The organism is Streptomyces sp. NBC_00683, from assembly GCF_036226745.1.
GTDB lineage: Bacteria > Actinomycetota > Actinomycetes > Streptomycetales > Streptomycetaceae > Streptomyces.
In genome coordinates this window covers 56,936-111,706 of sequence record NZ_CP109013.1, presented here as the reverse complement: position 1 = coordinate 111,706, position 54,771 = coordinate 56,936, and the positions used below count along the sequence as shown (strand labels likewise).

General features: G+C 68.3%; 58 protein-coding genes and 10 pseudogenes (1 of these 68 running past the window's edge). 33 read left to right on the top strand and 35 right to left on the bottom strand.

The genetic code is table 11. The features are described 5' to 3' along the window. Positions 1–91 carry the 5' portion of a VOC family protein gene (locus tag OG257_RS00610; RefSeq protein ID WP_329203998.1) on the bottom strand. It extends 647 nt beyond the left edge of the window, so the window shows 91 of its 738 coding nt (coding positions 1–91); it begins with the start codon at positions 89–91; its stop codon lies beyond the left edge, outside the window. Between OG257_RS00610 and OG257_RS00605 the strand changes: the two genes are divergently transcribed. Next, a complete protein-coding gene (locus OG257_RS00605; protein ID WP_329203996.1) occupies positions 90–290 on the top strand; it encodes a hypothetical protein in 201 nt (66 codons plus the stop codon). The two genes, OG257_RS00610 and OG257_RS00605, sit on opposite strands and share 2 nt — an antisense overlap. 112 nt (positions 291–402) lie before the next feature. Here OG257_RS00605 and OG257_RS00600 read toward each other — a convergent pair whose 3' ends face one another. Together OG257_RS00600 and OG257_RS00595 are read right to left on the bottom strand one after the other, a co-directional pair. After that, positions 403–1,128: a DUF1775 domain-containing protein gene (locus OG257_RS00600; RefSeq protein ID WP_329203994.1), complete on the bottom strand. Its 726-nt coding sequence runs from the start codon at positions 1,126–1,128 to the stop codon at positions 403–405. Positions 1,129–1,186: 58 nt separating this feature from the next. After that, the gene (locus OG257_RS00595; protein ID WP_329203992.1) at positions 1,187–1,861 is read right to left on the bottom strand and encodes a hypothetical protein; all 675 of its coding nucleotides are present in this window, start codon (positions 1,859–1,861) and stop codon (positions 1,187–1,189) included. 265 nt (positions 1,862–2,126) lie between these two features. Between OG257_RS00595 and OG257_RS00590 the strand changes: the two genes are divergently transcribed. After that, positions 2,127–3,263 (top strand): cation diffusion facilitator family transporter, encoded by a 1,137-nt coding sequence (locus OG257_RS00590; RefSeq protein WP_329203989.1) that lies wholly within the window; start codon positions 2,127–2,129, stop codon positions 3,261–3,263. Next, positions 3,260–3,554 (top strand): annotated as a pseudogene (locus OG257_RS00585) (class I SAM-dependent methyltransferase); the annotation flags it as partial. The gene OG257_RS00590 and the pseudogene OG257_RS00585, both read left to right, overlap by 4 nt. Before the next feature lie 56 nt (positions 3,555–3,610). Here the strand turns inward: OG257_RS00585 and OG257_RS37190 are convergent. Both OG257_RS37190 and OG257_RS00580 read right to left on the bottom strand, forming a co-directional pair. Next, a pseudogene (locus OG257_RS37190) lies at positions 3,611–3,862 on the bottom strand (DUF6368 family protein); the annotation flags it as partial. Between the two features lie 354 nt (positions 3,863–4,216). Beyond that, complete coding sequence (locus tag OG257_RS00580) at positions 4,217–4,948, bottom strand: SDR family NAD(P)-dependent oxidoreductase (RefSeq protein WP_329203987.1); 732 nt, start codon at positions 4,946–4,948, stop codon at positions 4,217–4,219. Between the two features lie 95 nt (positions 4,949–5,043). Here OG257_RS00580 and OG257_RS00575 point away from each other — a divergent pair, with 95 nt between their 5' ends. Beyond that, positions 5,044–5,895, top strand: coding sequence for a LysR family transcriptional regulator (locus OG257_RS00575; RefSeq protein ID WP_329203985.1), 852 nt, complete (start codon positions 5,044–5,046; stop codon positions 5,893–5,895). A 394-nt stretch (positions 5,896–6,289) separates the two neighbouring features. Here OG257_RS00575 and OG257_RS00570 read toward each other — a convergent pair whose 3' ends face one another. Continuing rightward, entirely contained in the window at positions 6,290–6,736 is a 447-nt protein-coding gene (locus OG257_RS00570) for an Lrp/AsnC family transcriptional regulator (protein WP_329203983.1), read from the bottom strand. Positions 6,737–6,829: 93 nt separating this feature from the next. On the opposite strand from OG257_RS00570, the gene OG257_RS00565 reads away from it, so the two are divergent. Both OG257_RS00565 and OG257_RS00560 read left to right on the top strand, forming a co-directional pair. Next, entirely contained in the window at positions 6,830–7,648 is an 819-nt protein-coding gene (locus OG257_RS00565) for an LLM class flavin-dependent oxidoreductase (RefSeq protein WP_329203981.1), read from the top strand. Further along, a complete protein-coding gene (locus tag OG257_RS00560) occupies positions 7,645–8,079 on the top strand; it encodes a nucleoside deaminase (protein ID WP_329203979.1) in 435 nt (144 codons plus the stop codon). Before OG257_RS00565 ends, OG257_RS00560 begins: the two co-directional genes overlap by 4 nt. A 421-nt stretch (positions 8,080–8,500) precedes the next feature. Here OG257_RS00560 and OG257_RS00555 read toward each other — a convergent pair whose 3' ends face one another. After that, on the bottom strand, positions 8,501–8,770 hold the full coding sequence (locus tag OG257_RS00555; protein ID WP_329203977.1) for a hypothetical protein: 270 nt from the start codon (positions 8,768–8,770) through the stop codon (positions 8,501–8,503). Positions 8,771–9,545: 775 nt separating this feature from the next. Between OG257_RS00555 and OG257_RS37185 the strand changes: the two genes are divergently transcribed. Next, positions 9,546–9,761 (top strand): YxiG-like protein, encoded by a 216-nt coding sequence (locus OG257_RS37185; protein ID WP_443054213.1) that lies wholly within the window; start codon positions 9,546–9,548, stop codon positions 9,759–9,761. Here the strand turns inward: OG257_RS37185 and OG257_RS00550 are convergent. Then, a complete protein-coding gene (locus OG257_RS00550; protein WP_329203975.1) occupies positions 9,686–10,249 on the bottom strand; it encodes a TetR/AcrR family transcriptional regulator in 564 nt (187 codons plus the stop codon). The two genes, OG257_RS37185 and OG257_RS00550, sit on opposite strands and share 76 nt — an antisense overlap. A 105-nt stretch (positions 10,250–10,354) precedes the next feature. Here OG257_RS00550 and OG257_RS00545 point away from each other — a divergent pair, with 105 nt between their 5' ends. Beyond that, the gene (locus OG257_RS00545; RefSeq protein WP_329203973.1) at positions 10,355–11,278 is read left to right on the top strand and encodes an NmrA family NAD(P)-binding protein; all 924 of its coding nucleotides are present in this window, start codon (positions 10,355–10,357) and stop codon (positions 11,276–11,278) included. 676 nt (positions 11,279–11,954) lie between these two features. On the opposite strand, the gene OG257_RS00540 is transcribed toward OG257_RS00545, so the two are convergent. Further along, positions 11,955–12,593, bottom strand: coding sequence for a TetR/AcrR family transcriptional regulator (locus OG257_RS00540; protein ID WP_329203971.1), 639 nt, complete (start codon positions 12,591–12,593; stop codon positions 11,955–11,957). 197 nt (positions 12,594–12,790) lie between these two features. On the opposite strand from OG257_RS00540, the gene OG257_RS00535 reads away from it, so the two are divergent. After that, a complete protein-coding gene (locus OG257_RS00535; protein WP_329203970.1) occupies positions 12,791–13,753 on the top strand; it encodes a zinc-binding dehydrogenase in 963 nt (320 codons plus the stop codon). 265 nt (positions 13,754–14,018) lie between these two features. Further along, positions 14,019–14,618, top strand: a complete 600-nt coding sequence (locus OG257_RS00530; protein ID WP_329203968.1) for a hypothetical protein — start codon at positions 14,019–14,021, stop codon at positions 14,616–14,618. 148 nt (positions 14,619–14,766) lie between these two features. Here the strand turns inward: OG257_RS00530 and OG257_RS00525 are convergent. Next, positions 14,767–14,940: pseudogene (locus tag OG257_RS00525) on the bottom strand (IS5/IS1182 family transposase); the annotation flags it as partial. On the opposite strand from OG257_RS00525, the pseudogene OG257_RS00520 reads away from it, so the two are divergent. The 3 genes and pseudogenes from OG257_RS00520 to OG257_RS00510 all read left to right on the top strand — a co-directional run. After that, positions 14,922–15,124, top strand: a pseudogene (locus OG257_RS00520) (hypothetical protein); the annotation flags it as partial. The pseudogenes OG257_RS00525 and OG257_RS00520 sit on opposite strands and share 19 nt — an antisense overlap. 144 nt (positions 15,125–15,268) lie before the next feature. Then, positions 15,269–15,958 carry a DUF6882 domain-containing protein gene (locus OG257_RS00515; RefSeq protein ID WP_329203966.1) on the top strand — a complete coding sequence of 230 codons (690 nt, stop codon included), beginning with the start codon at positions 15,269–15,271 and terminating at the stop codon, positions 15,956–15,958. Between the two features lie 236 nt (positions 15,959–16,194). Then, complete coding sequence (locus tag OG257_RS00510; protein WP_329203964.1) at positions 16,195–16,599, top strand: DUF6896 domain-containing protein; 405 nt, start codon at positions 16,195–16,197, stop codon at positions 16,597–16,599. Between the two features lie 5 nt (positions 16,600–16,604). Here OG257_RS00510 and OG257_RS00505 read toward each other — a convergent pair. Together OG257_RS00505 and OG257_RS00500 are read right to left on the bottom strand one after the other, a co-directional pair. Beyond that, a protein-coding gene (locus OG257_RS00505; protein WP_329203963.1) for an IS5 family transposase occupies positions 16,605–17,413 on the bottom strand; the annotation gives its coding sequence in 2 pieces (ribosomal slippage) (positions 16,605–17,074 and positions 17,074–17,413; 810 coding nt in all). A gap of 151 nt (positions 17,414–17,564) precedes the next feature. Continuing rightward, entirely contained in the window at positions 17,565–18,827 is a 1,263-nt protein-coding gene (locus OG257_RS00500; RefSeq protein WP_329203961.1) for an MFS transporter, read from the bottom strand. A 142-nt stretch (positions 18,828–18,969) separates the two neighbouring features. On the opposite strand from OG257_RS00500, the gene OG257_RS00495 reads away from it, so the two are divergent. Next, positions 18,970–19,677 carry a CGNR zinc finger domain-containing protein gene (locus OG257_RS00495; protein ID WP_329203959.1) on the top strand — a complete coding sequence of 236 codons (708 nt, stop codon included), beginning with the start codon at positions 18,970–18,972 and terminating at the stop codon, positions 19,675–19,677. Between the two features lie 68 nt (positions 19,678–19,745). Here OG257_RS00495 and OG257_RS00490 read toward each other — a convergent pair. The 3 genes and pseudogenes from OG257_RS00490 to OG257_RS00480 all read right to left on the bottom strand — a co-directional run. Continuing rightward, positions 19,746–20,048 (bottom strand): annotated as a pseudogene (locus tag OG257_RS00490) (transposase); the annotation flags it as partial. 330 nt (positions 20,049–20,378) lie between these two features. Beyond that, a pseudogene (locus OG257_RS00485) lies at positions 20,379–21,036 on the bottom strand (alpha/beta fold hydrolase). Between the two features lie 94 nt (positions 21,037–21,130). Then, a complete protein-coding gene (locus OG257_RS00480) occupies positions 21,131–21,655 on the bottom strand; it encodes a hypothetical protein (RefSeq protein ID WP_329203957.1) in 525 nt (174 codons plus the stop codon). 28 nt (positions 21,656–21,683) lie between these two features. On the opposite strand from OG257_RS00480, the pseudogene OG257_RS00475 reads away from it, so the two are divergent. Both OG257_RS00475 and OG257_RS37180 read left to right on the top strand, forming a co-directional pair. Beyond that, positions 21,684–21,995 (top strand): annotated as a pseudogene (locus tag OG257_RS00475) (DUF6193 family natural product biosynthesis protein); the annotation flags it as partial. Beyond that, on the top strand, positions 21,887–22,222 hold the full coding sequence (locus tag OG257_RS37180; RefSeq protein WP_443054542.1) for a transposase family protein: 336 nt from the start codon (positions 21,887–21,889) through the stop codon (positions 22,220–22,222). The pseudogene OG257_RS00475 and the gene OG257_RS37180, both read left to right, overlap by 109 nt. On the opposite strand, the gene OG257_RS00465 is transcribed toward OG257_RS37180, so the two are convergent. Further along, a complete protein-coding gene (locus OG257_RS00465; protein WP_329203955.1) occupies positions 22,212–22,340 on the bottom strand; it encodes a hypothetical protein in 129 nt (42 codons plus the stop codon). The two genes, OG257_RS37180 and OG257_RS00465, sit on opposite strands and share 11 nt — an antisense overlap. A 305-nt stretch (positions 22,341–22,645) precedes the next feature. Between OG257_RS00465 and OG257_RS00460 the strand changes: the two genes are divergently transcribed. Then, positions 22,646–23,143, top strand: a complete 498-nt coding sequence (locus tag OG257_RS00460) for a hypothetical protein (protein ID WP_329203953.1) — start codon at positions 22,646–22,648, stop codon at positions 23,141–23,143. 28 nt (positions 23,144–23,171) lie between these two features. Next, positions 23,172–23,531, top strand: a complete 360-nt coding sequence (locus OG257_RS00455) for a hypothetical protein (RefSeq protein WP_329203951.1) — start codon at positions 23,172–23,174, stop codon at positions 23,529–23,531. Positions 23,532–23,897: 366 nt separating this feature from the next. Here OG257_RS00455 and OG257_RS00450 read toward each other — a convergent pair whose 3' ends face one another. Next, positions 23,898–24,770, bottom strand: a complete 873-nt coding sequence (locus OG257_RS00450; protein WP_329203949.1) for an alpha/beta fold hydrolase — start codon at positions 24,768–24,770, stop codon at positions 23,898–23,900. 631 nt (positions 24,771–25,401) lie between these two features. Between OG257_RS00450 and OG257_RS00445 the strand changes: the two genes are divergently transcribed. Continuing rightward, complete coding sequence (locus OG257_RS00445) at positions 25,402–26,265, top strand: hypothetical protein (protein ID WP_329203947.1); 864 nt, start codon at positions 25,402–25,404, stop codon at positions 26,263–26,265. 100 nt (positions 26,266–26,365) lie between these two features. Here OG257_RS00445 and OG257_RS00440 read toward each other — a convergent pair whose 3' ends face one another. Further along, positions 26,366–27,547, bottom strand: a complete 1,182-nt coding sequence (locus OG257_RS00440) for a hypothetical protein (RefSeq protein WP_329203945.1) — start codon at positions 27,545–27,547, stop codon at positions 26,366–26,368. Between the two features lie 345 nt (positions 27,548–27,892). Here OG257_RS00440 and OG257_RS00435 point away from each other — a divergent pair, with 345 nt between their 5' ends. Continuing rightward, the gene (locus OG257_RS00435) at positions 27,893–28,027 is read left to right on the top strand and encodes a hypothetical protein (RefSeq protein WP_329203943.1); all 135 of its coding nucleotides are present in this window, start codon (positions 27,893–27,895) and stop codon (positions 28,025–28,027) included. A gap of 101 nt (positions 28,028–28,128) precedes the next feature. Here OG257_RS00435 and OG257_RS00430 read toward each other — a convergent pair whose 3' ends face one another. Continuing rightward, positions 28,129–29,331, bottom strand: a complete 1,203-nt coding sequence (locus tag OG257_RS00430) for an MFS transporter (protein WP_329203941.1) — start codon at positions 29,329–29,331, stop codon at positions 28,129–28,131. 266 nt (positions 29,332–29,597) lie between these two features. On the opposite strand from OG257_RS00430, the gene OG257_RS00425 reads away from it, so the two are divergent. From OG257_RS00425 to OG257_RS00415, 3 genes are read left to right on the top strand one after another with little or no spacing between them, the layout of a single operon-like run. Further along, complete coding sequence (locus OG257_RS00425; RefSeq protein WP_443054211.1) at positions 29,598–29,975, top strand: substrate-binding domain-containing protein; 378 nt, start codon at positions 29,598–29,600, stop codon at positions 29,973–29,975. 13 nt (positions 29,976–29,988) lie between these two features. Further along, positions 29,989–30,486, top strand: a complete 498-nt coding sequence (locus tag OG257_RS00420) for a hypothetical protein (protein WP_329203939.1) — start codon at positions 29,989–29,991, stop codon at positions 30,484–30,486. After that, positions 30,483–30,992, top strand: a complete 510-nt coding sequence (locus OG257_RS00415; RefSeq protein WP_329203937.1) for a DinB family protein — start codon at positions 30,483–30,485, stop codon at positions 30,990–30,992. The genes OG257_RS00420 and OG257_RS00415 overlap by 4 nt, the downstream gene beginning before the upstream one ends. Before the next feature lie 347 nt (positions 30,993–31,339). Here the strand turns inward: OG257_RS00415 and OG257_RS00410 are convergent, their stop codons facing one another. Then, on the bottom strand, positions 31,340–32,341 hold the full coding sequence (locus OG257_RS00410; protein ID WP_329203935.1) for a helix-turn-helix domain-containing protein: 1,002 nt from the start codon (positions 32,339–32,341) through the stop codon (positions 31,340–31,342). A gap of 163 nt (positions 32,342–32,504) precedes the next feature. Here OG257_RS00410 and OG257_RS00405 point away from each other — a divergent pair, with 163 nt between their 5' ends. From OG257_RS00405 to OG257_RS00395, 3 genes are all read left to right on the top strand, one after another. Continuing rightward, on the top strand, positions 32,505–32,960 hold the full coding sequence (locus OG257_RS00405; RefSeq protein ID WP_329203933.1) for a peptidoglycan-binding domain-containing protein: 456 nt from the start codon (positions 32,505–32,507) through the stop codon (positions 32,958–32,960). 181 nt (positions 32,961–33,141) lie between these two features. Next, a complete protein-coding gene (locus OG257_RS00400) occupies positions 33,142–33,582 on the top strand; it encodes a hypothetical protein (RefSeq protein ID WP_329203931.1) in 441 nt (146 codons plus the stop codon). Between the two features lie 538 nt (positions 33,583–34,120). After that, positions 34,121–34,729 (top strand): hypothetical protein, encoded by a 609-nt coding sequence (locus tag OG257_RS00395; RefSeq protein WP_329203929.1) that lies wholly within the window; start codon positions 34,121–34,123, stop codon positions 34,727–34,729. A 573-nt stretch (positions 34,730–35,302) separates the two neighbouring features. Here OG257_RS00395 and OG257_RS00390 read toward each other — a convergent pair. From OG257_RS00390 to OG257_RS00355, 8 genes are all read right to left on the bottom strand, one after another. Then, a complete protein-coding gene (locus OG257_RS00390) occupies positions 35,303–35,824 on the bottom strand; it encodes a hypothetical protein (RefSeq protein WP_329203927.1) in 522 nt (173 codons plus the stop codon). Between the two features lie 394 nt (positions 35,825–36,218). Further along, positions 36,219–36,473, bottom strand: coding sequence for a GNAT family N-acetyltransferase (locus OG257_RS00385; RefSeq protein ID WP_329214840.1), 255 nt, complete (start codon positions 36,471–36,473; stop codon positions 36,219–36,221). Between the two features lie 153 nt (positions 36,474–36,626). Next, positions 36,627–37,301, bottom strand: coding sequence for a DUF4232 domain-containing protein (locus OG257_RS00380; RefSeq protein ID WP_329203925.1), 675 nt, complete (start codon positions 37,299–37,301; stop codon positions 36,627–36,629). Positions 37,302–37,984: 683 nt separating this feature from the next. Then, positions 37,985–38,638 carry a tetratricopeptide repeat protein gene (locus OG257_RS00375; protein ID WP_329203923.1) on the bottom strand — a complete coding sequence of 218 codons (654 nt, stop codon included), beginning with the start codon at positions 38,636–38,638 and terminating at the stop codon, positions 37,985–37,987. Positions 38,639–39,267: 629 nt separating this feature from the next. Further along, complete coding sequence (locus tag OG257_RS00370) at positions 39,268–40,953, bottom strand: HEAT repeat domain-containing protein (protein WP_329203921.1); 1,686 nt, start codon at positions 40,951–40,953, stop codon at positions 39,268–39,270. Between the two features lie 21 nt (positions 40,954–40,974). Next, complete coding sequence (locus tag OG257_RS00365; protein WP_329203919.1) at positions 40,975–41,418, bottom strand: TY-Chap domain-containing protein; 444 nt, start codon at positions 41,416–41,418, stop codon at positions 40,975–40,977. Continuing rightward, complete coding sequence (locus OG257_RS00360; RefSeq protein WP_329203917.1) at positions 41,415–41,780, bottom strand: DUF6301 family protein; 366 nt, start codon at positions 41,778–41,780, stop codon at positions 41,415–41,417. The genes OG257_RS00365 and OG257_RS00360 overlap by 4 nt, the downstream gene beginning before the upstream one ends. A 374-nt stretch (positions 41,781–42,154) precedes the next feature. After that, complete coding sequence (locus OG257_RS00355; protein ID WP_329203916.1) at positions 42,155–42,658, bottom strand: metallophosphoesterase family protein; 504 nt, start codon at positions 42,656–42,658, stop codon at positions 42,155–42,157. Between the two features lie 452 nt (positions 42,659–43,110). On the opposite strand from OG257_RS00355, the gene OG257_RS00350 reads away from it, so the two are divergent. The 3 genes from OG257_RS00350 to OG257_RS00340 all read left to right on the top strand — a co-directional run bounded on the left by OG257_RS00350 (position 43,111) and on the right by OG257_RS00340 (position 45,031). Then, on the top strand, positions 43,111–43,572 hold the full coding sequence (locus OG257_RS00350) for a hypothetical protein (protein WP_329203914.1): 462 nt from the start codon (positions 43,111–43,113) through the stop codon (positions 43,570–43,572). Between the two features lie 146 nt (positions 43,573–43,718). Continuing rightward, positions 43,719–44,219, top strand: a complete 501-nt coding sequence (locus OG257_RS00345; protein WP_329203912.1) for a hypothetical protein — start codon at positions 43,719–43,721, stop codon at positions 44,217–44,219. A 59-nt stretch (positions 44,220–44,278) separates the two neighbouring features. Continuing rightward, on the top strand, positions 44,279–45,031 hold the full coding sequence (locus tag OG257_RS00340) for an SDR family NAD(P)-dependent oxidoreductase (protein WP_329203910.1): 753 nt from the start codon (positions 44,279–44,281) through the stop codon (positions 45,029–45,031). Positions 45,032–46,157: 1,126 nt separating this feature from the next. Here OG257_RS00340 and OG257_RS00335 read toward each other — a convergent pair. After that, positions 46,158–46,837: pseudogene (locus OG257_RS00335) on the bottom strand (pyridoxamine 5'-phosphate oxidase family protein). 445 nt (positions 46,838–47,282) lie between these two features. Here OG257_RS00335 and OG257_RS00330 point away from each other — a divergent pair. After that, the gene (locus OG257_RS00330; RefSeq protein ID WP_329203909.1) at positions 47,283–48,992 is read left to right on the top strand and encodes a RecQ family ATP-dependent DNA helicase; all 1,710 of its coding nucleotides are present in this window, start codon (positions 47,283–47,285) and stop codon (positions 48,990–48,992) included. A gap of 137 nt (positions 48,993–49,129) precedes the next feature. Here OG257_RS00330 and OG257_RS00325 read toward each other — a convergent pair whose 3' ends face one another. From OG257_RS00325 to OG257_RS00315, 3 genes are read right to left on the bottom strand one after another with little or no spacing between them, the layout of a single operon-like run. Next, complete coding sequence (locus OG257_RS00325; RefSeq protein ID WP_329203907.1) at positions 49,130–49,762, bottom strand: acetate kinase; 633 nt, start codon at positions 49,760–49,762, stop codon at positions 49,130–49,132. A 7-nt stretch (positions 49,763–49,769) separates the two neighbouring features. Next, positions 49,770–50,174 carry an FhaA domain-containing protein gene (locus tag OG257_RS00320; RefSeq protein ID WP_329203905.1) on the bottom strand — a complete coding sequence of 135 codons (405 nt, stop codon included), beginning with the start codon at positions 50,172–50,174 and terminating at the stop codon, positions 49,770–49,772. Between the two features lie 24 nt (positions 50,175–50,198). Continuing rightward, on the bottom strand, positions 50,199–50,345 hold the full coding sequence (locus OG257_RS00315; protein ID WP_329203903.1) for a hypothetical protein: 147 nt from the start codon (positions 50,343–50,345) through the stop codon (positions 50,199–50,201). Positions 50,346–50,909: 564 nt separating this feature from the next. Between OG257_RS00315 and OG257_RS00310 the strand changes: the two genes are divergently transcribed. Further along, positions 50,910–51,332: a DUF6223 family protein gene (locus tag OG257_RS00310; RefSeq protein WP_329203901.1), complete on the top strand. Its 423-nt coding sequence runs from the start codon at positions 50,910–50,912 to the stop codon at positions 51,330–51,332. 92 nt (positions 51,333–51,424) lie between these two features. Here OG257_RS00310 and OG257_RS00305 read toward each other — a convergent pair whose 3' ends face one another. Next, on the bottom strand, positions 51,425–52,666 hold the full coding sequence (locus OG257_RS00305) for an MFS transporter (protein WP_329214838.1): 1,242 nt from the start codon (positions 52,664–52,666) through the stop codon (positions 51,425–51,427). A 219-nt stretch (positions 52,667–52,885) separates the two neighbouring features. Here OG257_RS00305 and OG257_RS37175 point away from each other — a divergent pair. Further along, positions 52,886–53,044: pseudogene (locus OG257_RS37175) on the top strand (IS5 family transposase); the annotation flags it as partial. A gap of 320 nt (positions 53,045–53,364) precedes the next feature. Beyond that, a pseudogene (locus OG257_RS00295) lies at positions 53,365–53,760 on the top strand (GNAT family N-acetyltransferase); the annotation flags it as partial. A gap of 51 nt (positions 53,761–53,811) precedes the next feature. Here the strand turns inward: OG257_RS00295 and OG257_RS00290 are convergent. Beyond that, positions 53,812–54,207 carry an ArsR/SmtB family transcription factor gene (locus OG257_RS00290; RefSeq protein ID WP_443054209.1) on the bottom strand — a complete coding sequence of 132 codons (396 nt, stop codon included), beginning with the start codon at positions 54,205–54,207 and terminating at the stop codon, positions 53,812–53,814. Positions 54,208–54,218: 11 nt separating this feature from the next. Continuing rightward, positions 54,219–54,548: an ArsR/SmtB family transcription factor gene (locus OG257_RS00285; protein WP_229902042.1), complete on the bottom strand. Its 330-nt coding sequence runs from the start codon at positions 54,546–54,548 to the stop codon at positions 54,219–54,221. Positions 54,549–54,771: the final 223 nt, after the last annotated feature.

Sequence of the window (54,771 nt, the reverse complement as noted above, 5' to 3'; positions counted from 1 at the left end):
CGACACCCCAACCGAGTGCCTCCGCCCAGAACCGGCCGAGCACGGAGTCGTCCCGGGCCTTCATATTGATCTGCACGAGTCTTGTTGCCATGTCCCAGATCCTAAAAGCTCCCGTGATCAGACATGTGCTCGACCCGATGCTGACCGTGATCGCCCCTTTCGACGTCGCCGCGGCCCGCCTGCAGGAGTTCGTCGAACAGCTCGGCCAACGGTTCGCGAACCAGCCCGGATCATCGGCCGAGGATCAAAACCGGTTTCATCCCGTCCTATTGAGACGAGCTCGCTCATGACCACCGCTGAACGCTCGACGGCCTGTGTCCGCAGCGCACCCGGGAAAGCGATCGACTGCCTTCGGCGAACCGTGCGACCTCAGCAGGTGAAGCCGGGGTCGCACGGAATCGGTCAGGCGCTAGTGGTGTTCGAGCGGCGCTTGAACCACCACCACGCGCCGCCTGCCAGGGCGATGACCACGATGGCCAGGGTGATGGGCAGCGCCGCAGAGGTTCCGCCTTCGTCATCGCTCTTATCGTCCGCAGTTGCTGCTGGGGCGGTCTCTGCCGCAGCGGAAGAGGCGGGGGCGGGCGTTGTGGGAGCCGGGGCGGTGGGCTCGGCGCTGGGGCTGGGACTGACCGCTTCGGCGCCGGGTGCGGCTGACTTCAAGGTGAGGACGGGGGCGGAGGAACCATGGCCGTGGCCGTCGGCAGACTTCTTCAGTTCGATCCAGCGGTCGATGCGGCCGTCGCTGTAGGACTGCAGGGTCTTGAAAGCGAGGGACTTGGCGTCCGGCAGTTGGCGGACGGTGACGGCGTACTCGGCGTCCTCGCCCGCGGGGACGGCCGGGCCCGCGACGGTGTAGCCGTCGTCGCCTGCTGTGAACGTCCAGCCCTTGGGGCCTTTCTTGTAGGTGACATCTCCGGGAGCCAGACCCTTGGGCAGGATCACCTGCAGTTTGGTGATGCCGGCCGAGGCGGACTCGGACTCCGCGGCAAAGCTCAGAGTGACGTTCTGGGAGAGGGCACGGGCGTCGTCCGCCTCGACCTCCACATGGGCCGACGCGGAACCGGCCGCGGCAAGAGCTGCGAGCGCGGCGGCCGTGATGACGGCGCTGCGGGCATGGGTACGGGACACGGGAACTCCTCAGACGAGGTGCGGTGGCGCCGGTGCGCGCGAGGCACACCGAAAGGACTCAGACGAAGGGGATCGCTCGCGTCATCGGAGGTCCTCGGCGCACTACCGCGTGTGCCAGCAGTACCCAGTGGCCGGGCCGGGAGGGCTCCCGCAGGCGTGTGGCAGGAGGTGCCTGCTGACCGCACACGTGCCGTGTGCCCGTGGATGGCTTGAGCCTGCGGAGCAGGTTGCTCAGGTGGACACCGGCTGCGGCTGCTGCCCGGCATGCCCTCTCGGCCTGCTGGACGCCCCAGGCGACCAGCAGCGCGGCTGTCAGATGGGCTGCTGTCATTGCCGTGGTGGCGTGCTCGCTGTTGTTCCAGAGCTGGTGAGCCTGCGGCATGGAGTGATGGGCGGCATGGTGCACGGCGGCCGCGCCCGGCGCCGGGTGCGGCGAGGCCTGCTGGAGCCACCAGTGCAAAGCGCCCTGGGCGCCCCCGGTGGCGGCCCACACCACGGTCAGCGAACGTGTCCGACGCACCACGGGCAGGACCAGCAGGAACAGTGCCGCGGCGGCGAGCAGCCCGGCCCGCCAGGTCGGTCCGTGGCCGGAGACCAGGTGGTGAGAGCTGGCGGCGAGCGCGGTGCCGGCCACTGCGAAGACCGCTGCGCGGGCAGCGACGAGCGGCGCGCCGTCCCTGGGCCCTGGGCCGATCCGGTGCGCTGCACGGGCAGGTGAGACCGTCCACAGCATGGCGGGTCCATCATGAGCGATACCTGGCCGGCCGATGGTGCGAACCCTGTCATCCGTTCCCACCGGAGGGCACGGGTGTGTTTCTCCGCCCACTTTTCAGCCACCCCAACCAGCCTTCCCGCCTCACTCGGGCTGAGAGGTAGCGGCCCGACCTGGATATCGTCGACCTGCTGCCCCCGGCGCGCTGTTGCGAGTACATCGCACCTGTTCACAGCGGGTATGACGGCCATAGCTGCAAACGAGTCCGTGTGCCACGGTGGCGGGCATGGAGGGTAATCAGTACGCCCACACCCACGACCATCACCGCGAGCACGCAGCGGCCCACGATCCCGGCCACACAGGTAACGAGCATCGGCACGGGCCGGCAAGTTCCCGGCTGGGCCGACTGCGGCACCAGCTCGCTCACGTGGTCACGCCGCACAGTCACGAGGCCGGCGACAAGGTCGATTCGGCGATGGAGACCTCCCGCGAAGGAATGCGCACCCTGTGGATCTCACTCGCCGTCCTGGGAGTAACCACCGTCGTCCAGGCCGTGATCGTCGCCCTGTCCGGGTCGGTGGCACTGCTCGGCGACACGATCCACAACGCTGCCGACGCCCTGACCGCCATCCCGCTGGGGATCGCGTTCCTGCTCGGGCGCAGGGCGGCGAACCGCCGCTACACCTACGGATACGGCCGCGCCGAGGACCTCGCCGGCATCCTCATCGTGGCGACCATCGCCGCCTCCGCCGCACTGGCCGCCTGGGTCGCCGTCGACCGCCTCCTCGACCCCCAGGACATCACCCACCTGTGGGCGGTTTCTGCCGCCGCGCTGACCGGGTTCATCGGCAACGAGTGGGTCGCCCGCTACCGCATCCGCACCGGAAGGAAGATCGGCTCCGCCGCCCTGGTCGCCGACGGACTGCACGCCCGCACCGACGGCTTCACCTCCCTCGCCGTCCTCCTGGGCTCCGGAGGCGCGGCACTCGGCTGGCAGGCAGCCGACCCGGTCGTCGGCCTGCTCATCACCGCCGCGATCCTGTTCGTCCTCAAGGACGCCGCCCGCGAGGTGTACCGACGCCTGATGGACTCCGTCGACCCCGCCCTCGTCACCACCGCGGAGCACGCGCTGCGCGCAGTGAACGGTGTGCGGGACATCGGGCCGGTACGGATGCGGTGGATCGGCCACGCCCTGCGCGCCGAGGCCGACATCGTCGTCGACGCACACCTCACGGTCGTCCAGGCCCACGAGTTGGCGGTCGCTGCCGAACACGCACTCATCCACGCCGTACCCAGGCTGACCGCCGCGACCGTCCACACCGATCACGCCCCCACCACCGGCACCGACCCGCACGCCGTGCTCGCCCACCACGGCGATCGCACCGGGGCGATGCCAGTGCCGGCTGAAAGGGTCCACGGATGACGAACCCCGCTGCTACTGCCGCCTACTGGGACACCGCTGCCCCGACTTCGTCGACGAGCCGGACCATGGCTTGCGGGCTGCGGAAACCCGCGCCGCGTGGGCCGGGCTCCTGTCCGCATGGCTACCGTCCGGCCTGGCAGACGTGCTGGACGTCGGCTGCGGCACCGGATCCCGCTCCGAACTGATCGCGAAAGCTGGCCACAGGGTCACCGGCGTGACCTGTCCCCGCGGATGGTCGAGCAGGCCCGGAGCAAACTCCGGGCAGCCGGGCTCGAAGGCCAATTCCTGGTGTGGTTCACCGAGCCCGAGCAGCCGGCGCCGACTACCAACCCCTGCACCGGTGGACGAGCGAAGGCCGAGCAGTCCTCGTCCTCGGCAGGCATCTCCTCGTCCTCTGACAGGAAGAACACGTCAACACCGGCTGGATCGAAGGACCGCAGGCCCAGGACCGAACCGTCTCGCACCCAGAAATCCACATCACCGCCGGCATTGGCCTCCACCGGGTGGCAGAAGGCCTCCAAGCACGGGACCACATCGGCCAGGATGTCCGCGAACCCGCGAGGTTCGAAGAGCCACAGTCCAACTGCCGGTCCCGACATGCCACCCCCAGAGCCTCGTGGCCCAAGTGCCACCGGACCCGGTTCTTCCAGGACCCGGCGACGGGCGTCTGATCATTCGTGACGTGACGCGGTAGTTGGAACCATGGGGATGTGGTGACCTTGCGACGCGGACCCCCGGGTCACGATTGTTGGAACCACATGGTTACGCTGCTTGCAGCCTGCGGTGAATTGCCATCGATGCTGGAACCAGTAGCGGCGCGGAGCGTTGCCCGAAGCACCGGAGCGTCGGTCGGGGCGGCCGAAGCAGTCGATGAACCTGCTCGAGACGCGCGGGCGAAGCGGCTTCACCCTGGTGGCTGCGCGGGTGATGACCGCTGTGCACCGCCGTGCACTTCACCAGGGCACTACGCCGGCGTCCTCGAAGAACTGGCCCGTCGGGCCGTCGTCGGGCAGGGTCGCGAGTTTGATGGCGATGGCCGCGCCCTGTTCGGGGGTGCGCACGCCCCGGAAGCCGTTGAGATCGGTCGCGACGTAGCCGGGGCAGCCGGCGTTGATCAGGATGTTCGTGCCGCTCAGCTCCCGGGCGTACTGGAGGGTGACGGCATTCAGGAACGTCTTCGACGGCGAGTACGCCACGGCCACTGGACCGCTGGTCAGCTCACCAGCGGTCCCTGACTGCCGGGTGAGGGAGCCGACACTGCTGGACATGTTCACGATCCGCGGTGAGGCAGAGCGGCGCAGCAGCGGCATCATCGCGTTGGTGACGCGGATGACGCCGATGACGTTGGTCTCCACGACCGTGCGGATCGTGGCGGGGTCGACGAGGGTGGGCTCCTGGGCCGTGCCGCCTGCGATGGCGGCGTTGTTGACGAGCACGTCGAGGCGCCCGGCCTGTTCCTCGATCAGCCGCGCGGCGGCTGTCGCGCTCGCGTCGTCGGTCACGTCCAGCGGTACGCCGAACGCGTCGACGCCAGCCGCGCGCAGTCTCTCCACCGCGGCCTTGCGACGCTGATCGTCGCGGGCGCCGACGCCGATGCTCCAACCGAGGGCGCCCAGGCCCGCGGCGATCTCGTAGCCGATTCCCTTGTTTGCGCCGGTGACCAGCGCAATGGTTCGTTCGCTCATGGGGACCATGCTGCTCTCGGACCCCGACGGGGGTCCAAGACCGATTGGGTGGGCAACGATACCTTCCAGGTATTGATCCGGAGTACCGTGGCCGGATGGAGACCAGGGAACTGCGCTACTTCGTCGCTGTCGCCGAAGAGTTGCACTTCGGGCGCGCCGCGCAGCGGCTCGGGATCGCACAGCCGCCTCTGTCACGGGCGATCCAGCAGCTCGAACGCCGACTCGGGGCAGCGCTGCTGGATCGGACCAGCCGCACCGTCACGCTGACCGAAGCCGGCTCGGTGCTGCTGGCCGAGGGTCGGGCGGCCCTCGAAGCGGTCGAAGCGGCCGAGCGCAGGACCCGACGCGCCGCCCTTCCCCCGACCGGCCGTCCCGGCCTGGTCCTGGTCACGAAGGCCAGCGCGTCCCGTGAACTGCTGGCGAAACTGCTGGACGCGTACGCCGCCGAACCCGGCGCAGTCCCCGTCGACGTCATCCTGTGCGGCCCGGCCGAGCAGGAACGACTTCTGCGCGAGGGCCGGGCCGACGTGGCGCTACTGCACCGGCCGTTCGACTCGACGGCCGGGTTCCACACCGAAGAACTCAGCACGGAGGGCCAGGTTGTGGTCCTGCCGGCCGGGCATCCGCTCACCGTCCGGACCCATGTGCACATGGCCGACATCACCGGGCTGCCCGGCCTGCCCATGCCACGCTGGCCCGACCCCGAGGGCACCTATCCGCCCGGCCCCGGCCCGCAGGTCCGCGACCACGCGCAGTTGTTGCAGCTCGTCGCGCTCGGCCGTGCTTGCGCGGTCTCACCGGAGTCGTGCCGGGCTCAACTGCACGGTGACCTCGCCGCCGTGCCCGTTCTGGACGCGCCGAAAGTCACCGCCGTGATCGCCTGGCCGCCGCACAGTCGGTCCAGAGCCGTCGCCGACCTTGTCCGGACTGCGACCCGTCTCCGGTAGTCCCAGATCAAGAAGCTCGGCAACATCCCTGACGGCCGCGGTGGCAGATCCTTGCGCGGCGCGATCACCCCACTGAGTCGCGGATGGCCGGCGATCGTCGTACACAGGGAAGATGAGCGAGGGCGAGCCATCGTGGCATCCGGGCGAGGCCGTGCCGGGCCATGGGATCTACGCGTGTGACTGCGGGGGCGGGCATCACCGGCGTACAGACGTGAAGGGGCACCGTTTCCCGCCCTTACCTTCCGACTGCAAGGCGACCGCGCCAGAAGCGAGACCTTCAGCGACGGCCGAAGCCCTGGCCCCCAACCCTTTACGGGTGCAGTTCGTCTGCTGATGTCGTCGGGCCTGGTGCACCCAGACCACATCTGCGCACCGACGGCCGGTCAGCTGTTCGTCAGGGCTGGGCGGGTCCGCGATAGGGCAGCGTCTGGCTGTAGACCACGCTGGTGGTGGTGCTGCCGAAGCCGGCCAGCTCGTCCATGAGTGTCTCCAGGTGCTCCATGGATGTCGCGGCCACCTTCAGGGTGTAGCAGTCGTCGCCGGTGGTACGCAGGCACTCCAGGATCTCCCGTCTGTCGGCGAGGAGCCGGTGCAACGGTTGGTGGCGGTTGCCCGGGTACTTCAACCGGACCACGGCGAGCACGGGGTAGCCGGCCTTCGCCAGGTCGACCACGGCGCGGTAGCCGGTGATGACGCCCATCGCCTCCAGGCGCCGCACCCGTTCAGTGGTGGCTGACGGGCTGAGACTCACGCGCCGTCCCAACTCGCTGAGGGAGATGCGCGCGTCCTGTTGCAGCTCGTTGATGATCGCCCAGTCGATCTCGTCAAGATTCCCGGCCATATGGCGATTGTACGGGGAAATTGACGGCAAGACGTCGGGTCGACCGGGAGTAGCAGCTTCCAAACTTCTTGATCGCTGAGATAATCTTCGCTCATGCAACTTGGCGTCAACGTACCGAACTTCGGGCCCGGAACCGATCCCGGCGTGCTGCGCGAGTGGGCACAGGTCGTGGAGGGACTCGGTTTCGACCTCCTCATGGTGTCGGATCACGTGGCCGTCACCCCGGACGTGGCCGTGCGCTATCCGGCGCCGTTCTACGAGCCGTTCACCACGCTGTCCTGGCTGGCCGGCATCACCAACAGGGTGCGGCTGGGCACGACAGTGCTCGTACTGCCCTACCGGCATCCGCTGCTGGTGGCGCGCATGGCCACCAACCTCCACCAGCTCAGCGGTGGCCGGCTCGTGCTCGGGGTGGGCGTCGGCTGGGCACGTCAGGAGTTCGAGGCGCTCGGCGTGCCGTTTACCACGCGCGGCAGGCTGACCGACGAGAATCTCGTCGCCCTGCGGAAAGCCTGGCACGAGGAGGCAGGCGAGCACACCGCCCCGATTCCCGTCTGGGTCGGCGGCAACAGCGAGGCGGGGATCCGGCGCGCCATCAGGTTCGGCGACGCCTGGCATCCGCTTCGGGGCACCCTTCCCTGGATGCGGTCGGTCGTGACGAGCCACTCACTGCCGGCGTTCGCGCCCCGCATCGCCCTGCGGCTGACCACCGCACCGATAGACGACACCGAGCGGCTCGCGGGCACCGGCACCCTCGAGCAGATCCTTGATGATCTCGACCAGCTGCACCGCCTCGGCGCCGACACCGTCGTGCTCGACCCGTACCACGGAGACCCAGAGGACACCCGCCGGCCACACGCGGCCTGGCAGGCGCTCACCGCCGTAGCCGCACACTGGAGGACCGCATCGTGATCACCACTGCCGACGAGGACCTGCTGCGGCGGGCCATCGCCATCGCAGCCCATGCCACCACCCTGGGCGACGCGCCGTACGGCTCCCTGCTGGCCGGCCCGGACGGCACGATCCTCGTCGAAGCCCATAACACCGTGCGCCGTGACAACGACATCAGCGCCCACCCAGAGCTGAAACTCGCCCGCTGGGCGGCCCGCGAACTTGACCCCGACACGGCCGCCCGCACCACCATGTACACCAGCTGCCAGCCGTGCGGCATGTGCGCCGGCGGCATCATCCGCTCCGGACTCGGCCGTGTCGTCTACGCGCTCTCCACCGAGCAACTCATCGAACTCAACCCGGAGTCAGGCACCTGGCCGACGACAGCGCAGGACGGCCCGGCTCTGTTCGACGAGGCACGCACCCCCATCGAGGACTACTACCGACCGTAACGGCTGCGAGTCGGCTGACGGCCCTCACCGCTTCAGACTGCGACCGGGTGCCGGCACCCGGCGAGGGGGCCTTCGGCCGTGATCAGGGAGGGGCTGCCTGAGGGCCCCGGCATCTGCCGGAGACCGAGCGTGGGACCAGCATCCTGCGCGACGGCGGCACCCCCGCCTCCGCGACGGGAGGGCGCGGTTTGGCTCTAGGCCAATCGGGTCCGCCCGGCTTTGCTCCTGGCTGCGCCCGTTGCGCAGCATGGCATTCCTGATTGACGGCGCGGACGAGGGCGGCGCCAGGTCCAACTGGGCGGTCCGGGGCCGGCCAGGCAAGCATCCGGGAAGCCGTGACATCTCGCGCATCCAGCTCAGGTGAGGCCTCGGCCGGGCGGCAAGGCGTGATGCTGGAATTGTTCGCGGCGTTCGGACGGTGTCATCTTGGGGTCAGCGACACCCTCACGTCGCCGTTCGCGACGGAGTATGAACCGCCCTGCTCCACGGCCGCGCTCCCCTCCGTGAGCACCCTTGAGCGCACTTCAGCGGCACTCTTGTTCAAGGTCCGCCGCTCCGCAGGGCTCAGGGCAACCCGCTCCTGGATGCGCTCGACAGACTTGTCCAGGGCGGCCACGGCCCCCGCGATGTCGTGCACGTCACCGCCTGCCAACGCAATCCCAGAGACTTCCCAGGACATGTAGAGACCCATTGGGGCAGGGTATGCCGTCCAGGTCAGCGGAGCACCCGCACGTAGATCCGTCCGTCGCAGTGACGCGTCATGACCTTCGACGGCGGCGCAGGAATCAACCACTGGGTGTCCTGTCGCAGCGTAGGGGCAGATGCGACGCTCACCTGCGTAGCTGCCAGGTGGCCTGGGACTTCGAGTCGGTGGCGTTCTCGAACCATCTGGCTTCTCCGGAGGAGTGGGGCCGTCCGATGTCAGCGGTGCCTGGCAGGGTGCTCCTCGTGAACCTTGAGTCCTTCTGGAACCTTGTGGAGAATTGTCGCCGGCAGGCGGCGGGCCAGGATGCGCGGCTTGTGTGTGGCGTTGGAAGCCCAATGGGCTTGTGGCCGGTGACCCCGACGAGTGCGGGGACGCCTTCCACGCGGCCGTGAAAGCTCAGCAAGGTGAGAATCTGACCACCCGTGGACCGGCCGGGGAACGCTGGGATGTTCGAGATGAGGGCGAAGCGGCTCGTCGGCTGCCGAGGTTGAGCGTCATGTTCCCGCTCATTGCCGACTCATGAGAATCTGCCAGCTTCGATGAGACAGAACACCGAGGCTAACGGCCAGGTCACGCCCACCGCTCTGACCGGCCGTCTACTGCGGTCAGTGGCCAAGTATCCACTCAGTCACAACAGGGCCGACCAGGACGTGTGCGGTCGATCCTTGAGGCAACGGCGTATGACACCCGTGAATCTCATTGTCGAACGTCTCGTCGGGTGAGGTAGTGCGGCGGTAGGGGTACCGCCGTACCTGGACAGATGCTGGACGAGACCTTCGATCACGCTGTCGTGCATCACGGATACACCAACTACATGCATGACTACGAGGTCCTCGTCTGTGCGACGGCTGATCCCCGCACCGGCATCACGCCGTCGTACCTTCGGTCCCATATGAGTGCTCAGGTGCCGTTGGCGCCCAAGCCTGCGACGGCGAGCCGGAAGGCGCGGTCCGCCTGCGTCGCCGGGTCGGTGTAATTCTCGGTGGCCAGGGCGATTCCGACGATCAGTACGAGCAGATCGTCGATGGTGATGTCCGCCCGGACAGTCTGGTCGTCAATGGCCTTGCGCAGCAGCAAGGCGCCGGCCGCACCGATGGCCGGTGCACAGGAGTCCTGGGTGGCCTCGTCCTGGAGGGGCTCGTAGGAGAGGACGTCTGCCAGACCGCGTGCGGCGAGTGAGTAGGCGAGCAGCTCGCGCAGCCATTCCACCAGCGCGGAGCGGCTGTCGTGCTCGCCGCTAAGCGCATGAGCGCGATCGCACAGGTCATGGACGCGCTGTTTGAAGACGGCCTCGAGCAGGGCTTTGCGGGTGGGGAAGTGGCGCCGCACGGTGGCTGATCCGACGCCTGCGATGCGGGCTATCCGCTCCAGGGATGCCTGGGCTCCTTGAGCCGCCACCTCGGCCTCGGCCACGGCGAGGATGTGCGTGTAGTTGCGGCGGGCGTCCGAGCGCTGGCCGGTCATGATCTCCCCAACATTGATAAGTGGCGGGCCCCGCCGTATTGTAGCGAACACGAAACGGCGGGCCCCGCCGTTTGTGGTGTGCGTGACCGCTTAGGAGATGTACACATGACCACTGCCGCAACACCGGTTCTCGTCACCGGTGCCACAGGCCGCCAAGGCGGTGCGACCGCCCGCGCCCTGCTCGCGCAGGGAACACCGGTGCGCGCCCTGGTGCGCGACCCGAGTGCGCAGCGTGCACGGGCCGTCGAAGAACTCGGCGCCAGCCTGTTCGTGGGCGATCTCACCGAACCTGCGACCCTTGAGGCGGCCATGGACGGCGTGCGGGCCGTCTTCTCCGTGCAGATGCCCGCCTACACCGAGCAGGGGTTCGACTTCGCCGGCGAGGTCAACCAGGCGGACAACCTCATGACGACTGCGCGGGCCGCCGGTGTGGAGCAGTTCGTCCAGTCCTCCACCAGCGGCGTGGGACAGCACGTCGAGGCCCCGGGCTGGGCCGAAGGGCGGTGGGCGGTGATGGAAGCCCCGCTCGGCACGAAGGCCGCGATCCAGGACCGGCTGCGCGAACTCGACTTTCCCTACTGGACGTTGCTCAAGCCGTCGTTCTTCATGGAGAACTTCGAGCCGTCCATGCGGTTCTACTTCCCCCGCGGCGTCGAGGGGGGTCTTGTCACCGTCGTCAAACCGAGCACGCACCTGGCACTCGTAGCAGCCAAAGACGTGGGCCGAGCCGCGGCGGCTGCCATTTCCGCCCCCGCCGAGTTCCACCGAGTGGAACTGGAGCTCACCAGCGATTACCTCACCATGACCGAAATAGCCGAGATCCTCTCCCGCGCCGTGGGCGTCCCGCTGACGGCCCCGGACATGACCGAGGAACAGGCCCGCGCCGCCGGCATGGGAGACATGGGTGCCACGCACGAGTTCATGGAGGTTGTCGGCCAGCCGGCCCGGCCACAGTTCGCTCGTGCGCTGGGCATCGACCTGACCAGCTTCGAAGAGTGGGCGCACGAACACCTGCGGAGCGCCGCCTGAGCAGGCAGGTATGACGTCAGCGTGTCGCCGTGCGTCTGCTCAACGGCTTCGGGGTAAGCATCGCGCTTGGCGTGCCGGGCCAGCGCCCAGGGCTGCGGCGTAGTCGTGTGATGTCCGGTTCGTGATCATGTGAGGCCGAGTCGGGCGAGCGGGCGTTTCGGGTCGCGGGAGTTGGCCCGGAGTGCGGCGGCGACGTTCTGGGTGCCGGCGACGCGCAGGGCGCCGACGGCAAGTTGCGCCAGGTCGCCATGGTGCGGGGCGCATTGCTGGTCCGAAGCTGTGAGGCGTCCTCGGCGAAGGTGGTGTCCCGCACGTGGTGCAGGGCCTCGATCTGCCGGTGCGAGCGGATCATGTTGGCGAACTGGGCGGGAGCGGCGTGCCCGGCGCTCAGGCTCGGCCGCGAGATACGCGCGGAGGACTTCGCGATGCCCGCGCCGGTGAGACAGCGCTCGGCCGCCGCGGCGTACGACGCGGCCGGGGTGGACAGAGGTACGACCCGAGCGCGCGGCAACCGAAGAACCCCCGCTCCCGAGCTCGGTCACCGGTTCGATCGTCACGCCGTCCCACCCTTCCGGTACTGCCGCAGTAAATGCGTACACCTCGCCCCGGCGGCCGGAACGGCCCGCCGCAGGTCGCGGTGATCACCGTAGGAACTCCGCCGCAGTGAGTCCGGCACCTACCGCGGCAAGCCGTGCAGTGCTGTGGATGCCAGTCGTGCCGCTGGTGGCAGTGGCGCGTTCTGAGGGCAGGCTCCGAACGCTTGGATCACCAACCCTGCGAAGCGTCGGGAGGCCATGACCTGGGTGGCGGTCGATGAGGCGTGGATCCCCTTGTTGGCCATGAGGATGAGAATCAGGTCGTCCAGGACGAAGTCGGACCGCAGGTGCCCTGCTTCCTTGGCTCGCTGGGCCAGTTCGGCGACTGCTTTCACCGTGTACTCACGGCCCGCGGCGACATCCGTTACCCCCGGGAAGGTCGACAGGAAGGCTTCGGTGAAGCCCCGATCGCGGGCGTGCAGCTCGCAGATCCTCTCGATCACCAGGCACAGGCCACGCCATGGATCAGGATCTGCGCACCCCTCGTCGACAATGGCGCGGCATGCGCGCAGCTGGTCCGCGAAGGCATCGGTGACCAGCACCTGCTTCGTCGGGAAGTGACGGTACAAGGTGGCAGGTCCCACCCCGGCACGCCGCGCGATCTCCCGCATCGGCACGTCCAGGCCGTCGGCGGAGAACAGCACTCGGGCCGCGTCGAGGATGCGTTCCCGATTGTCCAGCGCGTCGGAACGCAGGGTATGAGGCAAATGGTCGGTCACCTCTCTCACTTTACCTAAACGGACGGGGGCGTCCGTTAGCGTCCAGGGCATAGAAGCTCGCCGAGATCATCGGGGCGCGCAGCACTGGGACCGATCCTCGGCCGCGGTGTGAAGTCCCTTCCCGCCAGGCGGCGATCGGTGGCAGGGGTACGGAAGCGGGACCGTGCTTGAGCGGCCCGAGAACATGGGAGACGACATTGAAGGCAATCGCGATCCAGACGTACGGAGGTCCTGAAGGCCTGGCTGTTGTCGACCTGCCGGTACCCGCACCTGCTGCCGGGCAGGTGCTGATCGCCACCGAGGCGGTGGGCGTCGGTGGCGTCGACACCGTGATCCGAAGCGGGGCTCTGGCCGCCTACGGCTTCAAGGAGGGCCACATCCCGGGTGGCGAGGTGGCGGGCACCGTGACCGCGGTCGGTGATGGCGTCGACGCGTCGTGGATCGGCCGGCAGGTGTGGGGCTTCACCGGCACCGGAGGAGGATACGTCGAACAGGCCGTCGCACCGGTCGAGGAGATCCTTCCCCTGCCCAGCAGCCTGTCCGCCGTCGACGCGGTGACGCTCGGCAATTCCGGTGTGGTGGCCCACTTCGGGCTTCGGCACGCCCATTTCGCTCCCGGGGAGACGGTCCTGGTGCGTGGCGCGGCCGGCAGCATCGGGATCATGACAGTGCAGCTCGCCGCTCGCGGTGGTGCCGCCGCGGTGGCGGTCACGACATCGTCGGCCGAGCGCGGCGAGCGGCTGCGCCGTCTCGGCGCGACCCACGTGCTGGAGCGCTCCGGTGACGGAGGGGAAGAGGCTCCCGCGGGCTATGACGTCATCATCGACGTTGTGGCCGGTGAGGACATGCCATCGTTCTTCGACAGGCTCAACCCGAACGGCCGCATGGTGGTCGTGGGCGCTGTCGGAGGTCAGCCGCCCGCGGACTTCGGCACGAAGATCATGGCGGCGTTCCAGAAGTCGATGTCCTTCGCCACTTTCAGCGCAGCCACCGTCACCCAAGCCGACCGGCGTGCCGTGCGCAGCGAGCAGTTTGCCGCAGCCAGTCGCGGCGAGATCGAAACGGTGGTGCACGAGCTGCTGCCACTGGACGGAGCCGTGCTGGCGCACCAGAAGATGGACGCGGGTGAGGTCTTCGGCAGGATCGTGCTGACACCGTAGCCTCCGCGCTCCCCATCTGCACGGGTGTCCTTCTCGTGCACTGGCCGGGCTGGCACTGACTTCGGGCACTGCCACGACAGGGCCCGCAGCCACGTCGGAAAGGGTGTGGATGGCTGGTGGCGGGCGTGGTCTCGGCGAAGCGGGCGGCGCTGCGCCGGCCCTCTTCTCCGGCCCGACGCTGGAAGCCGGGCCGACGGCTGCCTTGGTGTCAGACACCGCTGCTACGTTGACACGAGGATCTTGCTTCGACGTCTGGAGAGGGCGTATGTACGACGAACGGCTCGCCGAGTTCTCCCGCGACCGGCTGGACGGCCGTCCGATACCCGACGATCTGCGCGTGCTGCTGGTGGCGCAGTGGGAAGGCCGCACGGACTTCACCCATCTTCTCGGCCTCGACTTCTTCGAGGCGGGAGAGGTCCACCCGCTCCTGGACACCAGCTATCTGAGCGAAAAGGAACTCGCGGACCCGGAGATGCAGGCCGTCAACGCCGCAGCCGCAGAGATGGCCAAGTACGTCAGACTCGTGGCGAAGGGCGGAAAGGGGTGGATCGGCTACTGGCTGCACCCCGACGAACCCGCGGACCGCCGTGCCTGGCACCTCATAGAGCTGGACACCGAGTTCACCTTCTGGGGCATGGTCGGCCTCAGCCTGACCGAGGGGTCCGCAGCCGAGCAGGCAAGCTACCAGGACGAGCCCGACGAGCGAATCGCGTTCACACAACTGGCCGCCGAACTCGCCGAGCTTGGCCTACCGCTGAGCACCCAGGACTACGACGCCCTCGATGACACCGAGTGCATGGTGCACCCGGAGAAACTCATGGAGAAGCTGACTGAAGCCGAACGCGAGAAGCGCGGTCTTCGCTGAGCGAGGAGACACCAGCGCCCCGGGTGCCGCAACGGAAGGTGGTTGCCATATTGGCTGCTGCCGATCCTGAGACATCGCGTTCGTCGGTCGAGCGGGCGATGCGTGACTTGCTGCAGCCCATGGACTACACGGCCTGTTCAGAGTCGTCCGGGCGCCCGTCCCTCGCGCCCTTCTTCTTTCGATTGATCGCCTGGTCCGCCTTCTCCGGGATCACAGCCTTGGCCTTCCGCCTCCGCAGGTGGGTGCGGTTGGCGCGAGAGGAGTACGCCTTGTCGCCGGCTACGGCGCCAGGTCGGCTGCGCGGACGTCCGATTTGACGTCGACGTGCGGGAGTTGCAGGGCCAGGAGCGGGACTTGACGTGTTCTGCGGCTTCCTTCGGGAGATCGGGTGGCGGTTGGGCAAGCCGGTGCTGATGGATCCGGAGGGTGACTCCAGCCATCCCGTTCTCGGCTTCGATGTCAAGGCTGATCGAGTCGTTCTCCTCGCAGGGCCGCTGGTCAGGTGACACCAGATCCCCGGATCATCGACAACAAGGGGGAGTCATGGCGGACCCGAAGGCCGGAGGCCCATGGCGGAGCTACGAAGAAGGTAACGGGGGGACAGAGCCCGGGCTACCCGTCCTCGGGTCTCGCCCCCTACGCTCGTGATCATGACAAACGGATTCAGCGACCAGTTCCTGCTCGAGGCGGAACGGCACTCCGTCTGGGGCGCCGCGCAGCTCGAGGCGCTCATGGAGTTCCTGCCCGAGGCGCCGTGGAGCGCGGACCTGCCGACGTGTTCGTACCAGCAGGGAGAGGTGCAGATACGGGTCGGTGTCCTTGGGACGTACGACATGGAGGGAGGTTCCTGGCTTTGGGGCTGGGCAAATCCGGGGCTCGGCGGGAGTGAGGTCGTGGCGTTGTCCGCTGCCGTGGCACGGTACGGACAGGCGCACGGGATTCCTGAGTTCACCGCTGAGGAACTCGATCTGTCCGGGTTCGACGATCCTCGGCGGGCCGCCGAGATGCTGGCCTTCGCGGGGATGGGGGTAGCCAACACTCCCGGGTACATCGGACAGCCTGCCGGGCCCGGCACCCAGGTGTACTTCTTGCCCGACGACCCGAAGGTGCCGAGCGCCGAGCTCGATCCGGTAGCTCTGCCGCGCGTGCTCATGGCCGGGGTCTCGCTCATCGGGCGTTCGCCGCGACAGGCCGTCACGGGATACTTCGAGCACCATGGGGTGCCGCAGCGCGTGGAAGGCGACCGGTTGATCGCCGATCTGCCGACCGGGAACGCCGCCATTGTCTCCTTCGACCGGATGGGGCGGATCGGCAACATCCGGCTCACGGTCAGCGGCTGACCCGAACTGTCCGTAAGGCCGGGGCGAGTTCCTGGGTGAGGACGTGTTCGACCAGGGAGATGGAGACGTCCTTGCCGGATTCGCGGTCGCGGACGTCGCAGAGGATGGCCGGGGCCCTATGACTTTCGCCAAGGGGGTTCGGGGTTAACTGATCGTTTCAGAATGCCGTCCTGCGGAGACGCTGACGGTCCCATGGAACAATCTCTTCAGCCACCGGCTCTGGGGGATGACGCCATATGGAACGCGTTGGGTCTGCACGAGACCTCGTGCTCGGTTACGTCCACGCTCTGAACGCGGTTGACGAGGCCATGAGGGCGGCGATTCCCTCGCTTGAGCGACTTGCAGATGTCCTTGGCCTGGTCCGTTCGCGCCGGATCATCAGCCGGAGTGGTCACGTTGGCGCCTACTCCTACACGGTTCATGGGGCAGGATGCCGTTTTGTCAGTGACAACGGCACTGAGATCGATGTGGACTTCGCGACCGACGGGAGCGAAGTCTTCGACCTCTGGCGGCTGCGCTGGTACGGGCTGAGCCTGCCAGAGCCTCTTGACGTCACGGATCAGGACCTGCGGGCCGCAGTGCAGTTACTGCAGCCGCTTCTGACCGAGGTGCAGCCGGGGTGGTTCAGCGTAGCCAGCTGAACGCTTCAGGATGAGGTTCCCAGGCGGCGCAGGCATATGAGGCTGCAGGCCAGTTCGAGCAGGCCCTGATGGAGATCGGCGCGTCGCTCGTAGCGGGTGCGGAGCCGCTTGAACTGGTGCAACCAGGCAAAGGCGCGCTCAACCACCCAGCGCACCTTTCCCAGTCCCGAGCCGTGGGCGACGCAGCGTCGGGCGATCATCGGCTTGATGCCGCGCTTCCACAACAGGCGACGGTACTTGTCGAAGTCGTAGCCCCGGTCGGCATACAGACGCCGCGGCTTGCGACGGGGGCGTCCTCGCAGCCCCCGAACCGGCGGGATGGTGTCGAGCAAGGGCAGGAGCTGGGTGACGTCGTGTCGATTGCCGCCGGTGAGGGTGACGGCGAGTGGGGTGCCGTGGCGGTCGACAATCAGGTGGTGTTTCGAGCCGGGGCGGGCGCGGTCGACAGGTGAGGGGCCGACGTGAGCCCCCCTTTGAGAGCTCGGATGTGTGACCCATCCACGGAGCAGTTGTCCAGGTCCAGCAGGCCGGCGTGGCGCAGCTCGGCCAGCAGGGCAGCGTGCAGGCGCGGCCACACGCCGGCCTCGGTCCAGTCCCGCAGCCGACGCCAGGCTGTTACCCCAGAGCAGCCCACCGTCTCCGCCGGGACGTCCCGCCAGGCGACACCGGTCCGCAACACGAACAGGACACCGGCGAGCGCTGTTCGGTCAGGAACACGCAACCGTCCCGGATGACGGCGGCGTCGTTCGGGAGCGGCCGGCAGCAACAGGGCCACCCGCTCCCACAGGTCGTCCGGAACAAGATCAGCAGGCATTCGGCTACCCTGCCGACCAAGATCACCGAGCACAAGACCTGCGGCTCAGCTCATTCTGAAACGATCAGTAAGGCGCGTCCGATGGGTCGGAGTCGTACGACGCCGTCCGCTTTGCTGCACGTGGACGGTCCCGGTGCCGTGGCCTCCGGTGTCAGTGGGAACGGGTTTGAAGCGGGGGCGGGGGTGAGGGGCGTGTTTCAGCATCGCGGAGGCCTTGGGTGGTGACCCGGGAGGCGAGTGGGATGGCGGCGAGGGCGAGTCCGAGGGCTGCGGCGATGAAGGTGGCCCGGATCCCCAGGCTGCGTCCGAGCAGGCCGCCGGTGAGGGCTCCGAGGGGGACGACGCCCAGGACGATCAGGCGGTAGGCAGCGGTGACGCGGCCGAGGAGTTCGTCGGGGACTGCTGCTTGGCGCAGGATGCTGACGACGATCTGGTTCAGTGAGGTGGCAAGAGCGGCAGCGAACATGGCGGCCAGGGCCAGGGGTGTGCTGTTGCCCAGTCCGAGGATGGCGTAGCCGACGGCCGGGGTGAGGGCGGCGAGCCAGGTGGTGGGGCCGCCGCCGATGCGGGGCACGACGTGTTCGGCAAGCAGCGAGCCGGCGATCGCGCCTGCTGCGGGAACGGCGATGAACAGGCCGTAGCTCGACATGGCCAGTTGGTACGGGCCGGTGATCAGCAGGACGAGGAGTCCACCAGTGGCCGCGCTGAAGAAGTTGATTGCTGCCGAGATGAACGCGACTCGGCTCAGCAGGTCGTGACGCCAGAAGTGGGCCCATCCAGAGCGGATGTCCTGGGTAATGGTGGTCGGGTTCGAGCGACGGTGCTCGTGTTCCTTGCCGGTGGGGCGCAGCCCGGGCAGCAGCAGGGCCGCCAGGCCGGCGAGGGCGAACGCGGCCGCGCCGGTGTAGAAAGCCGCGGATGCCGCCAGTGCGAACAACGCCGCGCCGGCAGGCGGACCGATGAACGTGTTGATGACGGACTGCGTGGCGAACAGCCTGCCGTTGGCGCGCTCGAGCTCCTCGCGGGCCAGGAGGCGGGGCGGGATGGCCAGCGCGGCGTTGTCGACCATCGTTTCGGCGCAGCCGGCAATGAACACGGCGGCGTAGAGGAGTGCGACATGGTGCCATCCGTTGGCCAAGGCGAGGGCGAGCAGCGCGAACCCCGCCGCGCGCAGCCAGTTGCCGGCGACGAGTATCCGGCGTCTGTCCATGCGGTCGGCCATCGCACCGGTGGGGAGGGTTGCGAGCAGCCAGGGCAGGAACTGCACCACCGTCATGCCCGCCACCACGAGCGGGTCACGGGTCAGCGTGGCGACGAGCAGCGGTGCGGCTGCCTGCAACACCCCGTCGGCGAGGTTCGAGGACGCTTGGGACGTCCACAGTGCGGTGAACGGTCGGAGGTTGGCGACGGGCACGATCGTTCTCCTGGTGGAAATCTCATGGGTGATTGGTCGATTGAGCATGATGTCAAGAGGATCACCTCACATGCAATAATGCTTTTGCCTGTGAGAGCCGCCTCACAGGCGTGAGCGCCCTTGCCGGCGAGAGGAGCTGGTCGTGAGGTTCGGCCACATCGCGGGTGACCACATGCTCGACTTGGTGAACACCGTTGCCTGGCGGCTCGGCGGGCCCGAACGCGTTGAGTCCCTGAAGACCTACTCCGACGTCGTCGAGTGGTGCGTCGAATCCGACCTGATCAGCACGCGTGAGGCCGCGGCCATGCATGACCTCGCCGGCCGGGACGGCGCCGGGGCCGAGCGGGAACGGGAACAGGTCATCGAAGCGCGAGAGAAGGCTTACGGGACCCTCTTCGACGACGACCCCGAAGCCGCCGCAGACCTCGCGAGCATGTACCGGGCGGCGATCGCCACAGCCGACCTGGTCCACGCAGGCGACCGCTGGCAATGGCAAGACCGGGACACCAACCTCTGCTTGCCCCGTAATCGCATCGTCCGCGGGCTTGTGGCTCTTACCCAGCGCGACGACCTCGACCGCCTCCACCAATGCGAAGACGCCAAGTGCGGATGGGTCTATCTCGACACGTCCCCGCGGCGAAACCGTCGCTGGTGCAACACGAAGGACTGCGGCGACCGCAACCGCGCACGCGCTTACTACGCTCGGCAGAAGGCGAAGCCCGGGAGTGGCCCGAGGGAAGTGAGTGGCTCTTCGGGGACACGCTCTACAGATCGGTCACCCTCTGCCGCAGAGAAGGCACAGAAGCCGTCACCGAAAGCGGCGAGTGACAACCCGTCTGGGAAGCAATGAAGGCACTCGCGGCACAGCACGGTGACGACAACGTGCGCTTCGCTGTGTGGTTCGACGACTGTTCCGGATCATCTTGCTGACCAGATGAAGATGGCGGCGAGGTGGAGTCCGCCGAGGTAGGTGGTGGCGGTCTTGTCGTATCGGGTGGCCAGACCGCGCCACTGCTTGAGCTTGTTGATGCAGTGTTCGACCGTGTTGCGCTGTTTGCAGGCGTCGCGGTCGAAGGCCGACGGACGGCCGCCGAGCCGGCCGAGCCGCTTGCGGTTCGCGGCCTGGTCAGCCGGCCGCGGGATCACCGCCCGGATTCCGCGCCGGCGCGGAAGGGTCCGGATCGCGCGGTAGCGGGCGTGGGCCCGGTGGCCGTGGGGCCGTCATGATGGCCGTCCGGTCCCGGACTGGACATCCCGCCTCCGGCACGAACCGCGGCTGCCTACGCCGCCGCGGGATCGCTGCACCATCCCCGACAAGCCGACCAGGCGCTTAACCGCACAGGCGGGGCTCCGCGGTGGCCGACCACCCCGCTTCGACCCGGTGGACTACCGCGAGCGACACGCGGTCGACTGCGGGATCGACCGCATCAAGAGATACCGTGCCGTCGCCAACAGATACGACAAGCTCGCGGTCCGATACGAGGCGACCGTCCTCATGGCAGCCATAAACGAGTGGTTATGACTTCTTCATTCCTTTCGTCGCGGCGAGGTCTAGGCGGCGAGTAGTTCCCGCAGGAGTCTCACGATGAGCTCGGGCTGTCCCACGAACGGGGAGTGGCCCGTCTGCCACTCGCGAACCTCTGTGCAGCGCGAGGCCATCCTTCGTTGATCGACTCGGGTCGATGGCCCGGTCCTGTGCACAGACGACGTAGGTGGAGGGAATGTGCTTCCAACTGTGACGCTCCGGGACTCCTCGTCCGCAGCCGGGGGATTGCGCGCGCAGTAGGCCAACCGCCCTGGCCGCGAAGGGTTCGGGACAGTCGCTGAAGAGGACGTCGAGGGCCTGGTCCGGGTGCAGGCTGGTCGACCCGTCAAGCTCAGGGGTGATCGCCTCCTGGAGCTGCGGGGACGTACCGCCCAGAGCAGCCGCGCTCTCGCCGTCATCCAGCACGAAGGCCGCCAAATAGACCAGGTGCGCCGCCCCATGCACCCCTGTGATCACTGAGCCTCCGTAGGAGTGACCGAGCACAATCGGGGGCTCCGGCAGAGCATCGATGACGGCCTGGACGGCGGCTGTGTCAGCGGGCAACGAGCCCCGGTGGAGCTCGGGAACGACAACCTCGGTTCCGGCAGCCCGCAACCGATCCGCCACCGCGGCGAAGTGGTCGGGGCGGTGATACAGACCGTGAACGAGCACCACAGCAGTCAACTGGCCCGCCTCCTCGGTTCGGCACCGGGCTAGTGAGCCTGACTCCGAACCACAGCCGAGCACTCACCACCTTGATCCACTTTCGATACCCGGCCTAGGAGACGTTTGTGGTGCGGGTCGCGCTGATGACCTTGCAGTCCCTCATGTCGTTCTCCTTGCCGGAACCGACGTAGGGGGCTTCCACATCCATGGTGTAGTTGTTGAAGGCGGCGACCGATACATCGTCGATCGTCCTGACGACCGGTGCCACACTTGAGCTGTCGCCGTCGAACTGCACCGTGATGTCGTAAGTCTGGTCTGTCGTGGCCGAGTTGGTGATGTACAGATGCCCCTGCAGTTTTGCGGCCGCCGAGTCGATGGAGCAGTACTTGAACTCGACGTCCGTCATGGCGTCGACGGGGCCGGTCGCGGACCCGGCGGTGGGGCTTTCCACGGTGTCTTCGCCGCCGGAGACGGAACTGCCGCCCGTGTCGTCGTCGTAATGGCCGCCGCCGCTGGAACTGCTGGAACCTGAGCTGTGATCGTTGTCGCAGCCGCCACCGCGCGAGCCGCGCGCGCCGGTCAGCGTGATCAGGACGATGCCGAGAACAGCGATCGCACGGACATGACGTGTCTTCACGATTCAACCCCCGCTTGCACGTGTGGATATGGCGCAAGCGTACGTATGGCGCTGTCACGTTTGTGGACCGGGTGACCTCCAGCCAGTGTCGGTGCGATGCCGTCCGTATGCAGCACGCTCGCACCTGGTGATGTTGCGGAGCGCCAGCCCCCCCCCACGGGATCCCGAGGTGATCGAAGCCGCGTCCGCAGAGCCGCGTCTGCGCCAGATGTTCCCCGTCCCGAGCCACGGCTGCCTGAACTTCCACCGGAACACAGACTTCCCCTGGCGCAACGATCTTCCCCGCATAGCCAGCGGGCAAGAGGCCTATTTGGTGTACGCCGCCCACTGTGCCGAACTCCTCGGCGAGGTGGCCACACCCCGGGAGGCCGCCGCGCTCGTCGTCGCACACCTCCCGAGCAGGAGGCCGACAACGCTGTCCACCGCAGGGCCCGCGCCCGGTTCGAGCACGTCTTCTCCCGGATGAAGAACTGGAAGATCCTGCGCGACTGCCGCCTACGCGGAGAGGGCGTGCACCACGCGATGCTCGGCGCCGCGCGGCTCCACAACCTCGCCCTCAGCGGATGAGCTGGTCCGACCACACTGTGAACTCCTCGCGTCCGTCCGGCGTGCTGACACCGTGCGGTGAGGTGGAGACGGTGACGACCTCGTTGTCCTGCGGCAAGCTGGAGGCTTCGGTGATCATGCAGGAAACGGTGACCTCCACCGGATAGACTAAGTCCGCGCCGAGTTCAACCATCGCTGCGAAACCGGGGCCTTGTCGACCAGCGACCAGCGACCAGCGTCGCCCAGCGCGTCCGTGAACTGAACCTCGACCACCCCGGGCCATGGCTCGTCGTCCACCCAGCGGACCACCTCACACCGCAGCTCAACCACGAACGCCCCCACATCCGAACAAGGTCAACAACGAGCGCCAGCATGCCGCGAGACATCAGCCCTCGGCATACGGGACAGCCTTTAGTTGACAGATCCGTTTGGGATCATGCCGGTATGGACTTCGACCTTGCCCCACCGACCGGCGTTGGCCCGTTGCGGATCGGAATGCCTCGACACGCGGCCAATGCGGCGCTGGAATCGCTCCGCGATCTCTCTGCGGCCTCGGACTCTGATCGGCCGGGGCAGCACATCTTCCGTCCCAGTGGGCTGATGATCAGCGTCCACTGCGTGCGCGACATGCTTGAAGCCACCGAGCTGGGAAGGCCGTCGTCCCAGACGGACCGAGTCTTGTTCCAGGGTGTGGACGTGTTCGCGCTTCCGGCCCGCGAGGTTGTCCGGCGCGTCGGCGAGTTCACCTCGATCGAGGAAGATCCTGACGACGATGCTTCATTCATCGCCCCGCACTTGCTGTTGAGCTTCTGGCGTCCGTTCGCAGCCGACGACGAGCCGGAGGAAGAACAGGGCTACTACTTCAGCTCGGTCCTGCTGGCACGGCCCGGCTACTACGACACCCCTGCTCAGGCTGCGGAGCGACTCCAACAGAACTCCTGACCATCCCGCCAGGACAGGGCGGAGGACCATGACGTTGGCAGGGAACATCCGGCGTGAGCATGTCCTGGATGCAGCGGCGCAGCCCGCTGTCGGCGTCGACCGGTTCGAGCCACAGCACCCGCTGGAACAGGTCGCTGCACCGGTCGGGACGCGGGTCGGTCAAGAGGGCTCGGAGCTCGTCGGGTACGGGGTCGTCGACCAGGCACAGCCAGGCGAGGCCGGCGCCGACGCGGATCTCAGGCGATCGGCCGGGATTCGACCACAGCTCCCGGGCCCACGCCGGAGCGTTGTCGTCCTGGTGTTCGCGGGCGAGCTGGGCGATGGCCAGGATCAAGCTCACACGGACCACCGGATCGTCGTCCACCGCCAGCCTGCGGTGCAGGACTGAGGAGACGGCGGAATCTCGCTGGTCGCCGCCGCGAGGACGAAGGCGGTTGCGGAGCGGACCCTGGGATCGCGGTCGGGGAGAAGAGGGAACAGGAGATGCAGGTCGTCCGTGATGGCATCGCGGGCAGCCTGAGAAGGCCTTCGCGTGTTCCGTCCCCGAAGGGTGTTCAAGCGTCACGTCACCCGCAGTCGTAAGCAGAGCGGAAGTCTTCCGAACGCCGAACAACGCAGCAAGCCCTTATCGACCACCCAGGCATCCGAGCTCTCTCGACATCGACCCGAGCCCGAAGACAAAGAACAAGCTGAGAAGTCGCCTCAGTTGGATCGGGGAGCCGTGGTCCCGGCCACTTTCTGGCCCGGTTGCGCATCAGTGTCTGGTGGTGTGGTCCAGGATCGCGGCGACGAGCGGCGTGTGCACCTCGGGTGGGACTGCGTGCCCCATGCCGGGGATCTCGATGATGCGTGCGCCTTGAATCGCCTGGGCGAGGTGGTGGGGATGGGGTGGCGGGGAGACCGGTTCGGCGGGAGCAGAGATCACGAGGGTGGGCACTGTGGCCAGGGCCAGTTGCTCGGTGCGGTCCAGGTTGGACGCGTCGGCGCGGGCATGCGCAGTGCTGGTGGCGTAGTGCCCGGTGTGCTCGATGACCTTTCGCTCCAGGGCGCGGGCGTATTCGGCGTCGAAGGGAAGCTCATCGCCGCCCAGGATCCGCCAGTGCTCGACCCGCCGTTCCAACTCCGCTTCCAGGCCGAGGTCCACAACGGGACGGGACCACATCTCAAGCAGGCGGGGTGCGATGCCAGGGAGTTCCTCAGGCGGGATCCGGGTTCCGTCCGGCTGGATGTACGGGACGGTGCTGAGTGCGCTCGTGCCGATCAGCGTCGCGCTGAGCAACCGGTCGGGATGGTCGGCGATGAGGAGTTGGGCGAGCATGCCGCCCAGTGACATGCCCACTACGTGGGCGCGTTCGACGTTGAGGCCGTCCAGCACCGTGAGGGCATCGTCCGCAAGTTGGCTGAGGGGGTAGGGCCGTTGGTCGAACGACCAAGTGGAGCGACCGGTGTCGCGGTGGTCGTAGCGGATCACGCGATGGCGGGAGGTGAGCATGTCCACCAGTTCGTCCGGCCAGCCCAGGCCGGGTGCTTGCGCTCCCATGATCAGCAGCATCGGAGACGCGTCGGTGGCACCCCGGTCCTCCGTCCACAGACGTACACCGGGTGCTGCGTCGATGAAGCGTTCCATGGTGCTCCTCCAAGACGGGACCAAGACTAGACGAGACGTATCGTATCGCTTTCGAAGTGGTGCAGCGATCAGTGCGCAACACTAAGAGGATGTCCTGATCGGCTGAGGCGCCGGTGGCAGATCAGGGCAATGGCCAAACCGGCCAAGGCGAGGAGGTGCTCGACCTTCACTCGCATCAACGCCCCTTCGACCAAAAGCAGTTAACGACTCAGTCACAGACCGCCGTAGACCAAGAACACGCTAAGAGCTCGCAACGCGACCATGTGGCCTCAGGCTCTGCATCGCTGGCACACGACCGTCCGCTCGCTCGTACTACTTCGGATATGGACAGCTACGAGGGCCCCGCGACGCTTGAGTGGTGGGCCTTGTCTCCTCGTCGCCACTGGGGCCCCGTTGCGTCAGGACGTCCTTGTGCGAACCGATGCCGCGTCGGTGGAGCAGTGCCTCGCAGCGTGCTTGCCCCGACTGCGCGAGCTGGGCTTTTCGGTCCCTGAGTGAGAGAACATCGTCGGCATCACCGTGTGTGGTCTCCGAGCCTGGAAGCACCTGGAGCCGGTATGCCCATGGTGACCACAGGCGCTGACCCGGCCGGACCTTGATTCTGAGAACAGAAGGAAGGTTCAATCGCCGGATGGCTGAGACTGACGTTGACCTGGGAGTCGTGACGGCGCCGTCGGGAGTCCTCGTGTTGGGGATGGCATCGTGGATCGACTACTGGCCGCAGCTGGGCCGACCGCTGTCCGAGCGCGCAAGTTCCGCGGTATCGACGATTGGCGGCGGACACGTCCACGACTGGATGTGTGAGATGGCCGCAGTTCGCGCCGCCGATGACAGGCCGTTGATGGTGCGGGCCAGCACGGCAGTGTCGCCCTTCGACGGAAGACCAACCATCGCAGTCCTTGAGATCGATCTCGGTCTGCCATGGGCCGGCCCCGCAGGGGACGAGCCGATCATCCTCGGCGACCTACCGGTCGACCGTTGCGGCATGGTGCTGGGTGACGCGCTTGCCCTGGACTCCTGGACCGGCGACGGCCACCCATCAACCGACGGCCTTGCCGATGTCGCCTACTGGGGAGGCTACGCGGAAGCCGCCCATCTTCAGTTCGGCGGAGAACTGATGATGCGACACGGCAGTCAAGTGCGAGGGTGGCTTGACCTCCCGCTCGATGCCGCCAAGAGGCTCGGCGACGCCCTCAGCGACTGGAAAGGCGACGAACAGGGCCGGGGCGTCATGACTGCGGTCGATGAGCACACCGACTTCCACCGCTTCAACCGCGCTAGTTGGACCCACCCGCTTCAGATCGGCCCCATCGAGGTCGCTGGCTGCCCAGTTCTGGGGATCAACTGGGACAGCGGCGACCACTCGATGAGACACCGCGGCGAGCGACGCTTCGGACAGGTCTATCCCGTGACCCTCCAGCCTGGCCCTACAGGCCAGGCAACGATGCGCTGGACAATCCCGCCCTACGCGCCCGGTCACAACGGCGCAGAGTGATCAGCAGACACCACCGACACATACACGTTGACCAAACGCACGCACGGGACCAGTCGAATTCGCCGACACCCCTGGACGGCCGCGTCGGACGGTCGTCAGCTCAGGCTCTGGCCCGGTGGCGGCGCACGATGAGGAGCGTGCCCGCACCCGTGGCCACCGCCGCGGCAGCCGCGCCCGTGATCGGCCACGTTGAGGAGCCGGTCTCTGCCAGGCTGCCGCCGTTCGTCGTCGCATCGTCGTCGCCGGTCGACGACGAACCGCCGGCCGAGCCGCCCGAGCCATCGGTCGAGCTGCCCGTCGAGCCGCTCGACCCCCCACCCGGGACGTCCAGCGTGATGTCCGCCTTGTCGTTGGCCTTGTCGGTATCGAACGGCCGCGCTTCGGTGCTCAGCGCCACCGAGCCCTTGGCGTCCGCCACCCGCTTGTCGATCTTCAGTTTGAAGGTGTAGGTCTCTCCGCCGCCCTCGTTGACCGACCGCTGGCTTGTGCCGCAGACGTACGCCTCACCCTTGGCCTCGCAGAACCCGTGGGGCTTGACGACTGACGTTCCCTCGGGAGGCGTGACCACGACCGTGACGAGCCGGTCACCCTCCCTGGTCAGAACCCAGGCGGGCCCGGCGTTGGAGAAGGCCACCTTCATCGTCACCGTGTCACCGACGCTCCCCTTCAACGCGGCACCCTTGACTTGGTAGTCGGCCGTGTTGACGGAGGTGACGGGCACATCGACGAACGGGGCGGACCCCTCGCCCCCGGCCTGTCCCTCGACCAGTTTCACCGCCGGTGCGGTTCCCGCCACCGGCGGAGTGCCGTTCTCGTCCGCCCCGGGATCAGCGTCCCCGACACTCACGCGCAGCTCGTCGTTGAGCGCGCGGTCCAGTGCTTTTACACGGAGAGGCTTCTCGGGCGTGTAGACGACGCCAGGCTCCAGCCCCTGGTCGAACGCGCACACCGCGATCCACCTCTCGGGCATCTCGTCGTAGGACGGGACCTGCTGTGCTCGGCAGTTGGAGGGAACCTCCGCGAAGTCGAGTCCCCGGGTGACGGAGTAGGAGACCCACACCTTCTCCGATGCCCCGGTGCCCTTGTTCGCCACGGTGACCGGCAGGTCGAAGGTGCTCCCCGGTTCCACCCCGTCGATCGGCTCGATGCCTCCAATGACCATTTCGGGTGCGGTTTCATCGCCGAAGGCGGCGGGGGCCGAGGTCAGCGCAATCAGGCCGGCAGCGCCGATGGCAGCGACAGCGGCACGGGAGACACGACGGTTGTGTGGGGGTATCGGCATGGGGAGAACCTCTGTTGGGATGCGGGCAAACGGACAGTTTCTTCTGGGAGAACGGCCCTTCGATCCCTAGACTCTTGCCGATCTCGAACGGTTGCACGTCCGGTGTCTCCTCCGCCTTGCCGTACGGAGGCAAGTGGCCGGCCAGGGGCGTAATGATGTTGCCGCTGAACGATTCGTTCGAGGTGATTGCCACGTCGTTCACCGCTGGGGGCCGCACCGGCTCAGTCGATGACTGCGACGCGCACGCTGTACGCCTGGCCCAATCCGACCCGGACGCCGTCCACGCGCCGCCGCACGGATCCAAGAGATGGGGACGAAGAACGGAGAACGCCGACGCGAAAAGCGGTGTGTGCAGCCACCCGGGTGGAGTCGACCGGTCGCGGCAGCCGCTTCGAGACGTTCACCGCCGACGGCCAGGCCCACATCAGCGGCCCGCCCCCGATCGGCGAACCGTGGTCCGAGGGCTGCGACCCCGACTGACGCACGGTGGCGCGTATCTCCTCACGAGCTTCGCCCGGATTCTCTTGTGAGGCCGGCACGCGGTCGTCGACCGAGCCCGTGCGGCACGTGGCCGTCCACCGTCAGGAGGTGCCTTGCACGGAGGGAGCGGAGGTAACACCTTTTCCGAAGGCGCGCATGGCGAGGGCGCCGGCAAGAGGGCCGGGAGCCAGGAGGAGGAAGGCGTAACGCCAGCCGACGGCTTCGGCCAGGAGTGGGGTGAGCTGGATGCTGATGACGGTGAGGGCGAACCCGATCGCGGTCTGGCCGGTCAGGGCTGTCCCGATGTATCGCTGGTCGGCGACCTCGCTCAGGGCTGTCGAGAACACCCCTGAATCCGCGATCACGGCAGCGCCCCACAGCGTGCAGAATCCGAACAGGAGGAGCGGCGGTGCGTGGAAGAAGTACGGGGAGACCAGGCAGCACATGCCGCTGACAAGGAGCGCCGTCAGGGCGGCGGGAGCGCGGCCGAACCGGTCTGCGCCCCAGCCGCCGATTAGACAGCCGACTGCCCCGCCGATTCCCATGGTGAGGAAGACCGTGATCTCTGCCGAGCCCGGGAGATCTCTCCTGGCGCCGGTCGCCAACAGGAAGAACGGGATCCAGGTCCACAGGGCGTAGAGCTCCCACATGTGCCCGAAGTAGCCGAGGTTGGCCAGCCGCGGCCCGCGTTCGGTGAACATGCTCAGTGCGTAGCGGGGGTTGCGGGCGGGGGCGCCCGGCGCTGCGTAGGGGCCGGGCCGGAGGAAGAGCAGTGCGATGGCGGAGCCCCCAAGTCCGGCTGCTGCCGCGGTGAGCAGGACACCGCGCCAGGGCAGCGATCCCAGCCCGGCGATGAGATGGGGAAGCGTGGAGCCAAGCGTCAAGGCTGCGATGAGAACGCCCATGGTCCTGCCCCGCCCGGCGCTGCCGGCCCATGAGGCCATGAGCTTCATGCCGGTGGGGTATACCCCGGCCAGGAAGACCCCGGTCATCAATCGCAGCGGAACGGCGACGGCCAGCCGGTCGGCGAACAGGGCCAGCATCAGAGTGCATCCGGCGGCGGCCGCGGCACTGGCCGCGAGCAGGCCCTGGGGCGGGAGGCGGTCAGCCAGGTTCAGGGCAGACGAGGTCACCGCCCCGGCGACGAAGCCGACCTGCACGGAGGCCGTCAGCCATACCGCGCCGCCGGCCGTGAGCCCCCAATCGTTCCGCAGGCTCGGCACCACCGCTGACATGGAGAACCACACAGCGAGACCGAGCACTTGCACGACGGCGATCGCACCGCGCTGCACCCCAACGTTCACAGCAACCCACCTTTGACCAGTCCGTATCTCCCCCCGGCCTTGCACACTGTGGCCGAAGGCAGACCCTACGGCTTCAAGAAGCTGAGGCCGGTGTGCCCTGCGGAGGAGGAGGCGCATTCGCATCGCTCTCCTCCGTCAACTTCGATCCGGAAGAGGCTGTTGTCGAGTGGGAGCGCGTGACATGGAGGCCCGCCGCGCCGAGTCTTCCTAGTGCTTTGACCGGGAAGGTTTGCCGGTGTGGCGGGGCAGTCCCTCTCGGAGGCGAGATGGCGGCGGCCGTGGTCGGCGAGAGTGGCTTTTGTGGCTTGTCCGGGGGATATCACGTCCGGTGCGCTTCTGGCGCTGTGGGAGGCGGTCGGCGGGGGCCGGACGACGTGGCGCTGATCGGCTTCGAGGACTCGGCGATCGCGCGGCACACCAACCCGCCGCTGACCAGCCTGCGGCAGCCGACGGAGGAGGTGGGCCGCACGATGGCGCGGGTACTGCTGGAGAAGCCGGCCGCCCACCCGACGGCATGTGGTGCTGGCGACGGAACAGGTTCGGTGCGAGTCCGCGTAGGGCGGGGCTCGTACGTGCTCGGCCAGGCGTTGTCATACGCCCGGTGTAGCGTCCAGGCCGGAAGTCAGTTCATGCTCTGCGGTTGACGGAGGCGCGCGCATGACGAGTACCACAGGCGAGCCCGTGGTGGTGGTGTCCCGGCGCATCGGGGCCCCTGCGGGGGACATTTTCCGGATCCTGGCCGACCCCGGACGGCATTCGGACCTCGACGGCTCGGGGATGCTGCGCGGTGGCGCCTCCGGCGCCGTGGTTTCGGGCATCGGGGACGTCTTCGTGATGCGGATGCACTACGAGCGTTACGGCGACTACGAGATGAACAACCACGTCGTCGAGTACGAGCCGGACCGCTGCATCGGCTGGGAGCCGAGGCCCGGTCGCGGGCACCCGGACGCCACCGCGCCCGGGGCCGCGTGGGGCCACCGGTGGATCTTCGACCTGCTCCCGGCCGGGACCGGGGCGACGGTCGTGACCGAGATCTTCGACGGTTCGCGCATGCCGGAGGACAAACGCGCGGAAGTGGACAGCGGGCGCGCGTGGTGGCAGACGCAAATGGCGAGCACCTTGGAACGCCTCGCCGAACTGTGTGCCGCCTGGTGAACGCCGAACTCGGAGCCCTCAAGGGCTCCCTGGACCGCCAGCGCGCGCACGTCCTCGGGATCCTCGAAGGGCTCTCGGACGAGGATTTGCGGCGGCCGGTGCTGCCCAGCGGCTGGAACTGCCTGGCATTGGTGCGCCACCTCACCCTGGATGTCGAACGCTTCTGGTTCCCTGGGGTGATTGCGGGTGAGCCGGATGTGGCCGGACAGCTCACGGCGGGCGCGGAGGCGCACTGGTACGTACCCAAGGGTATGAACGCCGACGAAGTCTTCGCCGACTACCGGGTGGCCATCGCGCGCGCGGACGCCGTGCTCGCCGTCGCCGCGCCCGAACAGGAGCCCGCCGCCTGGCCCGTGGAGATCTGGCCGACCTGGCGGCTGCCTGACGTGCGGCACGTCCTGATCCACGTGCTCGCCGAAGTCGCTTGCCACAGCGGCCACTTGGATGCGGCGCGCGAACTGATCGACGGCACTACCTGGCTCGGTGGCAACCCCTACGCCGGCTAGTTCTGTGACCGGATCAGAGGCCTCAGAGGGCGGTTCGTGAGTCTTTGATTGTTCCTGTCATCGCCTGATGGTGTACATGCGGGCGGAACCCGCGGGTCCGTAGCAGATGGTCTGTTGGGGTGGCGGGGTGAGCGAACGCAAGGCCTACCCGGGGGACTTGCCGAACGAGTAAGGGTCGTTGTCCGAGCCGGTGATCACGGTGTGGAAGGACCGACACCGCTCGGTCAGCAACGGCTCCCTCCGCTCCGATGTCCCGGGGCATGGGTGGCCCGTCTGGGTGGCCAGCGGCGGCACTTCCTGCCGTGGCCGACCGGATCCGCGGCTGGGAACGCTCCGCCGTACGTCTGTTACCTCGCTCGGGCGGGGGGATTGGCCTGGACGAGCGCGGCACCGAGCGGGGTGAGGGTGTGCAGCACCGTGTTGGCCGCCCGCCGACTGTTGATCAGTCCGGCGTCGCGCAGCGCGGAGGTGTGCTGTGTCGCCGCCGAAGCGGAGATTCCCACAGCTCGGGCGAGTTCACCCGTGGTCGCCCCTGCTGCGGCGGCACGGAGGATCGCGGCGCGGCTGCGTCCGACGACTCCGGCCAGCGCCGAGACTGCGGTCGGCTCCAAGGGCTGTTCACAGCTTGGCACCCCGTCAAGAACCGAATAGACGACGACCGGCGGCAACGCGGGGTCGGCGATGGGAACGGGCAAGCCCCAGCAGAAATACGAGGGCACGAGCAGCAGCCCGCGGCCTGCCAGGTGCAGATCCCGGTCGCCGCCGTACGCGTCCACGTGCAGCACCGGCGGCTCCCAGCGCATGGCCGGGCGCAGGCTGCGGAGAAGTCCGTCGATGCCGCCGGTGAGCAGGGCACGGACCCGCAGACACCGGTCGGCTTCCAGGCTTGCCTGGACGCGATCGAAATGGGGCGCGATGACGGCGTTGTAATAGGCCTGCATCACCTGCACCAGCTCTGCACGGGTTTCGGTCTCAGTGAGGCGTGGCGTCCACGCGGGAGCGCCACTCGCCTGACCCAGTGCTTGCACTTCCTGGAGGACTTGGGGGGCAGGCGTCGACATGATCGCATCCGCGCCGGCATCCCACCCGCCGCACCCCGCAACAGGAGTGAGGAAATCAGGGAAATACGCCGCCCGCGGAAAGAGCGGCACCAGAATGCCGCGCAGGGCCTTGTCCAGTCCCTGCTCGCGGAGGCGGCTCCGGGCGGTGCGGTGCCATTCGGCATAGGCCCAGCGGCCACGGCGGGTCTGGAAGCGATGCAGGCTGGAGGCAATCTCCCAGAAGGGATCCGCCGCGGCTGCAACACGCGTACGCGCAAGATCGACATCGGTGAAATGGATGCGGAGCATGCGGTTCCCCCCGTTTGACGTGCGTCTTTCACGTATGGCTACACATGATCGCTGCCGCCGATCGCAGCTGACAAGATTGTGCCGCACCGCGAACACAATCCAGCCGCCGCAGTGTCAGCGGCCTATGAGGGCAGTCCTCCCAAATCCCAACAAGGAGTTCCCTGTGCGCAAGCCTGTGAATGCGCTGCTCGCGGCCCTCATGGTGGTGGGCGGTGGCGGTGTGATCACGCTCTCCTCGGCCACCTCGGCCGCGGCAGCCACCCCGACATGCAACACCGTCAAGTCCGTGGAGGGCTATAACAAGGGGCTCATCCGAGTGCCGGCGTACTCGGCGACCGGATCCACCACATGTGCGCTCACGCAAGGCAACTCAGGCGCGGCAGTGCTGGAACTTCAGAAAGCCCTGAACAAGTGCTTTTACAACGCCTACGGATCCAACCAAAGTTATTGGCCACTCGCAGAAGACGGCGATTTCGGGCCCAACACCAAGAAGGCGCTGACCGAGGCACAGGACTACCACACCAACGTTCCTGCGGACATCGACGGCGTCTACGGCCCGATCACCCGCGACATGCTGCTGTGGCGGTCGGCAACGTACAACAACTGCTGGTTTTTCTAGGGCCAATTCTACGGGCCAGCCTCTCTCGTGGTGATCGCGTTGCCGAGGACGTGGTGATTGACGAACGAGCAGTGCGACAGAGGTAGTGCCCCCAGGACCCGCCCTCATGGCCTAGCCCGACATTCCGTGTCTGCCGTAGAGAACAGGCATGCTCGGCTCCCCCGACCACCGGAGGTCACCAGTGACGCAAAGCACGACACGAAAGCGCCCGAGATCCATACGATTTCTCCTGATCCTGGCGCTGGCGGTAGCCGGGCTTGGGATTAACGCTCCAAGTGCGGTAGCTGCCGAATGCGACCCGGTCCTGGGCGTGATCTGCGGCAAGGTGTACAACTACTCCGGCACCACCCTTGTAGCCGCAGCCTTGGACGCGAACGGCGGCGGTTCATGCGCGCCCTATGGGCGCTGCAGAACGTGCGATGTTCCGCCAGGATCGAACTCGGTGTCGGCCTGCGGCTGGCTCTTCAAAGATGCCGATGTCATGACCTTCCAGTACGACTCGTACTATTACGCAGGCGACGGGCGGCGGCACTCGGCGAACGACTACATCAAGTTCGACTCCGCCACAACAATCGACTGCTACGGCACAGCACCGAACAATCTTCATTGCGAACAGCGATAGCCCCATCCGGTTCCCCTCCAGCGCCGCCTACCTCCGTGGTGGGCGGCGCTGGAGCGTGCCTCAGCACCCCACGGCACGAGACGTCTGGAGGTTGTGGCCGCCGACGAGCCAGAATGAACCTGTGTCGCGGGGCCGACATGGAGCAGATGCACGACGGCCTCCGCTCCGACTTCGCTCGCTTTCGCTGACCGGCTTGCTGAGATGGTCACCAAGGAGTCCTAAGCTGCCGACCGCCGGACGGACGAGGTGCGCCTGCGGTCGTTGCAGAGCGCTGTCGCGGAGGTGAACCGCAAGCGCGACCGGGAGCAGGTCGAGTTCCCTACGAACCGCCGCCTGGCGGTGCCTGCGCTCATCGCGCCGATCGTCGTCGCCTTGTCGTCGACCGGCTCAGGAAACCTGTTCAATCAACAACGCTCAAGATCGGTACGAGCAGCTTCTGAGATCGCCGGACTGGGAACCGACCCGGGCTCTCACCCCGGGTTCCTGTACCGGTGCGGTCGTACGGTCCCCACACTCAGACCGTGGACAAGGGGATCGCTTGAACGCCGGTACCGCGCCATCGGACACAGCCGTGTCCGGTGCTCGCCTCGCCCCGGCCGGCAAGGACTTGGATGCAGTTCGGGTGACGCGGTTCGTGGGCCTGCAGGTCACCGAGCTTCTCGGCAGCGCCGTCGGTCCCGTCATCATGGATCCCTCGGCCCGCAGCATGTACTTCCTCGTATCGCCCGGCACCACCGGGGCCTGGTCCGACCTGCCCCAGTGCACGACGCTGGGGGAGACCGATCACGTGGTCATGCCGCCCCAGGGCAAGCAGACACCGCCGGGACTGGACTGGCTCATTCCCGCGCAGCAGCCGCTCACCAGCACCCCCGCCCTGCGCGAGGCCCTGGAGACCGTCCTGGGCCCGCGCCTCGCGGCGGCACCAGACCCACGGCTGAACCATCTCCATCTGACCTTCGATCAGATCCGGGGTTGGAACTGCGCCCTGTGCGGTGCACGCCTGCACGCGATCGGTCTCTCGGCACCCACCAGACCAGCACGGTCTCCTGACCGAACCCACCGAACTTTGGGCGTGTGCACCCGCCTGCCCGTGACCACAACTGCGAGTTTGCCCGGGCTTGGGGCCTCAGTGCTTGGACGGTGGTGAATACCGGATGATCGGCATCCCCGACTGTGTGCCCGGGAAGGCCGCATGTTCCAGGGCCCACTCCCAATCCGCCCTGTGTCTACCTGCACGAGCCGCGTCGACCGCGCTGGCCGCCTGATTCATGGAGTCCACATCCGCAGGTTCCAGGAGAGGGAAGATCGCGGTCAAGGGAACGTCGTCGAGGCACCTCGCATCATGGGGTGATCATCCCTGTCTCCGGATCGCACTACGAGCGCGCCCGAGACCTTTCGCAGAGAAGGCCCACGGCTTGGCGCCCGAGCATCTGAGCATGTTCATCCGTACCTGGTTGGGCATTTCGACGAGTACTCCGGCAGGCGGAGTCCTGCGAACGGTGAAACGCGGGTGTTGGCGAGTGGTCTGCCTGGGTGCTGTCGCATCGGGCGCAGCGTTCATCATCGCGGAGGAAGACGGCCTGGCGCACGGCGTCTGTGGGGCCGGTGCGGTGTCGAGTAGCCACGGTGGGGGGACTCCGTCCTGCTCGCGCGCGGGGCCGCCGGTGACCGCCGCGGGAGAGCGGCGGAGCGAGGAGGTGAACATGCATGCGGGCGGCGCCTACCGTCCCGGGGGCAACGGCATGCGCTGCTTGGTGTGTTCATCCACGGCGATGATGAGCGCGGTCTGAGCGGCGACGGAGCGTTCATGGTCGCCGCCGTCCAGGGCAGCCAGGACGTCGGCGGCGGCCTCGCGCACCCGGTGGGGTACTTCCTCCTCGGCGGCGATCTTGTAGGCGTCGCGGCGGCGCGCAGCGCGTTCCTCAGGGGTGACGCCATGGGGCCCGGTGCGGGGGAAGACCGCGGCCTCGTAGTTGGAGACGATCAGCAGGACGTACTGGGCAATGCCTTCGGCGTAGCCGCGCGCCATCACTGCTGTCCGGGCACGCTCGTAGGCGGCCGTGGCGCGCCGCCGTACGAAGAACGAGCCGAGGGCAGTTCCGGCCCCGATGCTGAGCCCCAGGATGAGGGCGGCGAGCGTGCCGTCGAGGATGAGACCCACCAGCGCGCCCGCCGCGGTGGCCAGGCAGGTTATGCCGCTGGTGACCAACAGGAGGGCGCGGGCGGGCGTCACGGGGCTCATGCGGTGCAGTCTGCCAGGGCTGGGAGCTCAGCCGGAGACCTCCTCTTCAGCGGGTGGGCGACGTAGGGCCAGCATGCGCCTGCGGTCGTCCGGGGCGTGGAGAAGCCCCCGGCCGCGCTGGTGCGCACCAGCCGGGGGCTTCGTCGTCGCCCGGGCCCTCGGGGGATGGCGCCGGGAGACGGCCAGAGAAGGACACACTGACGTCCTCGCACCGTACGGTGCCTGCCAGCGGTACGGACAGACGCCGCTCCGCCTCACTGAGGACCACGTCGGGCCAGCGCCCGCCGACCGCTGGACTCCGGCGGCTGCTCGCCCTGGCTGACGCGATACTCACCGACCAATACCCGGGTGCTCCCGGACCGGACAGGTGAGGCCGTGGTCGGGCCAGGCGGGTTCAGAGAGAGGCTTTTCCATTCGTGGTCGAGGATCGAGTGGGTGACAGAGTCCCGATACTGTCCGGACTGGTGGATGTACTCGCGGATGGGCCCTTTTCGCTGAAGCCTGCACGGGCCATGGTTAGTGCAGAGGCCTGATTGAGCGGGGCCCGTGCTCCCCACACCCGGTGCAGTGAGAGGTCCTGGAATGCGCAGCTGAGCAGGAGGCGGAAGGTCTCGGTGCCGTAGCCGAGGCCCCATGCGTCAGGGCGCAGGGCGAAGCCGAACGTGGCTGCCTGGGGCTGGTCGGGATCCAGGGCCTTTCTTGCGGCGGCCGAGGAAGCCCGCGCCGCTGCTCTGCTCGGCGACGACGCCTTGGCGTGCGGCCAGGCGCGCCGTCCGGCAGAGGGAGCAGGTCGAGCCGGAGCTCAGTAGGTCAGCGCGTCCTCGGCGGTACCGAAGAAGCTGGTGACCTGGCTGTCGTTGACCGTGACGGGGCCATCGTTGACCGGAACGGTCACCGGGCTCTCGGAAGCGGCGAGTGCCACCTCCACCTTGTCGGCGCTCTTGCCCCCCGCGGTGTCGGCGCGCGAGAACATGATCCCGGCGTACGCGCTCTCGCCGGGCTTCAGAATCCAGTCCTTGCCGGCGGGTCCCATGTGCCCGGCGGCCCCGTCGAGCCCCGGAATCGTGATTACCAGCTCGTTCGGCGACAGCAGACAGGAGTCGCTGCCCTTGTTGCTGGCGGTCAGCAAGGCGTGGTTGACCGGCCTGGACGCGACGGTGACGTTGTAGGTGAGGTCGGTCGTCTCGCACATGCCGACACCTCCGTCCTGATCGTCGTCGGCCCCGGGCTTCGGCGATGACGGCGGGGTGCTGGGGCTGTCGGATGACTTCCCGCTGCCGCTGTCACCGTCAGCAGGTTCGGCTGACGAGGGCATGTCGGTGCCCTCGTCCGTACCCGTAGCGGAAGGGCTCGCGTGCGTGCCTGGGGTGGCCACGTCGTTGTCAACGTCACCGTTGCATGCGGTCAGGGCCAGGATGCCGATCGACAGAGCGGTGAGTGCGGCGGTGGTACGGCGTGAACGAGCGGTGTGAGCCATGAGAAGTCCCCCGGGATTCGAATTGTCCCGGTGATCGTGCCTCATGGGAGCGGTGCTGCCGATTGATCGCACCGAGCGGGAGCGGACTTCGAACAGGTTCGTGACATTGTGACGGCGGACGTGGCGAGGGAGTACCCAACGTCGAGCGGTGGCCGTACACGCGGCCGGCCCGGTTCGGCGAGGCCCTGAGCAGGGTGAGGTCGGCGTTCGCGGCGGCGCGGTCGAGACATGGGCGACAACTGCGCCCACCTGTGCACGGTGGATGAGAAGCGGAAACCCCGGGGTGGCGGCCCTCCTCGTACTCAACGACTGCGTACAACCGTCGGTGCGCTGCATTGAGCAACTACATGAACCTCGGCCAACGAGTTGAGATCTCCACCGGCACGGCAGGCGCCCATCCAGCTCGGACTACCTGAGCCGCCCCTCAACCGATGCCAACACAGTGGCACTCACAGAGAGTCGTATGATCATCCTGTGATTTACCCGCTCTTGGGACCTCTCAGATGGAGACACCTCGCTGCCACACTGGCCCTCGTCCTGCTGACGGCCGGCGGCTGGTACGCCATGCAGCCGATCTACCCAGACTGCTTCTACATGGGAAACATCTCCTATAGCCAAGCCATAGATGCCGGATACTGTGAACCCTCCCAGATGCGATGGGAAACCTGGAGGGAATAACCCACTCAGGATCTCCCAAATAAGACACCCCGGGTGGGCCGCAGCGCCTGAAAAGCGCATTCCTGAGAACGGGGGAGTTCCTGACTTGCAAGGTAGCGCGCCCCCATCGCAAGGGACCTGCAGGCACGGTGATTCAGCCCCGATGCCGGACAGGTGCCGCGCGCGCGGCTGAGCATTTCCGCGAGCCGACGGGCGCCCGCGTCGTTGCCGGCCCTGGCCGACTTGCGGTACCAGGACTTCGCCGCCTCCCGGTCGCCCTGTTCCAGCGACCGGGCGGCCAGGGTGTTCATCGCGGCGGTGGAACCCCCGTCCGCCGCCCGCCGGGCCCACCGTGCAGACTCGTCGACGTCACCCCGGCGGTACAGCAAGTCCCCAAGGGCGTAAGCCGCGTCGGCGACACCCGCCTCGGCGGCCCGGCGGAACCAGCTCTCGGCCTCGGGCTCGGCGCCCTGCTTCTGACTCAGTTCGCCGAGGACGGCCATCGCGTGCGGGTTTCCTCCCTCTGCCGAACGCCGGTACCAGCGGTCGGACTCGGTGTGCTCGCCGCGCAGCCTCGGGAGATACCCGACCATCTCCATCGCGCGCACGTGCCCACCACCGGCGGCCTCACGCAGCAGCGCCTCGGCCTCGGCGTGCCGCCCCCACTCATGGAGCAGCACCCCGAGCGTGGCGGTCGCAAATCGGGGTGCCTCATCTCGGCCGCCAGACGCAGCCACCGTTCACCGCCCGCCTGGTCGTCGTGCGTACCGAGGTAAAGGCCGTACCGGAACATCGCCTCGGCGTCCCCCGCCTCGGCGGCTTCACGAAGCCGACCGCTTCCGTCGCCGACCCGCTCGTCCGTCGAACCCTCCTGCATGAGCGTCCCCCTCCGGATTCCCGGCACTCGACTGTTCGCCACCGGTTCACGGAGACGGCACGAACATGCCGCGCGTGGATGGTTACCTGACTGCCCAACAATTGCCGTTCGGTAAGCGACAGTCGAACTCGTTTCGCTCCTGCGAGGTGAAGATGGGGTCGCGAGCCGACATCGTGATCGTGTTCGTGGTGCTGGGCTGTGCGCTGCTCGTCAGTGGTGCGCCGATCGTGCGTACCGCGCGACGGCGGCGGAGGCTCGCACGGTTCTGGTCCCTGTGGAGGGGCGGACGCGGCCGGTCGCACTGTCCTCACCATCCTCCGGAGCCCCCCGAGCATCGTGATCCTTCCGCCCCACCCGTATCAATGCATCCCTCCGCGTCCACGATGAAGCGGTTCCTGGGCGATTCGGAGGGGGACTTCCTCAGCCATCTCGCTATGTCGCCGGACTGGCGTCGTCCCCGGTGAGGGTGTGGTACTCGAAGGGGCTGATGCAGGCGAGGTCGCTGTCGCGCCGGCCGTTCGCAGGGCTGAGTCGTTCGCGTAACCGTTCGCGGTGGGCGGCTGCGACGGCACCCCCGTCCAACTTGAGCAGGGCGTGCGCGGCGACCATCAACGTCTCGTCATCATCGAGGAGTTCGACCAGTCTTGGGATGACATGGGCACCGTCCTGGTGCCACTGGCGCACGATCGAGAAGTACGGATGCCATCGGTTCGCCGTCGTCTTGATGTGGGCCAATAGCGGGTCGAGGAGGACGTCGGTGTGTGCGGCGAAGGGGGCGAGTGCCTCGGTGAAGCTGAGGTCGCTGACGTTCCAACTGCGGTCGATCGAACCGGCGTGGCCGGAGGTGAAATCCCCGTGCGCGGTGAGCAGTTCGATCAGGAACGGCACGCAGCGGTCGTCACCCATCCGGCTCAGCGCCCAGAGGGCGTGCTCCCGTGTGAGCTCGTCGGGTTCGTCGGCCGGGGTGAGATGCGTGGCGACGAGGTCGGCCCAAGGGCGCGCGGTGGCCCCGTACATGGCCAGAACCCGCAGAGCGAACAGCCGGTTCTCCAGATGTGTATCGTTCACGAGCCCGGCCACAGCCGGCAGGAGCGCGGGTACGGCGGAGCGCCAGCGGGACATCAGCCCGGCGGCGATCCTGAGGCCACCCGCGCGCTCTGTGGTGCCGACGTGGCCCAGCAGTGTGTGCGCGAGGGCGAGCCGTCCGGGCAGGTCGGCCCCGAGCCGCCGGTCGGCTTCGGTGATGACGTCCACCTGCGGGCTCAAGTACTCCCTGGGCGGCTTGGGCGTTGCGGTCGAGAGGGCGAGCAGTGCGTCGGTGGTCACGGGAGCGTAGAGGGGATCGGGGTGGTCGGGCAGGGCGCGGCACAGGGCCTCTACGGCTTGGAGCCGGACGTCGTGGCGGATTTCCTCGTCCCACGCGATCCACGCGTCGATGTCCTGGTCCATGTCGGGTTCCTCCTCCTTCCCCCCGACGGTCATGCGGTGCCGCAGCCATGCGAGTGCTTCTTCGCGTTGCTGGGTGGCGTGGCGGGCGAGTTCGCCGACGCCCAGCACGAGGCGCCCCGCCAGCCAGAGTTCCGGCTCGTTGTCGAAGAGCGTCCGGAAGCGAGTGATCAGGGAGTTCGCGTGGGCGGCGGACTGTGCGAGTGCGTCGACCGCGCCGGCCCGGATGATGTCGTTGCCGTCGTCGAGCAGGGGCAGCAGCCCCTCGGCGGCTCGCTCCCAGGCGGCAGACCACGCCGCGTCGACGGTGGGCCGCCACTTGCCTTCGAGGACCGGGTCGACCTTCGCGGTCGGGGCGGTGTTGCCCGTGCCGGCGAGGTCGGCGATCGTCTCCAGGATCTCGAAGCGCACCATCACGTCCGGATCCCGGGCCGCCTCGACGAGGAACGGCAGCATCTCGGCGGCCGCCGCCCTCACCGAACTGCCGTCGCCGTTGGCCGTGAAGCGCAGATTCGTACAGGTACCTTCGGCCGTGATGCGGTCGGTCGCCCAGAGCCCTGCCAACACCTCGGGGCCGTACCGCTCACCGGTGTACGGATCAGCCACCTTCGACCAGTCGACCTGTGCGGCAAGCCGCGCCAGCCGCTGTGCTCGCGCGTCCTGTGCGGACATGCCGCTGCTCGCCACCCTTCGTCAGCTCTTCGGACTGAGGCCCAGCAAGGGCAGGACCAGGGAGCGATTGCCCCTGCGCCCGTCCCACGCTTCGTACACCAGGGCCTCCGGGCCGGTGATCCGCAGACCGTCGCGCAGGCCGGTCACCGTCATCCCCGCCAGATTGCGGTAGGCGTCCGAAGCAGACGGCCAGGGCAGCTCGGTCCACCAGTTGTGGCCGTAGACGGTGTCCTGGGGCGGTTGCCAGCCCGCCTCTACGATCAGCCGGCAGCCCGCCTCTCCCGCACGCAGCGCCGGGTCGAGACCGTGATCACCGACCAGTTCGGCCTCCACCCCTTCGCCACTCTGCAGGAACTGCGCGTACCGGCCTGTCCCCCCGCCCTCGCGGATGATCAGCACCGATCCGGCGCCCAGCAAGGTCAGCTGCTCGGCGAGCGCTTCCCCGAACCCGTCCCACCCCGTCACAGCAGCCCCTCCTCGTCCATCCGCAGAAGCTCCTCGTCGAGGGACAGCCGCTTGTTGGTCACCAGCTCCAGGTACACCGAGTCTCCCGCGTGCTCGAGGACCAGGGTGGTGTCGGAACCGGCCCAGTGAAGCGCAGCATCCGTGCCCGGCCTGCGGTCTGTCGGCGCGCCCAGCGACGTGTGCAGCGCGGCGGCCATCCTCGCGAACGCGTCCAGGGGCGGGGCCCATTCAGCCGCGTAGTCGGTCAGACGCAGACGCACGCGCTCGACCATCTCCTCGTCCTGCACTTGCCTGCGGCGGGACGTGGCACGGGCGGCCCTCTCGAACCCGGTAATGAGCAGGTCCCAACGAGGCCGGATCATCAGCGCCTGACGGGTGAACTGTGTGGACCGTCTGGAGCTCGGTGTAGCCCCCAGCTCCCACGTGCAGTCCAACGACCGCAACCGTGCCGCAAGTTCGACAACCTCGGCATCACTCAACGCACGCCATTGCGTCATACGTCCTAAGAGGCGCGGCGCCCTGGCCCGCCCCTGTCCTCCTCACCTTCCGTCCGAGCCGCTCCCCGAAGTCCCGGTCGCACAAGTCCCCGACCGGCGCGAGGCAAGCAGTGTCCAGCTTAGAGGTCCTAACAAAGGCGTTGGACGTGTCGGTGGGTGATGAGGCACGTGGTGAGTCCGCGGATGGCTTCGTGGATGTCGTCGCGGCCGGTACCCGGCTTGAGCCCTCCTGCCGGCGGTCAGCGCCTGGGCGGGAGCCGGTGCAGCGTCACATCGTGAAGGTGCCCGTCGGCGACCCGCAGGGTCATGAACGTGCAGAAGGGTTGCCGCCTGCGGTCCGTGGGTGAGCCGGGGTTGAGCAGGCGAAGGCCTTCGTCCGCGGTGGTGTCCCAGGGGATGTGGCTGTGACCGAACACCAGGACGTCCGTGTCGGGGAACAGCTTGGCGCACCGACGCTCCCGTCCGGCGGCCGCGCCGGTCTCGTGCACGACGGCGAAGCGGACACCGGACAGCTCCGCACGGGCGACCTCGGGCAGTCTTCGGCGCAGGGCGGGCCCGTCGTTGTTTCCGTACACGGCGATGAGGCGGCGGGATCTCGACTCGAGCAGGTCGAGCGTGGCCTCGTCCACCCAGTCTCCCGCGTGGATCACCACGTCGGCGTCATCGAGTGCCGTCAACAGCGCATGGGGGAGGGCCTTGGCGCGCAGGGGGAGGTGCGTGTCGGAGGTCAGCAGCAACCGCATGGGATCACGCTAGTTCGGGTCGAGCCGTGAGCACGACACGGCGCGGGGAACTACAGGAGCGTCGTGGAGGGTGATGGACCAGGACCCGCCGAATGGCTGCCGCCTCGCGTCGTCATCTTTGATGATGATGCGGATCGTCGAATGCCTGGATTCCGGCTCTGCAGGCGTACCAACTGCTGCTGGTGCTACCAGCAGCGGGAACTGGTGGAAGGATTGCCGGGGCGAGGCACCACGCGGTCGGGTTGCGGCACCAGCCGAACGCACGCGGCCGAACGCCGGTCAGAGGGACTGGATAGGGTCACCCAGTACCGCCGTTCCCACTTCCCCGTAGTCATCGAGCTGACCGTGCGCCGGTTCGAGTGCCTGAGTAGCCGGCGCCCGCCGGTGACGCTTGCAGAGAACGGCGAAAAGGTTCCCGGTGGAGGTATTTCGACTTGGCTGAGGCGGAACGTATGACCGAAAGTAGCTCCTATGCGAGCCATCCGGAATATCTTCCGAACTTCATAAACAACCCCCACGGCGATGACGGCCGTCAGGTTGTGAAATTGAATCACGCCGAGAATCGGCAACTGGCGGCAGCGAGCCTGAGCAGGTTCCCGGCTGGCGCCGGCGACGTAATCGACTTCGAATCCATTTCGTACGAAGACCGCCTCTGGTGGGACGACGAGGAGCATTGGGCGAGGACGGTGGCGGAACTTCTTTCCCCGTACGTGCAGCGAGGGGAGCGGGTCGCCATCATCTGGGGAAATTATGTGATGCCAGCTGTGACCATGCCTGCGGATGTCGCCGTGCGACATGCGCAGGACATCCTGGACGCCGGGCCGCACTTCTGGATCTACCCGCTTGGCGATTCAGTGCTCATCGAATGCCTAATGGATGGACAGGTGACGGTCGCGAAGATTCCATCAGACTGAGTACAGAACTCGCGAGAACGCCCCGCCGATCCTCGGCGGGGCGTGCACGAGCACACCGAGCCGACTCGAGAGCAGGCGCAGGAGGCACAGCGCCAGCTGGAACTCCGTGGACCGGGAACCGGAAGGCGGGAGCGTCACCTTGGCGTGTGTGCCCTCGCCGTACAAGTCACTCGGCTCCGGCCTGCCATCCGGGTTCGGCGTCGACGGAGCGGCCTTCGGCGTCCACGCACCGCATCGACCACGCCGACGAGCACGGTGACACCGAGGACCTGCCCCGCCTCACCGTGGTGTTCGAGTCCGCCAGCCACACCCTGCGGCAGCTGGCCGGCCACTGGGAGAAGATCCGCCAGGCAGACGAGACGAAGACGTTCCCGGCGGTCGACGCGTACGAGGAGCTGCTCTTCGCCGGGCGCGAAGCCCGCATCCACCTCCTCGTCGGCGCCCAGAGCTACAGCGCCGCGCTGGGACGTGAGCAGTTCTCCGCCGTGCTCCTGGGGCGGGTCGACACCCGCACCTGGAGCCACGCGGCCCCGCAGGTCGCCACTGTCCCGAAGGCCAGCACCCTCCCGGGCCCTTCCACGCCGGGCGAGTACCGCGGTGATCCCGGGGCGGTGTTCCCGGTTGACAGTGGCCGGTCCGCTCCCTAGCGTTCGGTCCACTACCTGATTGATATTCACATACACGGACGACATTAAAGGTGGACATCATGGCAGAGCAGCAGCGTCGCGTCGTGGTCTCCGGCGGCGGCACCGGCATCGGCAAAGCGACTGCGGCCGCCTTCGCCGCCGGCGGGGACCGGGTCATCCTCCTCGGCCGGCGCGAGGACGTCTTGCGCGCCGCTGCCGATGAGATCACCGGTGACCATGGCAAGGGCAGTGCCGACTTCCACGCCGCGGACCTCACCCAGCCCGAAGAGGTCCGCCGAGCCGCCGCGTTCATCACCGCGGACGGCCCGGTGGACGTCGTTGTCACCAACGCCGGGGGCAACGTCGTCTCCGGCGGTGACGGCACCCTGGAGGGCGTCGCCGACGGCTATCTGCGCAACTTCGCCGCCAACGTACTGACCGCGGTGCTGCTCACCGAAGCGCTGCTGCCGCACGTCGTACGCCCCGGCGGCCGGATCGTCCACCTGTCGTCGATCGCAGCCCTGCGCGGCCCCGGCTCGTACGGCGGCTCCAAAGCGGCCCTTCACGCGTACACCTTCGAACTCGCCCAGCGGCTCGGCGCCGAGGGCATCACCGTGAACGCGGTGGCCCCGGGCTTCGTCGGCGACACCGAGTTCTTCGGGGACCGCGCTACACCGGACTTCGTCGCGGCCCGGGTCGCGCAATCCCTCACCGGCACGCCGGGGCAGCCCAGCGAGATCGCGGCCGCGATCCAGTACCTGGCGTCACCCGCCGCCGGGTACACCACCGGTCAGATCCTGCACGTCAACGGCGGGGCGATGCTGGGCCGTTAGTGCTCGCCAGCCGGGCCGCAGACCGGCCGGACCGCCACGCTCCGCGCTGGTGAGCAGGCGGTGGAGTGCAGCGGCGATCCGCTCACCGGCCCTCCCGGTCGCCGACGTAGTGCTGGGCTTCGTTCAGCCACACCACAGTCCGAGGAGCGACACGGTGCAGGTCATCAAGAGCGGCCTCGGCGCGAGTCGGGTCGAAGGGATGCCACAAACTCCACCCCATGCCCGCGAGCGGCTGCACAGCTTCCCAGCACGCCCGTGTCTTCCCCGTCGACGAACCGCCGACCGGGACCGCCATCCGGCTGCGGCCGGCCGCGACGTCCCGGACCGCTCGGCCAGCACCAGGTCATGCCCGCGCGCTACGTAACTCGGCAACCCCGATGCCCCCGAGGCATCACTGCCGGGAACAACACCGGCCGGCCCGGCCGGATGAACTTCCAAGGTGTGCGGCTCCCACTCCCCGATCGGACGGCCCGGCACCGACCGCTCCCCGCCTCGAGCCGCGACCCGCTGCAACGCCAGCAACTCCCCGACAGGCAGCTTCAAAGCGCGGGCCAGCGCCGCGACGGTCTGCTCCGAGGGCACTGGGCCGGGAGCCTGAAACCCTGACACGGTGGTGCGCCCCAGCTCCGACCAGGCGGGGGAGTTCCGTCTTGTTGATCCTGTTACGGGCCGGCCCAGCGCTCAACTTCGCGCGCAGGTCGGCGAGGGCCGGGTTGTCGCCGTTGTCGATCCGCTCTTCCTGCACCTGCTTCGCCCCCCGCAATGCTGTGTTCGCCGGTGTTCGTCTTCCTCCGGCGAACCCCGGCGAACACCGACTTCGCGACCTTCGATCACGACACCCCATCAACCTGGAGCTTGCCGTGACCGTTGCCGTCGTCATTCTCACCGCCGCACTGGTAATCGTGATCGCGCTGCTGGCCGCCGCCGGTGCAGCAAAATGCACGCCTGAACGGCGCCACCTACCCAGCCGCCATCACCCGAGCCGCCACCGCCTTCGCAGCGGCCATCACCCTCGCTGCCGCGGTGGCAGGAGCCTCGCTGCCCTCCTCACCTAGGCTTCTCGTTTGGATCATGCCGGGCCCGTGTCCCGGGGCGAGAGCGGCTGCGACCGCGTCCGGGCGGCGGCTCAACCCGCCCGGGTTCCGCTGCGGGCGGCGATGTGCCGGGGCGGTTCGATGTCGTCAGGGAGCAGGGGGTCGGCTTCCGGGGCGCCCCAGGTGGAGACCAGGGGCAGGACGCCCGCCCAGATCCCGAGGGCGGCGTCGGGTCCGTCGCCGTCCTCCGGGGCGCCCGTGCGTATCTTGACCGACGCCTCTCGAAGCGAAATGGCCAGCAGGGAGGTCGCCGCCAGCTCCCTGAGGTTCGGCCGCCGTGCGTGGTCCCACTGTCCCGGTGCGGCCTGCTCGGTCAGGCAGCGCAGCCCCTCCAGCTTCTCCTGCGCATCCGTGAGCAGGCGTGGGACGCCGTAGATCATCGCGCTGCGGTAGTTGACGCCGTGCTCGAACACCGACCGCGCAAGGACGAGGCCGTCCACGTGCGTCACGGTGACGCATACCGTCGCCCCCGGCGAGGCGGTCAGGCTCCGGCTGGCCACGGAGCCGTGGAAGTAGAGGTTCTCCCCGTCGCTTCCGTAGACGGTGGGGACGACCAGGGGGTCCCTTCGATGACCACACCGAAGTGGCACAGGAAGCCTGCGTCCAGGATCGCGTCGAGTTCGCCGCGGTCCAGGCTGCCCTGTTCCCGTAGCCGGCGGTGACGGGTGCGGTCTGTTTCCGGCAGCGTGGCGGGCAGTTGGCTGTGGTTCACGTCAGCTCTTTCGCGAGGGCGTTGTCCGTTGCTGGACTTCATGACGAACCGGACGGCTGTCGCGGCCGGCACAGGCGCGCGCTCCACCGAGGTCGATGCGCCCTCAAGCTACCGATATCGGTAGCTGGGTGCCAGCCATCAACGAAATCAGTTATACGGAACCTGAAGGATTGCGAAAACAGTTGCAAGGAGCGGAGTGGTCGGGAGGTGAGGGTGCCGCGATCCCGGTCCGCGACGGCGCTGCGACATGCGCTGAGCGACGTGCGCATCCCGTCGGCGCGGCGTACCGCTCGCGCGCACAGTCCGGGGCGGGCGAGCTGTCGCGCGGGCGGCCGACGGGATCGGCCGCATTCGGTGCCGTGAGGTGGCGGACGCGGGGTAGTCGGAGGTCACCCGGACGGCGCTTTTGCCGCCCGGCCCGATCCCACAGCCCCCGAGGAGCACCATGTTCACCTTCAGCGCGTTGTCCCGGCGACTGCAGCGCAGTGCGCGCAAGGTGTTCGGATGGGAGCGGCTGCGCCCGGAGCAGTTGCGGGCGATGAAGTCGGTCATGGAACAGCGCGACACTCTCGTGGTGATGCCGACCGGCGCAGGGAAGTCCGCCGTCTACCAGGTGCCCGGGGTACTTCTGTCCGGCCCCACCGTCGTCGTCTCCCCTCTGATCGCCCTGCAACGGGACCAGGTGAGCGGCCTGTTGAGACGGGCCGGTGCGGACGCCGCGGCCGTGAACTCCACCCAGAGCCGCGGCGAGAACGACGCGGTGTGGGACCGGATCAGCGAAGGAGACGTCGACTTCGTCTTCCTCGCCCCGGAGCAGCTGGCCAAGGACGAGGTGGTCGAGCAGCTCGCGGCGGCACGGCCCGCGCTGTTCGTCGTGGACGAGGCACAGTGCGTGTCGACCTGGGGGCACGACTTCCGGCCCGAGTACCTGCGGCTGGGCCAGGTGATCGACCGGATCGGCCGCCCGCCGGTGCTCGCCCTCACGGCGAGCGCCGCCGCCCCGGTGCGGGCGGACATCGTCCAGCGGCTCGGCATGCGCGACGTGCGGGAGGTGGTCACCGGCTTCGACCGGCCCAACATCCACCTGGAGGTCATCCCCTTCCGGAGCGCCGCCGACAAGCGCCGGGCGGTGGTCGAACGCGCCGCCGCCGAACCCAAGCCCGGGCTGGTCTACGCGGCGACCCGCAAGGAGTCCGAGGAGTACGCCCGCGAGCTGGGCGACCTGGGGCTGGGCGTGGCGGCGTACCACGCCGGCCTGCCCGCCAAGGAACGCGGCGCGGTGCACGACCGTTTTCTCGCGGGGGAGCTGGACGTGGTGGTGGCCACCTCCGCCTTCGGGATGGGCATCGACAAGCCGGACGTCCGGTTCGTGCTGCACGCCTCGGTGCCCGGCTCCCTGGACGCCTACTACCAGGAGATAGGCCGCGCCGGACGGGACGGGAAGCCGGCCCGGGCGATCCTCGCCTACCGGTCGCAGGACCTCGGCATGCAGCGGTTCTTCGCCGCCGGACGCCCCGACCCGGACACCGTCTCCCAGGTAGCCGGCGCACTGGAGGAACACGTCGGCCCGGTCCGGCCGAGCGACCTGCGCAGCGAGACGGGCCTGACGGCCAGTCGGCTGACGGCCGTCGTCAATCTACTGGAACAGGTCGAAGCGGTACGCACCACCGAATCGGGAGACCTGGAGACCACCGGCGCCGCCGATCCGGCGGAGGCCGCCCGCAAGGCCGTCGAACTCGGCGACGCACACCAGCAGCTGGAGCGATCGCGGGTCGACATGATGCGGGGCTACGCGGAGAACACGGGCTGCCGGCGGCGGTTCCTGCTCGGCTACTTCGGGCAGGAACCGGAAGCCGGGGGGTCCTGCGGATCCTGCGACCGCTGCGACGCCGCCGCACTCTCCCCGGACGGCCCGAAGGCGGCCGCGAGGGTGCTGGCCGGCACCGGCGGACCGGTGGCCCCGCAGGAGGTGAGCCGCGCCGACGACGCCCCGCACCCCTTCCGGCTCGGCGCCCGGGTCCGGCACGGTCAGTGGGGGGACGGCTCGGTGATGAGCCAGGACGGCCGTCGGCTGACCGTGCTGTTCGAGACGGCCGGCTACCGCACGCTCTCCCTGGACGTGGTCGAACAGAACGGCTTGCTGACGTTGCGCTGAGGGCCCGCGGCCGGCGCGGACCACGGGCCGGGCCGCGGGCACTCGCCCTCTCGTCATGCCTGATCCCCAAGCTTCATCAAGGCGTCGGACATCCCTCGCAAGCGTCAGGGGGCACGTGGCGGCGGCGTCGGCCCACCTCAGCGGTGAGCCACGAGAGCCCGGGTCTCAACGTTGATCTGCTGAGCCTCACCAGTGGGAACGACCACGACGGGAACTCGCGCGCCGGGCTCACTGATGATTTCGGGACGTTCGGCGACCAGCGGTCGCAGTCCGCCCGTGAGGCCGAACAGAGACAGTCCGGCGCACACCTCCTCACGCACCTCAGGCTGGTCCTCGCCGATCTCGCCGGTGAAAACGAGAGCGTCCAGACGGCTCAAGGATGCGGCCATCCCGGCGATGCCGCGACGGCACTGATGGGTGAACACGTCAAGAGCGAGTGCGGCACGCTCGTCGCCTGCCGCCCGGCTGCGGACCAGGTCGCGCGTATCGTCCGAAGTGCCGGAGAGGGCGAGCAGACCGGACCTGTGGTTCGGAGCATCCTCGATCTCGTCCGCGGACACATTCTTCCGCGTCAGCAGCCAGGTCAGGGCACCAGGGGCGACGCTGCCGCTGCGGCGACTCATCACCAGACCCTCCAAGGGCGTAAAGCCCATCGTCGTGTCGACGCTACGCCCGTCACGCACCGCGCAGGCGGAGCAGCCACCGCCAAGGTGCCACCGGCGCCGAGGAGGCGGCCGGCGCGCGTTACCGAACCGAAGTAGACCGCCCACCGCACTATCAGTCGTCCGGAAAGGCGTCCGCGCGTAAGTGGGGCATAGGGCTGCTGCTCACCCGGTAGGGGTCGCCCGACGGGCGATCGGCGGTGCTGACGCGCAGGGTGAGCGGCCCCACCCACTCGTAACCCATGCGCTCGCCATGGCGAGCCAGGTCATCGGTGAGAGCCTCTCCCACGTTGCCACTGCTCCGCCGCACCAACTCCTCGTGCACCCGGGCGTCCAGTTCCACGTCGTAGGCGTTCGGCGCGACTACTCTGCTCTCGCTGCACACGATGGCCCGGGAATCGCACTCACGTCGCAACGCTTCGAGCAGTTCGACGGGTTCATGGCGGCGAGCCCGGGAGACCAGAGCACCTTCCCAGCGCTCCAGGGCTCGTTCCCAGCGTGTCAGTCCTCCCTTGGCCATCGGCCTGCCCTCCCAGTCACCCCCTCACCGGCGCCCGCGCAGCCGACCTAGGAGGCCGCGGGCTTGGGAGCGCTTGCGCGGGTCGGCGGCGACTCGTCGGGCCGACATGGTGGCCCGTCGTCCCTGCGGGCTGCGGGTGAACTGCTTGATGCGCATGACCAATCCGGACATGATTCCCTCTCCTTCGCACTGTGTACCGTTCGCCTACCCGGTGCCACTGCGACGATGTCCGGGGGAGCGCCGAGAGATCGGGCGGCCGAAAGCACGGTCCGGATCGCAACCGGTCACAAACGCCACCGCCTGCACGTCGCGGCGATGCCGGACCCAGGCACACCCGGACGCCTGACCTGTGGTCTTGCGCCCGCCGGTCGAGCCGATGCTCGCCCAAGCCCGCGATTCCATCCCACCCCCGGCCTGGCGTCCGGGGCCAGCGTCGCCGAGGCGCTGAGCAGTCACCCGCACCACTCGCTCCATCCTGCCGGAACGGTCACGAGCTCTACCGGAGCCGCTCCGCAGCCTGAACAGGGGTGCCGTAGTAGCGCGCACCGTAGCCCGAGACCGTCGCGACCGAATCCCGCCTGCGGACGAGCGGGCGACTACCACGCGCGCAGTAGCCCGGCGGCACCTGCCGCGTCCGCGGTAGCGCAAAGTGTCTGCGCTTGCTGGACGACCTGCCATGGGCCCGGCCGCCATGCTCGAACCACATCCAGTCGTGGGAAGAGAAGAAGCACTCTGATGTCCGCTCGTCGCCTGTTCGCCGCCTGCGCGACCGCCCTGCTCGCCGGGCTCGGTCCTGCCACACCCGCGGCAGCGCGCGCCTCGGTTCAGCCCGTCGCTGCTAGCGTCACCGACTTCAGCCTCGGACGGCTCGGCGCCACCACCGGCGGGCTGCTGGGGCTGGTCGCCGTGGTCATCGCCGTGCTCGCGCTGACCCGACCCACCGGTCGTCTCGGCACCGCCAACGGGTCGCTCGGGGCCACGGCGGCTGTGGTCGCGGGGCTGTTGGCCATGGCCCTCGGCGCTCTGGTCGCGGCCACCGCTGACGCTGGTCTGGGCACCGGCAACGGGTCGCTCGGGGCCTACGTGGCCTTGCTGCTGGGGCTGACCGGCACTGCATTGGGCGGGCGGGCTTTGACACTTGCCCGCCGCATCCGCTGACCACGACGGATACGTGTTCTGCCGCGGTCACATCTTGCGGGCGGTCACCGCGTGACTGACCGATCAGTTAGCGGCCCCGGCCGGGGCCTGAGTCAGTCCGCGGTCTTCGTGAAGTCCAGGTCGGCATGGCGGACGGCGTGGGAGGCGGTGGAGACCGTGGCGCCGAGCATGCTGATGCAGCCGAAGAGGAGGAAGGTGGGGCCGGCGCCCCACCCTTCCACCAGGAGGCCGAAGAGCGGGAACATCACCGGGGTGATGCCGACCGCGCTGAGCGCTTGGACGGAGGCGACCCGGCCCTGGAAGGCGAGGGCGGTGTTGGCCTGCATCAGGGCCAGGGCCAGACCGCCGCAGAGGCCGGAGACCAGGCCGGAGACGAGCGCCACGGCGACCGCGAGGGCGAGGTTCGGCATGACGCCGATCAGGCCGATGCCGGCGGAGGCGACGAGCAGGGCGATGTTGTGCCAGTGACCGGCCCGGGGGAAGCGGCCGCGCACGATGAGCAGGAGCGAGGTCGTGCAGACGCCGGTGCTGAGGGCGGCGTTCACCCAGGCACCGCCGGAGGGGCCCCAGCCGCGTTCCTCGGCGAGCATGATGACGCCGATCGCCATCGGCGGGATGCAGCCGATCATGGAGAGCAGTCCGGAGAGGACGAGCGGGCCGACGACGGGCTCGTGGCGCAGGTAGACGATGCCTTCGACCAGGTCGCGGCGGGCGGTGGAGTCTGCGGCGGGCTGTTCCTCGAGCGGCAGCGGGGCGAGCCGGACCGCGACCAGGAGAAACAGCGAGAGGGCGAAGAGGACGCCGGTCACGGCGAACGCGGCGGCGGGGCCGCCGAGCCCCATCGAGAACCCGGCGAGCGGCGGACCGGCGATGTGGCCGGACCGCTGCACCAGATTGCGCAGGCTCTGCACCCGCATCAGCTGGTCGCGGCCGGTGAGCCGGGGCGGCATGGCTCCGACCGCCGGCATGAACAGGGCGTCCACGACGCCGAAGACGAGGGCGAGCGCGACGAGCAACCAGAGGCCGGGGGTGCTGAACGCTAGCGCTGCGGCGGCCGCGAGGATCACCACAGCGCGGACCGCGTCGGAGGAGATGACCACCCTGCGCGGGCCGAACCGGTCGGCGATCACACCGCCGCCGAGCATGAGGATCGCCCGGGGTATCGCGCCGACCGCCATCACCAGGCCGACCTGGGCCGGTCCGGCCACCTTCTGCGCGGCCCAGCCGAGCGCCACGAAGTAGGCGGCGTCGCCGACCACGGAGAAGGTGTAGGCGATCAGCCAGCGAAGGACGTTGCCGTCCCGGTGCACCGGGGTGGAGGGGGTGACGGCCACAGCGGGCGCGGGCGGGGCCGCGTCGTGGATGGGTTCATCTGCTCGCGAGATCACAAACGCGCATGATCTCGCACAATGTCGGCCCCGTACAACGGAATTACCTGCCGGATGTCATGACCCACCGGCGGCGGGCCGGGGCCGCCGCCGTCAGACGCTACCAGCGGAACCGGGTACTCCGGACGTCGCGGAGGAGGAGGCCGGGGATCCAGCTGCCGGTGGGGTCGTCCGGGGCGAGGCCCTGGAAGCGACAAGGCGTACTCCTCCCGCGCCAACCGCGCTTACCTGCGCAGGCGCGGCATCAAGGCCGTTATCCCGGAGAAGAAGGACCAGGCCGCCGTTGCCCCGCGCCGCCCAGGCGGCCGACGTCGGGCTCGCCCGCAACGGCGGATTCGAGGCCGGGCTGACCGGGCGGAATTGCACCGCCGTGCCCACTTCGTGTCTGTGTTTGCTCGTTGCCTGGCCGAATTCAGGTAACCGCTCATACGCAGGCGGTTACGTGATCGGATTCTGTTTGTGGACCCTTGGGGGACCTGATGGTGACGCCTCGACAGACACGACGTCGACGGGACATGGTGGCGCTGTGCAGTGCTGTGGGGCTTGCGCTGGCGCTGACCGGCTGTGGCAGCAGCGACGACACAAAGTCGCGCACGGCCCCGTCAGCGACTTCCTCGCCCCCTCCGTGTCGGCGTCCCCAGCTGATCCGGACGCGGCACGCCGACGAGGTCGTCGCGATATATCAGGCCGGCATTGATGAGGGCAACGCCACCTTCGAGACCGTCGCCCCGACCTGGGAGCAGTTTGACGCGGCCAGGTTGCTCGAGCACCGATTCGCCGCGCTCGACGAGGCCGACCGGGTGCTCGGGTGGGTGGCGGCCGCGAAGGTCTCCGACCGGTGCGCGTACGCCGGAGTCGTCGAGCACTCCGTGTACGTGCACCCTGACGCACGAGGACGTGGCGTCGCCTCGGTGCTGTTGAAGGCGCTCATTGACTCCACTGAGGCGGCGGGGATCTGGACCATTCAGTGTGGAGCGTCGCAGCACGCACATCGCCTGACGCAGTCGAGCACGGACGCACGGATGCGTGCAGGCAGACACGCCACGGCAGAAACGGCGCCGCCCCGGGTTCAGGGGTGGCGGCGCCGAACGTCAGGAGACCTGGGCCGCCAGGGAGATCTCTTCCTTGTCGGCCTTCTCGGTGTCGGCGAGGAACGCGCCCAGCGAGGCCAGGACGCCGGGCGCGGGGCGGTAGTACACCCAGGTGCCGCGCCGCTCGGAGGTGAGCAGGCCCGCTTCCCGGAGCTTCTTCAGGTGGTGGCTGACCGTGGGCTGGGAGACGCCCACGTCGGCTATGTCGCAGACGCATGCCTCACCGTTGGGGTGTGAGGCCACTCTGGACAGGAGGCGGAGCCGGACGGGGTCGGCCAGCGCCTTGAACATCGCCGCCATGATCTCGGCGTCCCCTTCGGAGAGCGCGGCGGTCACTATGGGTGGGCAGCAGGCAGTAGCGGTCGCACCGGATATGGGCGGGGTCGACTTGACCAAGGGGCCGGTCCTCACGCCGAGGCCGCGGGGCGGCCCATGACGGCGTCGGCAGCACTGGGGAAGCAAGCCACGCAGGCGACGTTGATGGAGTAGAGCATGGAGGTCCCCTGGCGCTCGCGCAGGACGAACCGCACGTCCGCGAGCAGCTTCAGGTGGTGGGACACCGTCGACTGTCCGACACCCATCCGGTCCACGATCTCTCCGACACTCATCGGCCCGGTCGCCAGCGCGAGGAGATTGAGGATCTGCACGCGGGTGGGATCGGAGAGGGCCTTGAACCAGGTTGCGTAGGACTCGGCCGTGCTTCGGTCGATCAGCTGGGCATTCATCGTACCGCTCATGATCCATCGATGTTATTCGATGACCACCCGCGACGGCAAGGTTCGTTCCGCGCAGAGGAGACCCGCGGAGGGCCCACGGAGGCCCGTCGGCGCCTCATGCGTGCCCGAAACCGCTGACACGAGCGACTGTGTAGACACCACATGGAAGGCGGTCGCATCGGTGCGACCTGGGAACAGGCTCCACTCTCTGGCTGCCGCCACCGAAAGTGCGAGACGGGCCCCT

Bases quoted from the DNA above. Each gene is read 5' to 3' on its own strand.
- OG257_RS00605 (WP_329203996.1), top strand. From the start codon at position 90: ATGTCCCAGATCCTAAAAGCTCCCGTGATCAGACATGTGCTCGACCCG.
- OG257_RS00595 (WP_329203992.1), bottom strand. From the start codon at position 1,861: ATGCTGTGGACGGTCTCACCTGCCCGTGCAGCGCACCGGATCGGCCCA.
- OG257_RS00590 (WP_329203989.1), top strand. From the start codon at position 2,127: ATGGAGGGTAATCAGTACGCCCACACCCACGACCATCACCGCGAGCAC.
- OG257_RS00580 (WP_329203987.1), bottom strand. From the start codon at position 4,948: ATGAGCGAACGAACCATTGCGCTGGTCACCGGCGCAAACAAGGGAATC.
- OG257_RS00575 (WP_329203985.1), top strand. From the start codon at position 5,044: ATGGAGACCAGGGAACTGCGCTACTTCGTCGCTGTCGCCGAAGAGTTG.
- OG257_RS00570 (WP_329203983.1), bottom strand. From the start codon at position 6,736: ATGGCCGGGAATCTTGACGAGATCGACTGGGCGATCATCAACGAGCTG.
- OG257_RS00565 (WP_329203981.1), top strand. From the start codon at position 6,830: ATGCAACTTGGCGTCAACGTACCGAACTTCGGGCCCGGAACCGATCCC.
- OG257_RS00555 (WP_329203977.1), bottom strand. From the start codon at position 8,770: ATGGGTCTCTACATGTCCTGGGAAGTCTCTGGGATTGCGTTGGCAGGC.
- OG257_RS37185 (WP_443054213.1), top strand. From the start codon at position 9,546: ATGCTGGACGAGACCTTCGATCACGCTGTCGTGCATCACGGATACACC.
- OG257_RS00550 (WP_329203975.1), bottom strand. From the start codon at position 10,249: ATGACCGGCCAGCGCTCGGACGCCCGCCGCAACTACACGCACATCCTC.
- OG257_RS00545 (WP_329203973.1), top strand. From the start codon at position 10,355: ATGACCACTGCCGCAACACCGGTTCTCGTCACCGGTGCCACAGGCCGC.
- OG257_RS00530 (WP_329203968.1), top strand. From the start codon at position 14,019: ATGTACGACGAACGGCTCGCCGAGTTCTCCCGCGACCGGCTGGACGGC.
- OG257_RS00515 (WP_329203966.1), top strand. From the start codon at position 15,269: ATGACAAACGGATTCAGCGACCAGTTCCTGCTCGAGGCGGAACGGCAC.
- OG257_RS00510 (WP_329203964.1), top strand. From the start codon at position 16,195: ATGGAACGCGTTGGGTCTGCACGAGACCTCGTGCTCGGTTACGTCCAC.
- OG257_RS00465 (WP_329203955.1), bottom strand. From the start codon at position 22,340: ATGATCACCGAAGCCTCCAGCTTGCCGCAGGACAACGAGGTCGTCACC.
- OG257_RS00460 (WP_329203953.1), top strand. From the start codon at position 22,646: ATGGACTTCGACCTTGCCCCACCGACCGGCGTTGGCCCGTTGCGGATC.
- OG257_RS00455 (WP_329203951.1), top strand. From the start codon at position 23,172: ATGACGTTGGCAGGGAACATCCGGCGTGAGCATGTCCTGGATGCAGCG.
- OG257_RS00450 (WP_329203949.1), bottom strand. From the start codon at position 24,770: ATGGAACGCTTCATCGACGCAGCACCCGGTGTACGTCTGTGGACGGAG.
- OG257_RS00445 (WP_329203947.1), top strand. From the start codon at position 25,402: ATGGCTGAGACTGACGTTGACCTGGGAGTCGTGACGGCGCCGTCGGGA.
- OG257_RS00440 (WP_329203945.1), bottom strand. From the start codon at position 27,547: ATGCCGATACCCCCACACAACCGTCGTGTCTCCCGTGCCGCTGTCGCT.
- OG257_RS00425 (WP_443054211.1), top strand. From the start codon at position 29,598: ATGGCGGCGGCCGTGGTCGGCGAGAGTGGCTTTTGTGGCTTGTCCGGG.
- OG257_RS00420 (WP_329203939.1), top strand. From the start codon at position 29,989: ATGACGAGTACCACAGGCGAGCCCGTGGTGGTGGTGTCCCGGCGCATC.
- OG257_RS00410 (WP_329203935.1), bottom strand. From the start codon at position 32,341: ATGCTCCGCATCCATTTCACCGATGTCGATCTTGCGCGTACGCGTGTT.
- OG257_RS00390 (WP_329203927.1), bottom strand. From the start codon at position 35,824: ATGAGCCCCGTGACGCCCGCCCGCGCCCTCCTGTTGGTCACCAGCGGC.
- OG257_RS00380 (WP_329203925.1), bottom strand. From the start codon at position 37,301: ATGGCTCACACCGCTCGTTCACGCCGTACCACCGCCGCACTCACCGCT.
- OG257_RS00370 (WP_329203921.1), bottom strand. From the start codon at position 40,953: ATGTCCGCACAGGACGCGCGAGCACAGCGGCTGGCGCGGCTTGCCGCA.
- OG257_RS00360 (WP_329203917.1), bottom strand. From the start codon at position 41,780: ATGATCCGGCCTCGTTGGGACCTGCTCATTACCGGGTTCGAGAGGGCC.
- OG257_RS00355 (WP_329203916.1), bottom strand. From the start codon at position 42,658: ATGCGGTTGCTGCTGACCTCCGACACGCACCTCCCCCTGCGCGCCAAG.
- OG257_RS00350 (WP_329203914.1), top strand. From the start codon at position 43,111: ATGACCGAAAGTAGCTCCTATGCGAGCCATCCGGAATATCTTCCGAAC.
- OG257_RS00340 (WP_329203910.1), top strand. From the start codon at position 44,279: ATGGCAGAGCAGCAGCGTCGCGTCGTGGTCTCCGGCGGCGGCACCGGC.
- OG257_RS00330 (WP_329203909.1), top strand. From the start codon at position 47,283: ATGTTCACCTTCAGCGCGTTGTCCCGGCGACTGCAGCGCAGTGCGCGC.
- OG257_RS00320 (WP_329203905.1), bottom strand. From the start codon at position 50,174: ATGGCCAAGGGAGGACTGACACGCTGGGAACGAGCCCTGGAGCGCTGG.
- OG257_RS00315 (WP_329203903.1), bottom strand. From the start codon at position 50,345: ATGTCCGGATTGGTCATGCGCATCAAGCAGTTCACCCGCAGCCCGCAG.
- OG257_RS00310 (WP_329203901.1), top strand. From the start codon at position 50,910: ATGTCCGCTCGTCGCCTGTTCGCCGCCTGCGCGACCGCCCTGCTCGCC.
- OG257_RS00285 (WP_229902042.1), bottom strand. From the start codon at position 54,548: ATGAGCGGTACGATGAATGCCCAGCTGATCGACCGAAGCACGGCCGAG.